This is a genomic window from Pantoea sp. JK (genome assembly GCF_026130245.1).
GTDB classification, from domain to species: domain Bacteria; phylum Pseudomonadota; class Gammaproteobacteria; order Enterobacterales; family Enterobacteriaceae; genus Pantoea; species Pantoea trifolii.
In genome coordinates this window covers 1-57,285 of record NZ_JAINFN010000013.1, presented here as the reverse complement: position 1 = coordinate 57,285, position 57,285 = coordinate 1, and the positions used below count along the sequence as shown (strand labels likewise).

Here is a 57,285-nt window from a genome sequence, read left to right as displayed (position 1 = left end):
CGGCACCAGCGCAGATTTGAAGGAGTTTGGCAGTACATAGGCGCGGTCATAGCCGCTGGCCTGCAGGGTTTTCCCCAAACGACGACGTTCGCCCAGCGCTAATGCGCCATGGCCGAGCGGCATCGCCAGCGCCTGATTCACTTCCGGCATACGCGACAGCAATGGGCGGCACCAGGCCGGTGCCATCACGTCGATTACCGCTTCAGGATGCTCAGCCTTGAGCGTGCGATAGAGACTTTGCGACATCATCATATCGCCGACCCATGATGGGCCAATAACCAGAATTTTCATCGCTGTTGCCGATTTCCTTATGCGTTACGGTTCAGCCAGGCCATATATTCGCCCACGCCTTGCGCGACGGTTTTAAACGGCTTGTCGTAACCGGCCGCACGCAGATTGGTGAGGTCGGCTTGGGTAAACGCCTGATAACGGCCTTTCAGCTTGTCCGGGAACGGAATGTATTCAATCTGGCCTTTCTGATGGAAGTTAAGCACCGCATCAGCCACTTCCTGGAAAGATTCAGCGCGACCGGTACCGCAGTTGTAGATACCGGAAACGCCGTTTTCCCAGCACCACAGATTTACCGCCACCACGTCATCAACGTGGATGAAGTCGCGGCGGAAATCGTCGCTGCCTTCGAACAGTTTTGGATTTTCACCGTTGCTGATTTGCGTGTTGAGGTGGAACGCGACGCTCGCCATGCCGCCTTTGTGGCCTTCACGCGGACCGTACACATTGAAGTAACGGAAGCCGCACACCGGCGATTCGGCTTCAGGCAGAATCTGGCGCACATAGTGATCGAACAGCATTTTCGAGTAACCGTATACGTTCAGCGGCTGCTCGTACTGGCGCTCTTCGATGAAGTTCTCATTGCGGCCGCCGTAAGTGGCCGCAGAAGAGGCGTACAGGAACGGAATTTCACGCTCGAGGCAGAAGTGCAGCAGATCTTTCGAGTACTGATAGTTGTTATCCATCATGTACTTGCCATCCCACTCGGTGGTCGCGGAACACGCACCTTCGTGGAAAACGGCTTCGATGGGGCCGAGATCTTCGCCAGACATGATGTAGCTGAGGAATTCCTCTTTATCCATGTAATCAGCGATGTCGAGATCCGCCAGATTCACGAACTTGGTGCCATCCTTCAGATTATCCACCACCAAAATGTCGGTCAGACCGCGATTGTTCAGCGCTTTAACAATGTTGCTGCCAATCATGCCAGCGCCACCGGTTACGATAATCATATGCTTTGCCTTTAAAGAGTTGGGGGGAAACAGGAGGTTTCACCCACGAATGCCTATCATCATAACATTTCAGCCAGACGCAGGCAGCCAGATGACTCCGTAAGCGCTGCACAAATCCTGTCCGCAGCGTGAACTATGCTGCAAAACCGAGATATTGATGGCTGAAATATCGTCTATTCGCTTTTCGATCAGTAATATGTGCCAAAATTTTGCTATCTGAGGAGCAGAATCATGTCCAGTCAGTTTTATTCGCAAATTCGTCAACAACTTGAGACAACACGTCAGGACGGATTGTTCAAACGAGAACGCACCATCACATCGGCACAGCAGGCAGAAATCAACGTTGCCAACAGCCCGCCCGTTATCAACTTTTGCGCCAACAACTATTTGGGTTTAGCCAATCATCCGGCATTGATCCAGGCGGCGAAAGACGGCATGGATTCGCACGGTTTTGGCATGGCCTCGGTGCGCTTTATCTGCGGCACGCAGGACATTCACCAGCAGCTGGAACACAAGCTGGCTGAGTTCCTCGGTATGGAAGACGCGATTCTGTTCTCGTCCTGCTTTGATGCCAACGGTGGCCTGTTTGAAACGCTGCTCAGCGCTGAAGACGCGATTATTTCCGACGCCCTCAATCACGCCTCGATCATTGATGGCGTGCGTCTGTGCAAAGCGCAGCGCTATCGTTACGCCAACAATGACATGAGCGAGCTGCGTGCGCGTTTACAGGAAGCACGCGATAAAGGCGCGCGTCACATCCTGATTGCCACCGACGGCGTGTTCTCGATGGATGGCGTGATCGCCAATCTGCAGGGCATTTGCGATCTAGCCGATGAGTTCGATGCGCTGGTGATGGTCGATGATTCTCATGCGGTGGGCTTTGTCGGTTCTGCCGGACGCGGCACGCACGAATATTGTGACGTGATGGATCGCGTCGACATTCTGACCGGCACGCTGGGCAAAGCGCTGGGTGGTGCATCGGGCGGCTACGTGGCAGCGAAGAAAGAAGTGGTTGAATGGCTGCGTCAGCGCTCGCGTCCGTATCTGTTCTCCAACTCGCTGGCGCCGGCAATTGTTGCCGCCTCGCTGCGCGTGCTGGAGCTGCTAAGCGAAGGCGACGGTTTACGTCAGCGCTTGTGGGAAAACGCCCGCTTCTTCCGCGAGAAAATGACTGCTGCAGGTTTCACGCTGGCCGGCGCCGATCACGCCATCATCCCGGTAATGCTGGGCGATGCCAAAGTGGCGCAGCAGTTTGCCAACCTGTTGCAGCAGGAAGGCATCTACGTCACCGGCTTCTTCTATCCGGTGGTACCGCAAGGCCAGGCGCGTATCCGTACGCAGATCTCTGCCGGACATACGCAGGCGCAGCTGGAGCACGCCGTGGCTGCCTTTACCCGCATTGGTCAACAGCTGGGCGTTATTTCAGGAGCAAGTAAATGAAAGCACTCGCCAAATTAAAAGCCGAAGAAGGCATTTGGATGGTTAAGGACGCGCCGATTCCCGAACCCGGCCATAACGACCTGCTGATTAAGATTCGTAAAACTGCTATCTGCGGCACCGACGTACACATCTATAACTGGGACGACTGGTCGCGCAAAACCATTCCAGTCCCGATGATCACCGGCCATGAATATGTGGGCGAAGTGGTAGGAATGGGTCAGGAAGTTAAGGGCTTTGCCGTGGGCGATCGCGTTTCCGGTGAAGGTCATATCACCTGCGGCCATTGCCGCAACTGCCGCGCCGGACGCACGCATCTGTGCCGCAATACGGTAGGCGTTGGCGTCAATCGTCAGGGCTGTTTCGCTGAATATCTGGTGATTCCGGCATTTAACGCCTTCAAAATTCCTGACAACATTTCCGATGAACTGGCGGCGATTTTCGATCCCTTCGGCAATGCGGTGCACACCGCGCTGTCGTTCGATTTGGTAGGCGAAGATGTGCTGATTTCCGGTGCTGGGCCAATTGGCATTATGGCGGCGGCGGTGTGTAAGCACGTCGGCGCGCGCCATGTGGTGATCACCGACATCAACGACTATCGCCTCGAACTGGCGCGCAAAATGGGTGTAACGCGCGCCGTGAACGTGGCGCAGGAAAATCTGCGTGACGTGATGGCTGAACTCGGCATGACCGAAGGCTTTGATGTGGGTCTGGAGATGTCCGGTGCGCCAGCGGCGTTCCGCACTTTGCTGGAAGTGATGAACCACGGCGGCCGCATCGCGCTGCTCGGCATTCCGCCGGGCGAGATGTCAATCGACTGGAATCAGGTTATCTTTAAAGGCTTGTTCATCAAAGGCATCTACGGCCGCGAGATGTTCGAAACCTGGTACAAGATGGCGGCGCTGATTCAGTCTGGCCTCGATCTCACGCCGATCATCACCCATCGCTATCACATTGATGAGTTCCAGCAGGGCTTTGATGAAATGCGTTCGGGACGATCCGGCAAAGTGGTGTTGAGCTGGGATTAAACCTTTCTCCGGCCTGATGGCCGGAGAATTTCAGGACTGCTGTTTTTCCGCATCCGTCAGATAACGTACTTTGCGCGTATAATCCTGGCCTCTAAAAGTGAGAGGCTGAGTGGGATCATGTAAATACTTTTGCCATTCACTCAATGGAAAACCACCGTGCGCGCCAATGACTTCTGCGGGGATTGTCGCCGGGGTGCCACCAATCTTTTTTGACACAGGCCAATTCGCCCATTCACCTAAATTAACTGTGCGTAGATCCAGCATATCCAATAAGGCGGCAAGAGGAAGCTGATCTGTCGGCGGTTGACTATCGTTCATTAATTCCCAGGTGTCCTGAAATAGCGTTAACCATAGTGGACAAATGCGTTTCCAGGTTTGTCGGGTTGCCGCCAAATAGGCGCCATTAACGTGGTCTTCAAAATAAGGTCTTATTGACGGCCGGTAATAGGCGGGAATGGCATGTTTTTCTGCACCCTCCAGCTTGGCGATCATTTTTCCGTTACGGAAACTAGAATAAAGGTGACCTGCATGCATGCGAATATCGGGGGATTTAAGCAAATTCAGATCCGAATCAATCATTAAAATACCGTTACCTTTTGCTTGTAAAGGCGCCTGAATTTTAATTAAACGGCTGCGGTAGATTTGCTTGTAACGATAGCTCTCTTCACGATGAGGAACATCTAACGTTACCACACGACTATTGTGTGGAAGTTTGCCAAAAACCTGCACAGGCTGATCGCTAACGATAACAATCTCTTTCATTTCGGGCGCAAACCGACTGGCAAACTCGGCGCTTAATAACGCTTCTTCAACATAGTCAGCACCGGTACAAGGTATGACAACAGAGGTAACCGGAACATCGCCCTGCGTACTGCTTTGCGAATAGGGGATATTATGACGCCCACGAATATGCCGACGATTTTTGTTTAAAAAATCAAACATCCGTTTTCCTTTCAATACTTTTATCCAATATCATTTCAACCCCCGCGACATAGTGTTCAATCGCGTAGCATTCACGCACGCGTAATTCCGCAGTACTAATCAGTCGCTGGCGCAAGCTTGCATCTTGGCATAAGGCGGTAAGATGAGCACTTAATTGCTTAACATCGCCATATTCAAAAATTAATCCAGTCTCATTGTGGTTAATTAACTCTGAGGTGCCCACGACATTCGAACCAATAACGGCCGTTTTCACCAGCATGGCTTCCAGCACTACGCGCGGTAAGCCTTCACTGCGCGAGGCGAGAATAAAGGCATCAAACGCTGCGAGGTAATCCAGCGGGTTGTTTTGAAAACCGGTAAAAACAACATTCGTTTCAATGTTTTCTTTAAGTGCCAGCTGAACCAGATTTTCATGTTCCGGCCCGGAACCCACCACCACCATTTTCCATTTAGCTTCAGGATGCATGCGTTTAAATTGGCCTAGCGCCTGGAAAATATGATGATTCGCTTTACGTGTAATAAGGGATCCGATCGAGCCAAAAATAAAAGTATCAGGCGAATAAGCAAAGCGCTCGCGCACTTTCTCGTGATCCGGTAATGCCTGATGGATATCGATGGCGTTTGAAACAGTAAAGCAACGCTGCGCATCAACCCCGCTCTGGCGCAGCGTCTGGTTTACGCCATGCGAAACCGCGATAACGGCATCAACACGTTCATTAACCATCTCGACCAGCGCAGAGTTCATTTGCGGCTCAATGCGGCAGTGTTGAATTAGCGCAACCGGCATACCCTGAACAGCGCGATAGCCTTCAACATTGGTGCTGGGCTGATTATTCATATACAGCGCGTCATATTGCCCTGCATGCAAAATTGATGAAATCTGTTTTGCGTTTGGCAACACACGCCATTTTTCATCAACCCGACCAATCATCTGCTTCTTAAGCGAACGGTTAAAAATGAATAGCGTGCGTAACAGCTCTTTAGCGATTTTCGCCCATTTCGGCTGACGACGCTGGGCGATAAAAACCACCGGAATGCCAATCGAATTGAGAATTGACTCAATGGTTTCACTGTTGCCGCGAGAATAGTTGTTATAGAAGCAGCAGGTAATATCAAATTTCTGTCGATCAATGCGCTTGAGCAACTCGAGCATACTGTTGGTACCGCCGCCCCATTCGCGGCCGGTATCCAATAGCAGAATTTTTCTTCTCATTGAATTTCCTTTTCCCGATCTCAGAAGAGCTGCTTTATTGACTGAACCAATGGGCTTTGCACAATGCTTTCACTGATCAACTCAACGGCGTGGCTCTGCGGCACTGGCGCTAACGGTTTGTTCGGTTTACATACGCCTGGCGCGCGGAAGCGTTGAGGCTGCGTTTTGGATGGCGGCGGAGTCGTGCCCTGATGCAGCGGCTCATTCAGTAACTGGCTTGGCCGCACTAACGTGATATCGGCGGGTAATGTCGGCAGCATCTGCTGCAGGACGCGCACCGTCGTGGGATGCGGATGGCCAATGGCGATGGCATAACCATCGCGCTGCGCCAGTTTCACCGCGCGGGTAAACTGTATGCGAATTGAAGCTTCATCCTGGCTATCATCAAGGAACACGCGACGTTTCAGTACTTTAACGTTGGTGCCTTGCGCGGCCGGGATCGACTGACTGTTGCCAATCGTCATGCTATCGAGAAAGTAGTAGTTGTAGTGATTGAGCACCTGCATCACTTTCTGCATGCCGGGCAGGCTGGATGTCATTTTGCTGCCCATATGGTTATTCAGGCCGACGGCGTAAGGCACTTTGCCACTGGCTTCACGAATAATCCGCTCGATTTCCGTGCTGCTCATCTCTGGCGTTAGCGTGTCTTTCTCCAGCGGCTGTTTGCTGAGCGGTGCCATCGGCAGGTGAATCAGCACTTCGCGACCGCCCTGATGCGCTTTCGTCGCCATCTCACGTGCATGTGGCGCATTCGGCAGGACCGCAATGGAAATCGCAGTAGGCATCTGCAGCACTTTATTCTCTTCTTTTGGCCGATAACCGAAGTCGTCGATCACGATGGAGAGTTTTCCCGCATGGGCGGAAAGTGATAGAAACAGGCCGCACAGGGCGGCCGAGAGCTTAGAGGGTTGAAACAAAACTTATCTTCCTAACCACGGTAGTGGATTGACGGCCTGTCCCTGGCGTCGGATTTCAAAGTAGAGCGAAGGCGTGCCGCGGCCGCCGCTGGTGCCCACAAGGGCGATAGGCTGTCCTGCCTTCACCTGAGCACCCACGCTCACCAGTGCGCTTTGGTTGTAGCCATAAAGGCTCATATCACCTTTACCGTGTTCCAGAACCACAACCAGACCATAGCCTTGTAGCCAGTCGGCCATCAGTACGCGTCCATCTGCGATGGCTTTCACTTCAGTGCCTTCTGGCGCATCAACCACCAGACCTTTCCAGCGCAATTCGCCCTGCATCGATTCACCGAAGCGATGTTCAATGCGTCCACGTACCGGCCAAACCGCTTGCCCGCCGGGCTTGCCTAATCCGCCGGTACGCGCCATCAGCTCACGCTCACTCTGCGTTGGCTGATAGCTTGATCCTTTGGCTTTCGCCTGTGCCTGACGTTGACGCACTTTTTCCGCCTCGCGCGCTTCCCGTTCGGCACGTTCACGCGCTTCACGCTCAGCCTTGGCGATTTTGCTCTGCAATCGGCTTTCGTTCTCACGCATCTCAACCAGGTCAGCCTGATCTTTCTCCAGCGAGCTTTCCAGTGCGGTGAGCGTTTTCTTACGCGCCGCGCTAGCTGCTTCCAGCTTGTTTTGCTGCGTCTGCTGCTGAGCTAACAACGATTTTTGCTGATCCTGTTTACCCTGCAATGATTGGCGCTGTTCCGCTAATTGCTGTTGGGTTTGCTTGAGATCGTCGATGTTTTTCTGGCGTGCGGCGTTGAGATAGCCGAAATAGGCAAGAATACGCTCACTGCGCTGGGCTTCTTCGCCACCAAGCAGCAACTGTAGACCATTATGCTGTCCCTGACGAAAGGCGGCATCAAGCTGTTGTGCCAGCAGTTTTTCCTGCTGCGCTTGCTGCTTTTCCAGCCGCGAAATAGAGGAGGTGACCTGCGCGATTTCACCTTCGAGCGTGCTGAGGCTGTTACGCGTTTCGCGCAGCTGACGGCTGGCCTGCGCAATCACTTTTTCCTGACTCTGCAGTTGATCCAACAGCTTACTGCGCTGCACTTTCTGTGCTTTAACGCTTTTCTCTTTCTCGGCGATATCCTGCTGAATGGACTTCAACTGCGTTTTACTGTCATCCGCACTGCGAGCGGCAGCAGGAAGTAATAATGTGCCTGCCAGAAGCAGACTCAGGGAGATTTCGGACCAGCGGAATGACAACGGAAGCGCAGTGCCGTTGTGACGGGTCCTTGTGTGTGTAACGGTCGCTTTTCCCTTCATAGTCGATAATTATTCCACGATGAACAGCCGCTTACCAGTTAGCCCGGCCGGGTTTTACTTTGCTAAAAATGTCTGTACCGAGCTTACCGGCATAAACTTTGTCTTAATTTTGGGATTAGAACACTTTTTTTGGAAAATGACGCACAAATCGTAACTCTGTCCCCTTAGCGACTGTACATGCGAAGTGGCGCAGGTATACTCAGAACCCTTGTTTTAGCTTATCAGCCCGGTTTGGAGTCGTTACCCCTCATGCAAGAAATTATGCAGTTTGCAAGCAATCACCCCATCCTCAGTCTGGCATGGGTTGCTTTACTCGTTCTCGTGATTGTGACCACCGTTAAAGGTATGTTCTCTAAAGTAAAAACCATCAGCCGTGGTGAAGCAACCCACCTGATTAACAAAGAGGACGCGGTGGTGGTAGACGTTCGTTCACGTGACGATTACCGCAAAGGACACATTTCTGGGGCTATCAACGTAGCGGCAGCAGACATCAAAAAAGAGAGCTTTGGCGAGCTGGAAAAGCACAAGTCACAGCACATAATTGTAGTTTGCGCGACCGGTCAAAGTGCGGGCGAATCTGCGGCGAAATTGAGCGCAGCGGGCTTCGAGAAAGTCTCCGTACTGAAAGATGGCGTGAGCGGCTGGAGTGGTGAAAACCTGCCACTGGTGCGCGGTAAATAACTTCTTCGAGGTAACCGTATGGCAAATGTAGAGATCTACACCAAAGTCACTTGTCCTTATTGCCACCGTGCAAAGGCGTTGTTGGATCAGAAAGGCGTGTCGTACCAGGAGATTCCCATTGACGGGAACGCGGCGAAACGTGAAGAGATGATTCAACGCAGCGGTCGCACGACGGTGCCACAAATTTTTATTGATGCGCAGCACATTGGCGGCTGTGACGATCTTTACGCGCTGGATGGGCGTCAGGGACTTGATCCTTTACTCCAGGCATAACTTTTCGGTCAGACAATTTTAACTCACAGGATTTAGACACATGTCAGAGCAAAGCAACAGCGAAATGCAGTTCCAGATTCAACGTGTTTACACCAAAGATGTTTCTTACGAAGCGCCAAACGCACCGCAGGTTTTCCAGAAAGAGTGGGAACCGGAAGTGAAGCTGGACCTGGACACCGCCTCTTCTCAGCTGGCTGATGGCGTTTTTGAAGTCGTTCTGCGTGTTACCGTAACCGCAACCGTTGGCGAAGAGACCGCATTCCTGTGCGAAGTTCAGCAGGCGGGTATTTTCACCATTAGCGGTATCGAAGGCACGCAGATGGCACATTGCCTCGGTGCTTACTGCCCGAACATTCTTTTCCCGTATGCACGCGAATGCGTAACCAGCCTTGTGTCTCGTGGTACTTTCCCGCAGCTCAACCTGGCGCCAGTTAACTTTGATGCGCTGTTTATGAACTATCTGCAGCAGCAAGGTGAAGGCGAAGCGCCACATCAGGATGCCTGATGACTACACTCAATGCTTCAATTAGCGTCATCGGTGCCGGCTCGTACGGCACCGCATTGGCCATCACGCTGGCCCGTAATGGCCATCCGGTTCTGCTCTGGGGCCACAATCCTCAAAGCGTGGCGCAGCTGCAAGCTGACCGCTGCAATACCGCTTTCCTGCCCGATGTTCCTTTCCCTGATAATCTCGTTCCTGAAGCCGATCTGGCTACCGTGGTTAACGCCAGTCGCGATCTGCTGGTCGTGGTGCCGAGCCATGTATTTGGCGACGTGCTGACGCAGCTTAAGCCGCATTTGCGTGCCGATTCACGGATTGTCTGGGCGACCAAAGGACTGGAAAAGGAGACCGGCCGTTTGCTGCAGGATGTGGCGCGTGAAATCCTCGGCGATGCCATTCCGCTAGCGGTGATTTCCGGACCAACCTTTGCCAAAGAGCTGGCTGCTGGCATGCCTACGGCCATCGCACTGGCATCGACTGATGCGGAGTTCGCTAACGACCTGCAGCAGAAGCTGCACTGTGGTAAAAGTTTCCGCGTCTATAACAATCAGGATTTCATCGGCGTGCAGTTAGGCGGCGCGGTGAAGAACGTGATAGCGATTGGTGCGGGGATTTCTGACGGCATCGGCTTTGGTGCCAACGCGCGTACTGCCTTAATCACCCGTGGTCTGACGGAAATGAGCCGTCTCGGCGCAGCGCTGGGTGCCGATGCCACCACCTTTATGGGCATGGCCGGTTTAGGCGATTTGGTGCTGACCTGTACCGATAATCAGTCGCGCAACCGTCGTTTCGGCATGATGCTGGGGCAAGGTGAGAGCGTAGACGATGCGCAACGCATTATCGGACAAGTTGTAGAAGGCTACAGAAACACTAAAGAAGTCAAAGCATTGGCCGCGCGTGTCGGCGTAGAAATGCCGATTACTGAGCAGATTTATCAGGTGCTCTATTGCGGAAAATCAGCGCGAGAGGCAGCATTGACCTTACTTGGCCGTGCAAGGAAGGACGAAAACAGCCAAAGCTGAAGCAGGATGCGCCAGCGTCACCACCTGTAGCGCCCCATCAGGCGCTTTTTTTATCGGGAGCAAACAGCAATGTCGTCTGAAGAGTTAGAACTGGTCTGGAACCATATCAAAGCCGAAGCCAGAGCACTGGCCGACTGTGAACCGATGCTGGCCAGCTTTTACCATGCGACATTGCTTAAACACGAAAACCTCGGCAGTGCGCTCAGCTATATGCTCGCCAACAAGCTGGCGAACCCGATCATGCCCGCTATCGCTATTCGCGAAATCGTGGAAGAAGCCTATCGTGAAGACCCAGAGATGATTGTCTCCGCGGCCTACGATATTCAGGCTGTGCGTCAGCGCGATCCCGCTGTTGATAAATACTCCACGCCGCTGCTCTATCTCAAAGGTTTCCACGCCTTACAGGCCTATCGCATTGGCAACTGGTTATGGAGAGAAGGTCGCCGCGCACTGGCGGTTTATCTGCAGAACGAAATTTCCGTCTCGTTTGCCGTGGATATTCACCCGGCGGCGCGCATTGGTCGCGGCATCATGCTTGACCACGCCACCGGCATTGTTATCGGCGAAACAGCCATCATCGAAAATGACGTTTCAATCCTGCAATCGGTGACGCTCGGCGGTACCGGTAAAACCAGCGGCGATCGCCATCCGAAAATCCGTGAAGGTGTAATGATTGGCGCGGGTGCCAAGATTCTGGGCAACATTGAAGTAGGACGCGGTGCGAAAATCGGTGCCGGTTCCGTTGTCCTGCAGCCCGTACCGCCGCATACCACGGCGGCCGGCGTGCCTGCGCGCATTGTCGGTAAACCGACCAGCGATAAACCGTCGATGGATATGGATCAGCACTTCAACGGCGCGGGCTTTGAGTACGGCGACGGCATTTAGCCTTTGATCAGTGCGCCAGCATAATCGAGCTGGCGCCACGCTTCATACACCACCACAGATACCGCATTAGACAGATTCATGCTGCGGCTTTCCGCCATCATCGGAATACGGATTTTCTGCTCAGCGGGTAGTGCGTTGAGGATTTCTGCGGGTAAACCGCGACTCTCCGGACCAAACACCAAATAATCACCCTTTTGATAGCTCACCGCGCTGTGCGCAGGCGTTCCTTTGGTGGTGAGGGCGAACATGCGCTGAGGCGCTTCCGTCGCCAGAAATGCCGCGTAATTGGCGTGTTTTTTTAAGGCGGTATATTCGTGGTAATCCAGCCCGGCGCGGCGCAGGCGCTTATCATCCCAGGCAAAGCCCAGCGGTTCAATCAGGTGTAACTGGAAACCGGTATTTGCGCACAAGCGAATGATGTTGCCGGTATTTGGCGGAATTTCAGGTTCAAATAAGACAATGTTTAGCATAAGGCCCCCAGAAACGAGGGCCGAAGCATAACAAATTATTGACGGGCGGAGTACAGCGGCAGCCACAGCGTGAGGCGTAAACCGCCGAGCGGACTGTCATCGGCTTTGACCCAACCGCGATGCTGCTGGATGGCCGTTTCGACGATCGCCAGGCCCAATCCGGTGCCGCCTGATTCACGATCGCGCGCCTCATCGGTGCGGTAGAACGGACGGAAAATCTGCTCGCGATCTTCTGGGCTGACGCCCGGACCATCATCATCGACGTGGATGGTGATGCCTTCGATATCCACCGAGAAGCTGACGCTGATATGCGAATTCGAATAGCGCAGCGCATTACGCACGATATTCTCCAGCGCACTCTCCAGCGCATGTGGATTACCGTACAGCGGCCACGGGCCAGGCGGATAGGGCACTTCCATTAGTTTGCCCATCTGCTCGGCTTCAAATTTGGCATCTTCCAGCACGCCGTTCCACAGCTGGTTGGCCTTCATTGCCTCGCTAACCAGTGCATTATTGTGTTGCGTACGCGACAGCACCAGCAAATCGTTAATCATGCCATCAAGACGCTGCGCTTCCGTTTCGATGCGCTGCAGCTCTTTGCCTTCCCCGTTACGGCGACGCAGTAACGCGGTTGCCAGCTGCAAGCGAGTCAACGGCGTACGCAGTTCATGGCTGATATCCGATAGCAAACGCTGTTGCGCCGTCATCATGCGTTCGAGTGCGCTAACCATTTGGTTGAAACTCGAACCCGCTGCCAGAAACTCTTGTGGCCCCGATTCCAGTTCCGGATGCTGACGCAAATTGCCGCTTGCCACTTCATCCGCCGCATATTTAAGTTTGCGGGCGGGACGCGCCAGGCTCCACGCCAGCCACAGCAGCAGCGGTGAACTGATCAGCATGGTGACAATCAGCAGCAGTAGCGGGCGGTCAAACAGCAGATTGACGAAATCCAGCTGTGAGCTGGTGGCAGGACGAATCAGGTAGAGCTGATAGTTGTCTTCGCCATCGCGCACCGCGAAAGGCCCAACCATTTCAACGCGACCATACTTTTTCTTTTGTGGGTGGTCGGCGTTATCCGACTGCCCAATAAAGTTGCGGATGATCTGCATTTCATTGTGCTGCGCGCCAATCACCCGGCCTTCGCTGGTCACCAATAACAAGCGCTGTCCAGGCGGCGCCCATTTGTCGATGGAGCGGAACAAGCGACGCCACCACATTAAGTCGTTTGGCGGATCCTGAGACAGCTCCGCTTCAACATGCTGTTCAATCATGGTGCCCTGACGCTGCTCGCTTTCCAGTAATGCGGTCATCTGGCGCGAATCGAGTTTGGGCACCATCAAAACCAGCATCAACACCAACGCTAGCGTGAGCCAGAAGATGGCGAAGATGCGGGTGGTTAAACTTCCAATCATGATGCCGAAACCATCAGATAGCCGCGTCCGCGCAGGGTTTTAAACCACGGATGACCATCACGACGTTCCGGCAATTTACGGCGCAGATTAGAAATGTGCATATCGATAGCGCGGTCAAACGGTGTCAGACGTTTGCCCAACACTTCCTGACTCAGGTGCTCACGCGATACCACCTGACCCAGATGCTGTGCCAGCAAATAGAGCAGAGTGAACTCGGTGCCGGTGAGATCCAAGGTTTCGCTATCAAAGCTGGCTTCCTGGCGACCTGGATTCAGGCGCAGGCAGTCGACTTCCAGCGTCGGTGAGCTGTTATCATGCTGCTGTTGCTGCTCGCTCCAGTTTGAACGACGCAAAATGGCACGGATACGCGCCACCAGTTCACGATCGTTAAACGGTTTAGGCAGATAGTCATCTGCGCCCAGTTCAAGGCCCAGAACACGGTCCAGTTCGCTGCCACGTGCAGTCAGCATAATGACCGGAGTTTGGTGCTGTTGGCGTAGTTCTTTCAATGTGTCGATACCGTTCTTCTTCGGCATCATGACATCAAGCAATAACAAGTCCACGGTGTTGTCTAGCAGGTTAAGCGCCTGCTCACCATCGCTTGCCACAATGACTTCAAAACCTTCCATCTCAAGCAGTTCTTTAAGCAGCGAAGTTAATTCGCGGTCGTCATCAACCAACAGGATTTTATTCATTTTTTATTGCCCTCCGCAGGCAAAATACCGTGTTCCTTGACTTGCAATCCAACGCTTTACGTAGTTTTACACCCCCTGACGGATGTTTGCAGCCACCGCCGTACACTGGCTCTCGTTGAATCGCAAAACGGAACGAACTGGGAGTTAACGATGCGCTACTTAACCGCCGTCGTCATTGCCTCAGCGATGGTTCTCAGTCACGCCAGCGCCGAAGCAGCAGACACGACGACGATTGACGAGATGCATCCGAACAGCGGATTGACGACAGGCAGTATGACGCAAAATCCGCAAAGCTACATGTTCGATGGCATTGAGCTGACTGAACAACAGCGGCAACAGATGCGAGACCTGATGCAGCAAGCGCGACACGAACGCCCAACAATCAGCGTTCAAGATATAGAAACTATGCATGACCTTGTCATTGCAGACAAATTTAACGAATCGGCTATTCGACAGCAGGCAGAGAAACAAGCCCGCGCAGCGATAGAACAGCAAGTCGAAATGGCTCGGGTTCGTAATCAGATGTACCACCTGTTAACGCCTGCACAGCAAGCGACATTGCAGAAAAATTATGAGCGACGATTGGCTGAAGTTCGTCGGCTCTCAGGATTGCAGCCATCATCACCGCTGCAAGCAGTGAGTAGTACCAGCAGTAACCAGTAACATAGTATCCCTGTTTTCCTTGCCATAGACACCATCCCTGTCTTCCCCCGCATGATGCGGGGGTTTTTTTTGCTTGTCATTTCTCTCTAACATCATTGTCTTAAAATTCAATCACGCAGCACACTTCTGCCGATGATAAACTTTAGCCATCTTGAGACCTAAAGGCCGCACCGATGAAGCGTGCGACCCGGCGAGGCATAGCATGGATTCTTCCTATGCAAAGTTAGTCAATCGGGCGGCGTTAGCGGCGACTACGCTGGCGACGCTGCTGTTAATCGTTAAAATTTTCGCCTGGTGGCATACCGGTTCAGTCAGCATGTTGGCGGCCTTAGTGGATTCATTGGTGGATATCGCCGCTTCTCTCACCAACTTGCTGGTGGTGCGCTATTCATTACAGCCGGCCGATGACGATCACACCTTCGGCCATGGTAAAGCCGAATCATTGGCCGCGCTGGCGCAGAGCATGTTTATCTCCGGCTCGGCGCTGTTTCTGTTTCTCACCGGTATTCAGCATCTGGCATCGCCAGAAACCTTACATGCGCCGCTGGTGGGCATTGTGGTGACGGTGATTGCGCTGTTTTCAACCCTGACATTGGTTGCCTTCCAGCGCTGGGTGGTGCGTCGCACGCGCAGCCAGGCGATTCGCGCAGACATGCTGCACTATCAATCTGATGTGGTGATGAACGGCGCAATATTGGTCGCCCTTGGTTTGAGCAGCTATGGTTTTGTACGGGCGGATGCATTGTTCGCGCTCGGCATCGGTGTTTACATTCTCTATAACGCCTTGCGGATGGGCTATGACGCGGTACAGGCGCTGCTAGACCGCGTACTGCCCGAGCATGAAACGCAGGAGATCATTAACGTGGTGACCAACTGGCCAGGCGTACGTGGCGCACATGCACTGCGCACGCGGCAATCGGGCCCGACGCGTTTTATCCAACTGCATCTTGAGATGGAAGATCAGTTGCCGCTGGTGCAGGCGCATCAGGTGGCCGATCAAATTGAGCAGGCATTACTGAAGAAGTTTCCCGGCTCAGACGTGATCATCCATCAAGATCCTTGCTCTGTTGTGCCGAGCAATCAGCACGGTTTTTTTCAAGGTTAGCGATTTAAAATCATGCAATTACACAAAAAAAATGACGTAACGCTAACAACTCTGTAAAAAATTAGCGAAAACTTGTCTGACCTGAATCAATTCAGCATCAAGCGTTTGATATACTATTTTGCAACTATTAAGCCATGCGATCGCGAGCTGGTCCACGCCGGACACATGGCAGGAATAATCCTTAGTTTTTGAACAATCCAGAGGTTGTCATGATCAAAAAAATCGGAGTACTGACCAGCGGCGGCGACGCCCCAGGCATGAACGCAGCCATTCGCGGAGTTGTACGTTCCGCGCTGAGTGAAGGACTGGAAGTTTTTGGTATTTACGACGGCTATCTGGGATTGTACGAAGATCGCATGATCAACCTCGACCGCTACAGCGTGTCAGACATGATCAACCGTGGCGGCACCTTCCTCGGTTCCGCACGCTTCCCAGAATTCCGCAACGATGAAGTGCGCCAGACCGCGATTGATAACATGAAAAAGCGCGGCATTGATGCGTTGGTCGTTATCGGCGGTGATGGTTCCTACATGGGTGCGAAGCGCCTGACCGAAATGGGCTTCCCGTGCATCGGCTTGCCGGGCACCATCGATAACGACGTAGCAGGCACCGATTACACCATCGGATACTTCACTGCATTGGAAACCGTGGTTGAAGCGATTGACCGCCTGCGCGACACCTCCTCTTCCCACCAGCGCATCTCCATCGTTGAAGTGATGGGCCGTTACTGCGGCGATTTAACCCTGGCGGCAGCGATTGCCGGCGGTTGTGAGTTCATCGTGCTGCCTGAAATCCCCTATACCCGCGAAGAGCTGGTTTCAGAGATCAAAGCGGGCATCGCCAAAGGCAAAAAACACGCCATCGTGGCGATTACCGAGCACATCTGCGATATCGACGATCTGGCGCACTTCATCGAAGCTGAAACCAAACGCGAAACCCGCGCCACCGTTCTCGGTCACATTCAGCGTGGCGGTGCACCTTGTGCCTATGACCGCATCCTGGCATCGCGCATGGGTTCTTACTCCATCGAGCTGCTACTGCAAGGTTATGGCGGCCGCTGCGTCGGCATTCAGAACGAGAAGATGGTGCATCACGACATCATCGACGCGATTGAAAATATGAAGCGTCCGTTCAAACGCGACTGGCTGGATACCGCCAAAAAACTTTACTAATTCCCTGTCAAGGCGCGACGCAACTCGCGCCTTTTTTATACCTGCTCATATTCCCTCCAGTTATAACAGCTTATTTTTAATTCTTTAATCCATGGATAAGTTTGTGTCAGTCTTGTTCTATAACGACCTCGGGAGAGCAAGCAATGAATAAGTGGAGTATTGGTGTCACCCTGTTACTGGCTTCAACCAGTGTTCTGGCAAAGGATATTCAGCTGTTAAACGTCTCTTACGATCCAACCCGTGAGCTGTACGAGCAGTACAACAAAGCGTTTAGCGCGCATTACAAGCAGGAGACCGGCGACAACGTGGTGATTCGCCAGTCGCACGGCGGTTCCGGTAAACAAGCGACCTCAGTGATCAATGGCATCCGTGCTGATGTGGTTACGCTGGCGCTGCAATCTGATGTCGATGCTATTGCTGACCGTGGTCGTATTAATAAAGACTGGATTAAACGCCTGCCGGACAACTCCGCGCCTTACACCTCGACCATCGTGTTCCTGGTGCGTAAAGGCAACCCGAAAGGCATTCATGATTGGCCGGATCTGATTAAACCGGGCGTTTCCGTCATCACACCAAACCCGAAAACGTCGGGCGGTGCGCGCTGGAACTATCTGGCTGCATGGGGTTGGGCGCTGGATCAGAACCATGGCGATCAGGCCAAAGCGCTGGCTTACGTCAAATCGCTGTTTAAGAACGTCGAAGTACAGGATTCGGGTGCACGTGGTGCGACTAACACCTTCGTTGAACGTGGCATTGGCGATGTGCTGATTGCGTGGGAAAACGAAGCCTATCTGGCGGTGGATAAGCTGGGTAAAGACAAGTTTGAAATCGTCACCCCAAGCGAATCGATTTTGGCCGAGCCAACGGTTTCAGTGGTGGATAAAGTGGTCGACGAGCAGGGCACCCGTAAAGTGGCCGAAGATTACCTCAAGTATCTCTACTCGCCGGAAGGCCAGACCATCGCGGCGGAGAATTTCTACCGTCCACGTGATGAAGCCGTTGCGAAGAAATTTGCCAATAAATTCGCCCCGGTAAAACTGTTCACTATCGACAGCAAATTTGGTGGCTGGACGCAAGCCCAGAAAACCCACTTCGCCGATGGCGGCAGCTACGACCAGGTGATGAAGCCATAACGCATAAAAAACGGCCAGCGAGAATGCTGGCCGTTTTGTTTTAGTCCGTGACTTTCATCACCTGCCAGGCGAGGATGCTGGCAGGTGATGAACAGAGGAATCGGGCTATGCAGGGCAGTCGTCGTACCCTGAAGTTACTTACCGCATTATTGGTGCTGTTGATTGTCGGACTGATCGCCGGCGCCATCCATTTCCATAAAAACTCCAACGTCTTGTGGCAGATTATCAGCGAAAAGTGCGTGCCTAACATGGCGGCGACGGGCAAACCCGCGCCATGTCAGCAGGTGAACAGCGCGCAGGGTTACGTCACGCTGAAAGATCTCAACGGTCCGTTACAGTATCTGCTGATACCGATCGAAAAAATTACCGGCATGGAAAGTCCGATCCTTCTTGAACCCGCAACGCCGAACCTGTTTGCCGAAGCCTGGCAGCAACGCACATTGCTGGCGCAGAAGCACGGCGCGCCGATTCCCGATAGCGCGCTGTCGCTGGCCATCAATGCGCAATATGGGCGTACGCAGAATCAGCTGCATATTCATATTTCCTGTCTGCGGCCAGATGTGCGTCAGCAGCTGGACGCGCTGGCTCCGAGGCTAAACGCGCAGTGGCACAGTGAAATGCTGCGTAAGCATCGTTATCTGGTGCGGTCGATTTCTGCGGCAGAACTGGCGCAGCAGAGTGCGTTTATCCACCTGGCGGATGAAGTGCCGCATGCGCGCACCGAGATGGGGAAATACGGGTTGGCGCTGGCACAATTGCCGGATGGCCGTTTAGCGCTGTTGGCGCTGGAGCGTAACTGGCTGAAATTAAACAGCGGCTCGGCGGAAGAGCTGCAGGATCATAACTGCAGCATATTGCCGCAATAACCCATCTTTCGTAGGGTTGCCATTTATGGCGACCAATAAAAAAGGCGGCTAATCAGCCGCCTTTTTCTGCATCGAAAACGCTGACTTACGCGTTTTTCGCTGCTGCTGCCGCTTTCACGATCACCGCAAATGCATCGGCTTTCAGTGAAGCGCCGCCAACCAGCGCGCCATCGATGTCTGGCTGGGTGAACAGCTCAGCGGCGTTTTTGTCGTTGACCGAGCCGCCGTACTGAATGATCACTTGCTGAGCGATAGCTGCATCTTTCTTCGCGATATGGTCACGAATGAATTTGTGCACCGCCTGAGCCTGCGCTGGAGTGGCTGATTTGCCGGTACCGATCGCCCAAACTGGCTCGTAAGCGATCACTGCGCCTTCGAACGCTGCAGCGCCCTGAGTTTCCAGCACGGCGTCGATCTGACGTGCGCACACCTCTTCCGTTTTGCCCGCTTCGTTTTCTGCGTCAGTTTCACCGATGCACAGAACCGGCACCAGGCCCGCTTCTTTCACAACGGCAAATTTCTTCGCGATGAACTCGTCGCTCTCTTTGTGATAGGTGCGGCGCTCAGAGTGGCCGATGATGATGTATTTCGCGCCAACGTCTTTCAACATGTCTGCGGAAGTTTCGCCAGTGAATGCGCCAGACAGATTAACGTCAACGTTCTGAGCACCCAGAGCAATGTGGCTACCGGAAATGGCGTGTTTCGCCAGGTCCAGATAGATGGCTGGCGGTGCAATCGCGACGCCACAACCATCAACGCCAGACAGCTCTTTGCGCAGGCCTTCAATCAGCTCTTTGGTGATCTGCTTGCTACCGTTCAGTTTCCAGTTACCCATAACCAGTGGATGTCGCATTCTTTCCTCCGCATAACGCGATTCATGAAATAGCGCTGCCATCGGGCAGCGATGTCTGCGAGACAGTATAGAGATCAAATTTGTTGCTGGCTTTGCTTTTCGTCATTTTTGCCGGTGCGATCAGGGCGTCGCGAGCGCCAGTTTTATCGGCTCAACGGCGAAGGTCAAACCCTTGTCACCGTTATCTGCCACCACGAAACGCAAGGCACCTTCGGTGCGGGCAAAATAGCGTGCACCTTTACCGGCGCTCAGCAAGGAATCGAGTTTTTTACGCCCATCTTCGGGCGATAAGCCGGGGATGAAGAAGCGCAGCAGGGCGGTCATATAATCCATGGCGCGTGCCTGCGCGGCTTTCATATCGGGGCCGGGAACCGGCAGCCAGGTGATTTGCAGGGTTTTGATTTTGCCGGTGCCTTGCTCTAGCGCCGTTGAGGCATACAGCGTTTCGCTGATTTTGCTGGCGGCACGCGTCAGATTGCTTTTATCGCCGCGACTATCAATAGCGCGATATTCCTGCAGCAATTCATTGGGATTGGCCGCGTTGTACTTCTCACGGAATTGAGCAACGGTCATATCGAACGTTGGCGCACCCGCGAGCAGATAGGGCGCAGCAGGCAGATGATCGCTACGATCTAACGCGGGGGCATCCTCCGCCCAGACGGGAAATGTCAGTGCGAGGCCAAGCAGCAGCGCGACTGGCAGGTTGTTCATTGCTTCGGCCCTAAATCATTCACTTAGCCCACGATTAGAACGGTTTTTACCGGGCAAAGTCAAAACCCACACTGGGAAAAATCTTACATTCTTTGTGCCGCGCCGATTACCAGTAATGTTCGCTGGTCATATGGCCGGGTTTACGTTTGAAATGTTTACGCATCTCACGCGTCTCTTTCAGTAACTGCTGGGTATCGCGCACCATCTGTGGATTGCCGCACAGCATCACATGGCTGGTTTCGGCCGTCAGCGGCAAGCCGACGGCTCGCTCCAGTTCTCCACCTTCAATCAGCTGCGGCACGCGACCGTGTAGCGAACCGGCGATCTCTTCCCGGCTAACTACTGTTTGAATGTGCAATTTGCCCTGATAGCGCTGCTGCAGTGCTTGCATTAAAGGCAGGAAGCTCAGGTCATCGGCGAAACGCGCGGCATGTACCAGCACAATGTTATCAAAACGATCCAGATCTTCGCCCTGTTGCAGAATCGATAAATAGGGGCCGATCGCCGTGCCGGTCGCCAGCATCCACAGCGTTTGGCAGTCTGGAATTTCGTCGAGCACAAAGAAACCCGCCGCCTCTTTGGTGATCATTACTTGCTCGCCGGGCTGCAACGCCTGCAAACGCGGACTTAGTTTACCTTCCGGCACCGTGACCAGATAAAACTCCAGCAGCGGATCCTGCGGCGCGTTGACGTATGAATAGGCGCGCTGCACGCGCTCACCGTCAATTTCCAGTGCCAGCTTGGCAAACTGTCCCGCCGCAAAGGTATCAATCGGTGCTTCGACGCGCAGGCTGAACAGTGCATCGGTCCAGTTTTTTACTTCTTTAACTTCAGCATTGATCCACTCAGCCATGCTAACTCCTTAATGTTGAATATTCAGGCACATGATTATCATCGTTATCCATCCGGCAAATTTCCAGCCTTGCCCCCAGCAAAGGGCTCTCAGCGACAAACGCAGCGCACAGATCAGCAACTGTAGCGGGCGGTTTACAATCTGGACTACCAACTTGACGGCTTAAGACATACAGCTTTGCCCGCGCCTCTCGATTTGTCACTGAATCCTGATATTTTTGCCGCCATAAATCCGAGGCGGCCTGTTTTGTGCTGCCTATCCTTTGTTTCTCAGGCAGACATTTTGTTCCATGTTGATAAGTAAAACGCAAAATCGCTTTCTGTTATTCATGCTGATCGTGCTGGTGGCGGTCGGGCAGATGGCGCAAACCATCTATGTGCCAGCGATGGCCAACATGGCCGAAACGCTCAATGTGCGCAGCGGCGCGATCCAGCAGGTGATGGCCGCCTATCTGATGACCTACGGCGGATCGCAGTTGATCTACGGCCCGCTCTCGGACAGTTTTGGCCGCCGTCCGGTGATCCTGATTGGCATGACGATCTTTGCCGTCGGCGCGTTGATCGCCATGTTCGCGCCCTCGCTCGATATTCTGGTGTTGGGCAGCGCGGTGCAAGGTTTAGGGACCGGCGTAGCGGGCGTGATGGCGCGCACCATGCCGCGCGATCTCTATTCCGGCATCGCTCTGCGCCAGGCGAACAGCCTGCTGAATATGGGCATTCTGGTGAGTCCGCTGCTGGCGCCGGTGATTGGTGCGCTGCTGACGCATCTGTTTGGCTGGCACGCCTGTTTCGCCTTCCTGCTGCTGCTGTGCGTCGGCGTCACCGTGTCGATGGCGCGCTGGCTGCCGGAAACGCGTCCTGTTGATACGCCCGCCACGCCGTTCCTGCGCCGTTATGCCACTTTGCTGAGCGACGGCAACTTCGTGCGTTATCTGCTGCTGCTGATTGGCGCGCTGGCCGGCATCGCGGTGTTTGAAGCCAGCTGCGGCGTGCTGATGGGCGGCGTATTGGGGCTGGATGGATTAACCGTCAGCATCCTGTTTATCCTGCCGATTCCGGCGGCGTTTTTTGGCGCCTGGTTTGCCGGACGCGAGCAAAAATCCTGGCACACGCTGATGTGGTACGGCGTGAACAGTTGCCTGTTAGCGGGCTTGTTAATGTGGGTGCCGGCTTGGTTTGGCGTAATGAACATCTGGACGTTGCTGGTGCCAGCTGCGCTGTTCTTCTTTGGCGCGGGCATGCTGTTTCCGCTGGCAACCTCGGGTGCGATGGAGCCGTATGCGTGGCTGGCGGGCAGCGCTGGTGCGTTGATCGGTGGTTTGCAGAACCTCGGTTCCGGCGTGGTGGCGTGGCTTTCTGCGCTGTTACCGCAGCACGATCAATCCAGCCTTGGCATGTTAATGTTCGTGACGTCGCTGGTGATGCTGCTGTGCTGGTGGCCGCTCTCTCGTCATCCAGAGAGCGGCAAGCAGGCGATTACAGGATAAATTGATGCAGCGCCGCGTCTTTGCGATCCAGATAGTGGATTGACTGGATGCGGCGAATAGTGCGCGATTTGCCGCGCACCAGCAGCGTTTCGCTGGTGGCGATGTTGCCGTTACGCGTGATGCCTTTCAGCAAATCGCCGGTGGTGATGCCGGTGGCAGCGAAGATAACGTTATCGTTGCGCGCCATCTGATCCAGCTTCAGCACCTGACCCGCTTCAATGCCCATCTCGGCGCAGCGTTGCAGTTCATTCTCGCCGAGGCGACGATTCTCTTCGCTATCGCCTTTCACTTCGTGACGCGCCAATAAACGCGCCTGCATGTCGCCGTCCATCGCGCGAATGACTGCCGCCGACACCACACCTTCCGGTGCGCCACCGATGCCGTACATCACATCCACTTCGCTATCCGGCATACAGGTCAGAATCGAGGCCGCGACATCGCCGTCCGGGAAGGAGAACACGCGCACGCCGAGCTGCTGCAGCTGGGCAATCACCGCATCGTGGCGTGGCTTGGCCAGAATCGACACCGTTAACTGGCTGAGCGGTTTGCCTAATGCCAGCGCGATGTTTTTCAGGTTAATGTCGAGCGGCAGATTGAGGTCAATGGCGCCACGTGCGCCCGGTCCAACAATCAGCTTTTCCATGTACATATCAGGTGCGTGCAGGAAGCTGCCTTTGTCTCCCACCGCCAGCACCGCTAGCGCATTGGCCTGGCCCATTGCCGTCATGCGCGTGCCTTCGATCGGATCAACCGCGATATCCACGGCGTCGCCACGGCCGGTACCGACTTTCTCACCGATATAAAGCATCGGAGCTTCGTCGATTTCGCCTTCGCCAATCACGATCTGGCCGTCGATATCGATGGTGTTGAGCATAATGCGCATGGCGTGAACGGCTGCGCCGTCGGCCGCATTTTTATCGCCGCGTCCTAACCAGTGATAGCCCGCTAATGCAGCGGCTTCGGTCACACGGGAAAATTCAATCGCGAGTTCTCGTTTCATGGTGGCACCTGATAAAAAACAGGCAGGTAGTTTAACACAGCGGGGAAACGTGGCAGGGGAAAAACCCGCGACAGGGCGCCGCGGGTTAGCAGGATTTTACTCTTCGTCTTCCCACGCTTTAGCGCGAGCGACCGCTTTCTTCCAGCCGGCGTAACGGACGTTACGTTCGGTGGTTTCGATGCTTGGGCGGAACTCACGCTCAATTACCGCTTTAGCGCGAACTTCTTCCAGATCGTTCCAGAAGCCGACCGCTAAGCCAGCCAGATACGCCGCACCCAGCGCCGTGACTTCACGCACTTCCGGACGCTCAACGCGCGTGCCGAGAATGTCAGACTGGAACTGCATCAGGAAGTTATTGGCAACCGCACCACCATCCACGCGCAGTGATTGCAGGCGGGTGCCCGCATCGTTCTGCATCGCTTCCAGTACGTCGCGCGTCTGGTAAGCAATCGACTCCAGCGTGGCACGGATGATGTGGTTCGCGTTCGCACCGCGCGTCAGACCGAAAATCGCGCCGCGTGCATACGGATCCCAATATGGCGCACCCAAACCGGTGAAGGCTGGCACCATATACACGCCGTTGGTGTCTTTCACTTTCAACGCGAAGTATTCAGAGTCGGTTGAATCGCTGATCAACTTCATCTCATCACGCAGCCATTGAATCGACGCACCACCGATAAACACCGCACCTTCCAGCGCATAGTTCACTTCGCCGCGTGGGCCGCACGCGATGGTGGTCAGCAGGCCATGCGTTGAGGTCACCGCTTCGGTGCCGGTGTTCATTAGCATGAAGCAGCCGGTGCCGTATGTGTTTTTCGCCATACCCGGTTGTACGCACAGCTGGCCATACAGCGCCGCTTGCTGGTCACCCGCGATACCGGCGATTGGAATACGCGTACCGCCTTTACCACCAATGTTGGTCTGGCCGTACACTTCAGAAGAGCCTTTCACTTCTGGCAGCATTTCACGCGGGATATCGAGGATCTCCAGCATGCGCTCATCCCACTCCAGCTTGTGGATGTTGTACATCATGGTACGTGAGGCGTTGGTGTGATCGGTGACGTGCACACGTCCCTGGGTCATTTTCCAAATCAACCAGCTATCAACGGTACCGAACAGCAGTTCGCCGCGTTTGGCACGGTCACGCGCGCCTTCCACATTATCCAGAATCCACTTCACCTTGGTGCCAGAGAAGTACGGGTTAATCACCAAACCGGTGGTGTGCTGGATGTACTCTTCCAGACCCTCTTTCTTCAGCTTATTACAGTAATCTGCGGTGCGTGGATCCTGCCAGACGATGGCGTTGTAAACCGGTTTGCCGGTCTCTTTATCCCACACGATGGCGGTTTCACGCTGGTTGGTGATACCAATCGCCGCGATTTGATCGGAGTTAATGTCGGCGTGAGCCAGCACTTCAACCAGCGTTGAGCTTTGTGACGCCCAGATATCCATTGGGTCATGTTCAACCCAACCCGCTTTCGGGTAGATCTGGGTAAATTCGCGCTGAGAAACCGCGACGATGTTGGCATCATGATCAAGCACCACGGCGCGTGAGCTGGTTGTGCCCTGATCGAGTGCAACTATATATTTTTTATCAGTAGTCATTGTGCTTTCCTGATGTGGTATCGACGAAACTTACGCTTTACGCTGCTGAGCGCGCGCAACCGGTTTTTCTGCTGTGCTGGCTTCCGCGACGTTAACTGGCAGATGGCGGCCAATCAGCGAACGGTAACCAAAGGCTCCGAGGCAAGCACCGACCAGCGGGCCAAAAATCGGAACCAGGAAGTAAGGAATATCTTTGCCACCGGTGAAGGCTACGTTGCCCCAGCCAGCGAAGAAGGCGAACAGTTTTGGACCGAAGTCACGCGCAGGGTTGAGTGCGAAGCCGGTCAGTGGACCCATTGAGCCACCGATTACCGCGACCAGTAAACCAATCAACAGGGGAGCCAGCGGACCACGCGGTACACCGTTGCCGTCATCGGTCAGCGCCATGATCACCGCCATTAATACCGCTGTAATCACCATCTCAACCAGGAACGCCTGAGCGACGCTGATGTGCGGGTTCGGGTAGGTAGAGAAGATACCGGCCAGATCGAGGCTTTCAACGCTGCCGCGCACCATTTGATGGCCTGCTTCGTAATCAAAGAACAGATTGTAGTAGAGACCGTAAACCAACGCGGCAGCGCAGAACGCGCCGGCAACCTGCGCCAGAATATAGGGAATAACTTTACGACCTTCGAAATTAGCGAACAGGCACAGCGCGACGGTAACGGCTGGGTTAAGATGCGCGCCAGAAACGCCTGCGCTGAGATAGACTGCCATGGAGACGGCTAAACCCCAGATAATACAAATTTCCCACTGACCGAATGACGCACCGGCCAGTTTCAGTGCAGCAACACAGCCTGCACCAAAGAAGATAATCAAACCTGTGCCGAGAAATTCAGCGATGCACTGACACTTTTAGTGTGTTAGTTGTCTGACTCATAATGGCATTCCTGAAGCGAGGTTAAATTTTATCAGTTTTTGTTCTCATCCATGAGTCGCCCAGCTATCAATGTAGGGTTGATGTGAATTTATCGTTAACGAGCATAAACGAGAAATAGCGAAATTGAAAACTGTGTACTCCATCATAAAAATGCGCGTTTTCGCGTCTTTTACGTTGCTTTAAGACCCATTTTTCCCGCTTTGCTGGTCGATGCTGATGTGATCGCGCACACAGATGCGCGAAGATGCGCATTTTTTTAGGCATAGACTGAAAAGTGTTACAGACTGCCCTCGCAAGCCTTGTGCCACTGGACTTGCTGGGTTTGGCTACATACAATCGAGTCATCGTGGCTGAGCGCACCATAATAAGGCATGCATTAGCCCTATCAACGCCTTGCAAGATTTAGGAGAGGTCAGAAAGATGTCATTTGAAGTGTTCGAGAAACTGGAAGCGAAAGTACAGCAGGCGATTGATACCATCACTCTGCTGCAGATGGAAATTGAAGAGCTGAAAGAGCAAAACAATACGCTGAAAAACGAAGTCAGCCAGGCTTCAGGCAACCAGGATGCGCTGGTGCGTGAAAATCAGCATCTGAAAGAAGAGCAGCATGTCTGGCAGGATCGTCTGCGGGCACTGCTGGGAAAAATGGAAGAAGTTTAAGCGTCGATGCTTAAACCAACGGGTGCCGCGGCACCCGTTTTTGTTGCGGCTTACTCGATGTCGAGTGCGTCTTCAGACAGGATGATGCCGGTATTGTCGGCATACAGATGGTCGCCAGAGAAGAAGGTCACGCCGCCGAAGTTAACGCGCACGTCACTTTCGCCAATGCCTTCACCCGCTGCGCCCACCGGAATCGCCGCAATCGCCTGAATGCCGATTTCCAGCTCTTCAAGATCGTCAACCTGACGCACCGAGCCGTAAACCACAATGCCTTCCCACTCATTTTGCGCCGCCAGACTTGCCAGCTGAGCATCGACCAGTGCGCGACGGACCGAACCGCCGCCATCCACCAGCAATACGCGACCCCGACCGTTCTCTTCCAGCAAATCGTAGAGTAAGCCGTTATCTTCGAAACATTTCACTGTGGTGATTTGACCACCGAATGAGCTGCGCCCACCAAAGTTCGAAAAAAGCGGTTCAACAACATTCACAGCTTCGTGGTAGATGTCACAGAGTTCAGATGTATCGTATTTCATGAGGGTTTTCGTCTGTTTGCCACAGGAGCGCTAAGTATATCGCTATCTGGCGATTGTTGGCAAAATCATCAACCGCCAAACAAAGCGTTGCATCAATATCCTGCGTAAAAAAAAGCCCGGCACAGTGGCCGGGCAGCGATTTCGCGGGTGAAGCTTACAGAATGAAGCGGCTGAGATCTTCGTCGGCCACCAGCTCATCCAGATGCTTACCAACGTACTCGGCATCGATAGTGATCGATTCACCGTTACGATCGCTGGCGTCATAGGAGATATCTTCCATCAGACGCTCCAGCACGGTATGCAGACGACGCGCACCGATGTTCTCGGTGGTTTCGTTCACCTGCCATGCGGCTTCGGCGATACGACGTACGGCGTCATCGGTGAAGTCGATATTGACTCCTTCGGTGCCCATCAATGCTTTGTACTGCACGGTAACCGAGGCGTTTGGCTCGGTCAGGATGCGCTCGAAGTCATTGACGGTCAGCGCCTGCAGCTCAACGCGAATCGGCAGACGACCTTGCAGTTCTGGGATCAGATCTGATGGGCTCGCGACCTGGAACGCGCCGGAAGCGATAAACAGAATGTGGTCGGTTTTCACCATGCCGTGCTTGGTGGAAACGGTGCAGCCTTCAACCAGCGGCAGCAGGTCGCGCTGTACGCCTTCGCGTGACACGTCTGGGCCGCCCGCATTCTGGCCGCCGCGCTTACAGATTTTGTCGATTTCATCAATGAACACGATACCGTGCTGCTCAACGGCATCGATGGCATCCTGCTTCAGCTCTTCCGGGTTCACCAGCTTGGCCGCTTCTTCTTCAATCAGCAGCTTCATGGCTTCTTTGATTTTCAGCTTACGCGGTTTCTGCTTCTGGCCACCGAGGTTCTGGAACATCGATTGCAGCTGGCTGGTCATCTCTTCCATGCCTGGAGGCGCCATGATTTCGACGCCAGCCGATGAAGCGGCCAAATCGATCTCAATCTCTTTGTCATCCAGCTGGCCTTCGCGCAGTTTCTTGCGGAAGGACTGACGCGCGGTTGATGGCTCAGCCGCTTGTTCAGCCTGGCCCCAGTTGTTTTTCGCGGGGGGGATCAGCACATCAAGGATGCGCTCTTCCGCCATCTCTTCCGCGCGGTATTTGTTCTTCTCGATCGCCTGGCTGCGCACCATCTTGATGGCAGAATCGGTCAGATCGCGAATGATGGAATCCACCTCTTTGCCGACATAACCCACTTCGGTGAATTTGGTGGCTTCCACTTTGATGAACGGTGCGTTCGCCAGTTTGGCTAAGCGACGGGCGATTTCGGTTTTACCGACGCCGGTAGGACCAATCATCAGAATGTTTTTCGGCGTCACTTCGTGGCGCAGCTCTTCGTCGAGCTGCATGCGGCGCCAGCGGTTACGCAGGGCGATCGCGACCGCCTTCTTTGCGCCGTCCTGGCCTATAATAAAGCGGTTAAGCTCGCTGACAATCTCGCGTGGAGTCATCTCAGACATGATGTTTAGTCCTTAGCCTTAGACGGTAATGCTTCGAAGTTAATATTGTGGTTGGTGTAGATACAGATATCGCCAGCGATGTTCAGCGCTTTCTCCACGATATCGTGCGCACCAATGTCGGTGTTTTCCAACAACGCGCGTGCCGCTGCCTGGGCGTAAGGCCCACCAGAACCAATTGCAATCAGATCATTTTCCGGCTGGATAACGTCGCCGTTGCCGCTGATGATTAATGAGGAGTTTTCGTCGGCCACCGCCAGCAGCGCTTCGAGGCGGCGCAGCATGCGATCGGTACGCCAATCTTTGGCCAGTTCGACCGCCGCTTTCACCAGATGGCCCTGGTGCATTTCCAGCTTGCGCTCAAACAGTTCAAACAGGGTGAAGGCATCTGCGGTACCGCCAGCAAAACCGGCGATCACTTTATCGTTGTAAAGACGACGGACTTTTTTAACGTTGCCTTTCATTACGGTATTGCCGAGCGTAGCCTGGCCATCACCGCCAATCACTACCTGGCCGTTGCGTCGTACACTTACTATTGTTGTCACGGGCAGACCCCTTGTTGCAGTAGAAAAGGAACTCCGCGCACTCGGCGCGGAGTATCATGCAACCAGATATGGGGTAGGAAAAAGGGGTTTCAACCCCCAGCATACCCTTCATCCTTCAAATTGCAGGCGCGTTGGCTACGTGCGCTCACCCCAATCACTTACTAAAGTAAGCTCAAGGGGATTCTCGCACTTGCCGCCTTCCTGCAATTTGAATTATTTAGGGTAAAGCGAGGGGAATACAACTTCCGTGGCCGGAACTGTGTAAGCGTTTGACTGTGCTGTCGGCGCTGCTGCGATCTTTGAACGGCCCGATCACCACGCGATTCCAGCCACCGCCGGTCGTAATGCGGCTCTCGAATCCTTCAAATGCCAGACCGGCGCGTACAGATTCCGCCTGATCGGTACCTTTGAACGATCCACACTGCACCATCCAGCGCTGTGAAGAGGCTTTCTCTTCGGTTTTCGCCTTGGCCGTTTCCTGCGGTTTGGTCTGTTGCGTTGGCTCACGCGTGATCGGCGCAGCTTGCTGTTGCTGCTGCTGACGCGCGGCCTGTTGTTGCTGCAACTGTTGCTGACGCTGCTGCTGTTGTAACTGTTGCTGCTGACGTTGCAACTGCTGCTGCTGTTGTTGCTGAACCTGCTGCTGTTGTTGAACCTGCTGACGCTGCAGCGTTTGCTGGCGCTGCGCCGGGGTTTGTTCGTTCCACGGCACTTCGTTCAACTGCGTCGGCTGCTGGCGCATATCGGCCTGCATCTGCTCCAGCAACTGGCGCTGTTCGTCGGTCAGCTGAGTTTGAGATTGCACGCCACCGGCCGAAGGCTCAGTCGGCGACGGAACGGTAATTTGGCGATTTTCCAGCTCTTTGATGTACTTCCAGCGCTCTTCCGGCTTCGGCGGCAGGCCGTTACCGTTGGCTTTGTGGTTTGGAATGACCTCAATCTCTTCTTTCTTATGATGCGAGATGAACCATAAACCACCGGCAAAGGTGACCAGCACGGCCACGGCCAGTACCATCATGAGCTTTGAAATGCCTGATCCGCCTTTGCTTTTCTTGCTGCGACTGGCGGGTTTTTTGCGACGCGTCCCTGTTGAACGCCCGCGGCCTACATAATCTTTCTGTGCCACTTTCGTTCTGCTACCCTTCAAAAAAATGCCAATGGGCATGTAAATGTGCTGTTAATTGCCCGGCAATGAATGCGCCATGTTACGCAAGGGCTGGAACTTTGACCAGCACAGTCTGCCTTCAGAATCCGCTGAAAATGCAGGCTTCTATGCGCTATTTTTCCCGTTTTGCTGCCGGTGCCGTGCTGCCGCGCACGCGTAGCTCCGCATCCAGCAGGCGCGAACCGTTATTCACGCGTTTACCCTGCAGCTCATCAAGTAATAGCAGCATGGCTTCACGACCGATGGCAAAGCGCGGTTGTGCCACCGTGGTCAGCGGCGGATCGTAGTATTGCGCCAGTTCGATATCATCAAAGCCCACTACTGACAGATCCTGTGGAATGCGCATGCCCAATTTGCGCGCCTGATTCATCGCGCCCAGCGCCATCAAGTCGCTATGACAGAAAATCGCCTTCGGCGGCTGCGTCAAACTCATTAGCTGCTTAAGCGCATTCGCGCCGGCTTCAAAGGTGAAGTCGCCGTGCACAATCATTGTCGGGTCGATGGCGATGCTGCTGCGACGCAGCGCCTGAATGTAGCCCTGCAAACGATATTGGCTCAGCGGAATATGTTCTGGCCCGGTGATGCAGGCGATTTGGCGATGACCGAGCTGCAGCAGGTGATTTACCGCTTCAAAAGCGGCGGTCAGGTTATCGATATGTACCGTTGGCAACGCCATTTCCGGCGCAAATTCGTTGCCCATTACCATCGGCGGCAGGTTGCGCTGATCTTCAATGCCCGCCTCAAATGGCAGCTGTGAACCCAACAGCACCATGCCGTCGATCTGGCGCGTCAGCATTAAATTCAGGAAGGTTTTTTCCTGTTTGTTCTGATGCGCGCAATCGCCAATCAGTACCAGATAACCTTCATGCGCGGCGGTGACTTCCACGCCGCGAATGATCTCACTGAAGAAGGGATCACAGATATCCGGCACAATCACCAGAATGGTTTGCGTTTCACCGCGTTTGGCATTGCGCGCTAACCCGTGCGGCGCATAACCCACGGCAATCACAGCTTTTTCGACTTTGAGTCGGGTCGCAGCAGAGACTTTTTCTGGATTCATCAACGCACGTGAAACCGTGGCGGTTGAAACGCCTGCTTTCTCGGCCACATCTTTCATGGTGGCGGCGGTGGAGGGTTGCTTCTGGTCCAACGTATAACTCCTGACGCGGTACAGCGCATTGATTTTCTGACATTACCGGGCTTCAACCGGGTCGGCACTATTGTTAACCCAAGGTCGCGCCGGGTTGTTACTTAATTTGCATAAAAATTGTGACTTGTGCGACTTTTTTCGATCTGGCTCGCAGATGTGGCGCGGCCTAGCTCTCGGTGGGATCGATATCCAGCGTCCATTTCACTTTGCGTGACGCGGGCAAGGTGGCGATCAGCGGCAGCGATCCGCTCAACAGCTGTTGCAGACGTTTGCGTGACGGATGCTGCAACAGCAGCTGCCAGCGCCAGCGTCCGCTGCGTTTCGGTGCCAATGCCGGAACCGGCCCCATCAGCCACATCGCTTCATCTTTTAGCGGGCTGGCTTCCAGTAAATTGCGCAGCTGAGTGAGGAATTCCGCCGCTTGTTGGTTATCCATATCTTCTGCGCGGAACAGCGCATGGCTGGTCCACGGTGGCAGCTGCACCGACTGACGCTCCAGCAGCGTTTGATCGGCAAAAGCGAAATAGCCGCGATGCAGCAACGTTTGCAGCAGCGGATGTTCCGGATGATGGGTTTGCAGCAATACTTCGCCCTGTTTACCGGCACGACCGGCGCGGCCCGCGACCTGCGTGTAAAGCTGAGCGAAGCGCTCGGCGGCACGGAAATCGGCGGAGAACAGCGCGCCATCGACATCCAGCAGCGACACCAGCGTGACATCTGGGAAGTGATGACCTTTCGCCAGCATTTGCGTGCCCACCAGAATGCGTGCGCCGCCGCGATGCACATCGGCCAGATGCTGCTCCAGCGCACCTTTACGGCTGGTGGTATCGCGATCGATGCGCGATACCGGCACGCCGGGGAACAGCGTGCCCAGCTGCTGTTCCAGCTGTTCGGTGCCGACGCCAACCGGCATCAAATGCGTCGAACCACAGCTCGGGCACTGATTCGGCAGCGGGCGCTGGCTATCACAATGGTGGCAGCGCAGCTGGCGATGATTCTGGTGCAGCGTGTAGTAGCTATCGCAGCGCTGGCACTCCGCCAGCCAACCGCAATCGTGGCACATCAGCGCCGGAGAGAAGCCACGGCGATTGAGGAACAGCAGAACCTGATTGTCAGCCTGTAGATGCTGACGCATTTTGCCGAGCAGCGCCGGTGCCAGCCCGCCTTTCAGCTGCTGGCCTTTAAGATCAATCAGCTGTTGCAATGCCGGTTTAGCATTGCCCGCGCGTTTGGTGAGATTGAGCTGGCGATATTTGCCGACGCGCACGTTGTGCAGCGTTTCCAGCGCGGGCGTGGCCGAACCCATCACAATCGGAATGTCTTCTTCATGGGCGCGGAACACCGCCAGATCGCGTGCCTGATAGCGCCAGCCTTCCTGCTGTTTGTACGAGCTGTCGTGCTCTTCATCAATAATGATGACGCCGGGACGCGCCAGCGGCGTGAATAGCGCCGAGCGTGTGCCGATAACAATCGCGGTTTCGCCGCTGCGCGCGCGCAGCCAGACGGCCAGGCGTTCGCTGTCATTCAGCGCTGAGTGCAGCACATCAATCGGCGCATCAAAGCGCTCGCGGAAGCGGGCGATGGTTTGCGGCGTCAGGCCGATTTCCGGCACCAGCACCAGCGCCTGTTTGCCGCGTGCCAGCACGTTCTCCAGTACGCTGAGATACACTTCGGTTTTACCCGAACCGGTAATGCCGGCCAGCAGCCACGGCGCATAGTGATCGTCTTCACTGCGCATCGCGCCCACCGCCATCGCCTGATCGGTATTCAGGCGCAGGCGATCACCTTTAACGGCAAAGCTGGTGCGCCAGTCGTGCATCTGCGGCGTATGTTCACGCAAATCGCACAAGCCTTTAGCGCGCAACGCTTGCAGCGCGGCATCGGTAAAATCGTGTTCGCTGACCTGATGACGATAGAGCGGTCGCTGACGCAGCATCGCCAGCGCTTGCTGCTGTTTCGGCGCGCGCTTCAGACTTTCCATCGCCACTTCACGGCCAGCATCATTTATCACCCATTGCCACAGCGGCGCTTCCTGCGCCGGTTTGCCTTGACGCAGCAGCACCGGCAGCGCATGGCTCAGCACTTCGCCGAGCGGCGAATGATAATAGTTGGCGGCCCAATGCAAAATGCGCCACAGGGCGGGCGAGAACAGACTTTGATCGTCGAGCACGCTTTCTATCTGCTTGAGCTGCGTCAGCGGCAGATCGCTGGTCTCGCGCGTGCCGACCACAATGCCGATCATTTTGCGATTGCCGAACGGCACATTCACGCGTGCGCCCGCCACCGGCTGCGGCGTATCGGCAGGCAGCAAGTAGTCAAACAGGCGAGGTAGCGGAACGGGCAGGGCAACCTGAACAACGGGCATCTGAATCTCTATCCAGTTCTGAATTAAGGAGAAGTAGTGTACACGCCTAATTAGGAAGCGGCTATTTGCTAAAACCGGTTAATTTCTGTATACTATGCCGCCTTCGATGAGATCGCTTGTCGGAGCATACACTTAATGTTCAACCGCGTGTGGTGCTGTGCAGGCTGAGCCTGGCACGGAGAGCGACACGGCCTTTTATGAGGTTCTCCCATGAAACAAGGTATTCACCCTAAGTACGAAGCAGTAACCATGACTTGCTCTTGCGGTAACGTGATCAACACCCGTTCAACCATGGCTTCTGGTCTGAACCTGGACGTGTGCGGCAAATGCCACCCGTTCTACACTGGTAAGCAGCGTATTGCTGACACCGGTGGCCGTGTAGATCGCTTCAACAAGCGTTTCAGCGTGCCAGCAAGCAAGAAATAAGATTTTTGGCCGTCGAATCTTCGCGATTCGGCAGCAAGAAAAAACCCAGCCTCGGCTGGGTTTTTTTATTTCTGGCTTCAGTATTCCCAGCTATCGGGATCGATGCCCATTTCACGCATAATCTGTTTTGCTTCTTCCGGAATCTCATCGCTGCGTTCTTTACGCAAATCGACATCGTTCGGCAGAGGCTGCCCGGTGAAAGCATGCAAAAAGGCTTCACACAGCAGTTCGCTGTTGGTGGCGTGACGCAGGTTGTTCACCTGACGGCGGGTGCGCTCATCCGTTAAAATCTTCAGCACTTTCAGCGGGATAGAAACTGTGATTTTCTTAACCTGCTCGCTCTTCTTGCCATGTTCAGCGTAAGGGCTGATATATTCGCCGTTCCATTCAGCCATGGGTTACCTTAATCAATAAAAGTTGAATATGGGGAAATCCGTTGATTATGCCCGATTTTTCGATGCCTGACCCCTTAAACCGCAGGTTTTATGCTTGAGCACCGCTTCTGTAAAGGAAAGCGCGCTGAACACCAGGCGATGACGGACAATTTTAGCGGTTATTGATGATTTGCTCAATCTATACGCAAAGACATTTAGATGTCCAGATGTATTGACGTCTATGTGCGGAATGTTATTCTGTTGCTCTTCTTTTTCTTCAGGAACAGTAAGCACCATGACGCGTAAACAGGCAACCATCGCAGTACGTAGCGGTTTGAATGATGACGAGCAATATGGCTGCGTTGTCCCACCGATTCATCTCTCCAGCACCTATAACTTCCTCGACTTCAATGAGCCGCGTGCGCATGACTATTCACGTCGTGGTAACCCAACGCGCGATGTGGTTCAGCGCGCGCTGGCAGAGCTGGAAGGTGGCGCAGGCGCGGTATTAACCAATACCGGCATGTCGGCGATTCATTTGGTGACAACTGTGTTCCTGAAGCCGGGCGATCTGCTGGTGGCGCCACACGACTGTTACGGCGGCAGCTATCGTCTGTTCGATAGCCTGAGCAAGCGCGGTGCGTATCGCGTTAAGTTCGTCGATCAAGGCGATAAAGCGGCACTGGACGCGGCATTAGCCGAAAAACCGAAACTGGTGCTGGTTGAAAGCCCAAGCAATCCACTGCTGCGTGTGGTCGATATCGCCAGCATTTGCGCCGCCGCGCGTGAAGCGGGCGCCATTAGCGTGGTGGACAACACCTTCCTCAGCCCGGCGTTGCAAAACCCGCTGGCGCTGGGCGCCGATCTGGTTGTTCACTCCTGCACCAAATACCTGAATGGTCACTCGGATGTGGTGGCGGGCGCGGTAATTTCGAAAGATCCGGCGATGGCCACCGATCTGGCGTGGTGGGCGAATAATATTGGTGTAACCGGCGCAGCGTTTGATAGCTACCTGCTGCTGCGCGGTCTCCGCACGCTGTCACCGCGTATCGCCGCAGCACAACGCAATGCATTGGCGATTGTTGATTACCTGAAGCAACAACCGCTGGTGAAAAAACTGTATCATCCGTCTCTGCCGGAAAATGCCGGTCATGAGTTCGCGGTACGTCAGCAGCGTGGCTTTGGTGCGATGTTGAGTTTTGAAATCGATGGCGATGAGGCTCGCCTGCGCCGCTTCCTGAAAGCGCTGCAGCTATTCACGCTGGCCGAATCGCTCGGCGGCGTAGAGAGTTTGATTTCGCATACCGCCACCATGACGCATGCCGGCATGTCTGCAGAAGCGCGCGCGGCAGCGGGAATTTCGGAAACACTGCTGCGTATTTCTGTTGGGATTGAAGATCACGAAGATTTAATCGCCGATCTGGATAATGCATTCCGGATCGCAGCCGAGGAGTAATCATGACGAGTTCAGTGGGCGCGGGAACGCCGATCAAGCAGTTGCATAAATTTGGTGGCAGTAGCCTGGCCGACGCACGTTGCTATCAGCGCGTGGCCAGCATCATGGCGGATTACAGCCAGCCAGGCGACTTAATGGTGGTCTCTGCCGCTGGCAGCACCACTAACCAGTTGATCAGCTGGCTGAAATTGAGCCAGAGCGATCGCTTATCTGCCCATCAGGTGCAACAGGCTTTACGGCGTTTTCACAGCGAGTTAATTGCTGCGCTGCTGCCTGCTGAATATGCCGAAACCCTGACGTCTTCCTTTATACGCGATCTGGAACGGTTGGCGGCGCTGCTCGACGGCAGCATCACCGATGCGGTGTATGCGGAAGTAGTGGGGCACGGTGAAATCTGGTCGGCGCGCTTGATGGCAGCGGTGCTGAGTCAGCGCGAGATCGAAGCCGCCTGGCTGGATGCGCGAGATTTCCTGCGCGCTGAACGTGCCGCGCAACCGCAGGTGGATGAAGGCAAATCCTGGCCGCTGCTGCAGGAGTTGTTAACACAGCATCCGCATAAGCGTTTGGTAGTGACCGGATTTATCAGCCGCAGTGAAGCGGGTGAAACCGTGCTGCTCGGTCGTAACGGCTCGGACTACTCGGCAACGCAGATTGGTGCGCTGGCGGGCGTGGGTCGCGTGACCATCTGGAGCGATGTGGCGGGCGTTTACAGCGCCGATCCGCGTAAAGTTTCTGATGCGTGTCTGCTGCCGCTGCTGCGTCTCGATGAAGCCAGCGAGCTGGCGCGTCTGGCTGCGCCGGTGCTGCACACCCGCACCTTGCAGCCGGTTTCCAACAGCGACATCGATTTGCAGCTGCGTTGCAGCTATCAACCGGAACAAGGCTCGACGCGTATTGAACGCGTGCTGGCATCTGGCACCGGCGCGCGAATCGTTACCAGCCACGATGATGTGTGTCTGGTGGAGATTCAAATCCCCGACAATCACGATTTCAAAACGCAGCAGAAAGAGATCGATCTGCTGCTGAAGCGCGCGCAGCTGCGTCCGCTGGCGATCGGCGTGCATCCCGATCGTCGCCTGCTGCAGCTGTGTTACACCTCGGAAGTGGTGAATAGCGCCTTCAACCTATTGCAGGATGCCGCACTGCCGGGCCATCTGCAGCTGCGCGACGGCTTAGCGCTGGTGGCGCTGGTGGGCGCAGGCGTGACGCGTAATCCGCTGCACAGCCACCGCTTCTGGCAGCAGATCAAAGATCAGCCGGTGGAGTTTGTCTGGCAATCCGAAGATCACATCAGCATCGTGGCGGTACTGCGCGTCGGCCCGACGCAGCACCTGATTCAGGGACTGCATCAGTCGCTGTTCCGCGCAGAAAAACGCATCGGTTTGATGTTGTTCGGCAAAGGCAACATCGGTTCACGCTGGCTGGAGCTGTTTGCCCGCGAGCAGGAAACATTGTCGGCGCGTACGGGATTTGAGTTTGTGCTGGCGGGCGTCGCAGACAGCAGCCGCAGTTTGCTAAGTTACGACGGTCTGGAAGCCAGCCGCGCATTGGCGTTTTTTGATGATGAAGCGGTAGAGCGTGATGAAGAGTCGCTTTTCCTGTGGATGCGTGCGCACCCGTTCGATGATTTAGTGGTGCTGGACGTCACCGCCAGCGAGCAGCTGGCGCAGCAGTATCACGATTTCGCCAGCCACGGCTTCCACGTCATCAGTGCCAACAAGGTTGCCGGTGCGTCGAGCGGCAAGAGCTGGCGTCAGGTGCGTGATGCTTTCGCCAAAACCGGTCGTCACTGGCTGTATAACGCCACCGTCGGTGCCGGTTTGCCGGTCAATCACACGGTGCGCGATTTGCGCGAAAGCGGCGATAGCATTCTGGCGATCAGCGGTATTTTCTCCGGCACGCTCTCCTGGCTGTTCCTGCAATTTGATGGCACGGTGCCGTTTAGTGAGCTGGTCGATCAGGCGTGGCAGCAAGGCCTGACCGAACCGGACCCGCGCGTTGATTTGTCCGGGCAGGACGTGATGCGCAAGCTGGTGATTCTGGCGCGTGAAGCGGGCTACGACATCGAGCCGGATCAGGTGCGAGTCGAATCGCTGGTGCCGGCGATTTGCGACGGTGAGTCGATTGATCACTTCTTTGAAAACGCTGACGAACTGAATGACCAGATGCTGCAGCGTCTGGAAGCAGCGCAGGAGATGGGCTTAGTGCTGCGTTACGTAGCGCGTTTCGATGCCAATGGCAAAGCGCGCGTCGGCGTGGAAGCGGTACGTCCCGAGCATCCGCTGGCCGCGTTGCTGCCGTGCGATAACGTGTTTGCCATTGAAAGCCGCTGGTACCGCGATAATCCGCTGGTGATTCGCGGACCGGGCGCAGGCCGTGATGTTACGGCGGGCGCGCTGCAATCGGATATCAACCGCCTCGCACAGCTGCTGTAATCTGCCTCACTCTGCAGACGGCATCAGCCGTCTGCACTCTTCACCTTCTCCCGCGTATCATGAAACGCTTTCACCTTGATTGAAGATTTGTCACGCCCGTACATTAATTTTCTGTTGACGCTGGCGCGCGAATCGTTCATTTTGTGCATCTGGACGTCTAAACGTATGGATGTTCGAAGGCCGCAAAATAATCGATATGTGATGACGAGGTAATTAGGATGAGTTTCTTTCACGCCAATCAACGCGAAGCGTTGAACCAGAGCCTGGCTGAGCTGAACGGGCAAATTAATGTCTCTTTCGAATTTTTCCCGCCACGCACCAGTGAAATGGAAGAAACCCTGTGGAGCTCAATCGATCGACTGAGCAGCCTTAAGCCGAAATTCGTCTCCGTCACCTACGGTGCCAACTCGGGCGAGCGCGACCGTACGCACAGCATCATTAAAGGCATTAAAGATCGCACCGGTCTGGAAGCGGCACCGCATCTGACCTGTATCGATGCCACGCGTGATGAGCTGCGCGCTATCGCACGTGATTACTGGAATAGCGGCATTCGCCATATCGTGGCACTGCGCGGTGATTTACCGCCGGGCAGCGGCAAGCCGGAAATGTACGGTTCGGATTTAGTTGAACTGCTGAAAGATGTCGGCGATTTCGATATCTCGGTGGCGGCCTACCCGGAAGTGCATCCCGAAGCGAAAAGCGCACAGGCCGATTTGATCAACCTGAAGCGTAAAATAGATGCCGGTGCTAACCGCGCCATCACCCAATTCTTCTTCGATGTGGAAAGCTACCTGCGCTTCCGCGACCGCTGTGTCGCAACCGGTATCGACGTGGAAATCGTGCCAGGTATTTTGCCGGTCTCTAACTTTAAACAGCTACAACGCTTCGCCACCATGACCAATGTGCGTGTGCCGGGCTGGATGAGTGCAATGTTTGAAGGTCTGGATAACGATCCGGAAACGCGCAAAATGGTGGGTGCCAGCGTCGCTATGGACATGGTGAAAATCCTGTCGCGGGAAGGGGTGAAGGATTTCCATTTCTATACGCTGAATCGCGCCGAATTGAGTTACGCGATTTGCCACACGCTGGGCGTGCGTCCGGCGATTGGGGGTTAATGCCCTCACCCTAACCCTCTCCCGCAAGCGGGCGAGGTAATGTTTAGGTGGGGAAATGTTGTAACATCTGTGCTTGATCGGTCCCCTCTCCCGCCAGCGGGAGAGGGTTAGGGTGAGGGAAAAAATTACCCCGTATTACGCATACCCGCTGCAACACCCGCGATCGTCACCATCAGCGCTTGTTCTACACGCGCATCAGGCTCATCACCGCGCTCTTCCTGCGCACGCGAACGATGCAGCAGTTCAGCCTGCAACACGTTCAGCGGATCGGTATAGACGTTACGCAGCGCGATAGATTCAGCAATCCATGGTTGGTCAGCCATCAAATGCGCATCGTTGGCGATGGTCAGCACCGCTTTGATATCCGCATCCAGCTGATCGCGCAGCTGCTTGCCGAGCGGCCACAGTGATTTATCCACCAGACGCTGATCGTAATATTCCGCCAGCCACAGATCGGCTTTTGAGAACACCATCTCCAGCATGCCAAGACGTGTGGCGAAGAACGGCCATTCGCGGCACATGTTTTCCAGCTCATCCTGATGACCTTCATCCATCGCTTTCTGCAACGCGGCACCCGCGCCCAGCCAGGCGGGCAACATCAGGCGGTTCTGCGTCCAGGCGAAGATCCAGGGAATCGCACGCAGCGATTCCACACCGCCGGTTGGGCGACGTTTAGCCGGACGTGAACCCAGCGGCAATTTACCCAGCTCCTGCTCTGGCGTGGCCGAGCGGAAATAGGGCACGAAGTCCGGGTTTTCACGCACATAACCGCGATACATCGCACAGGAGTGCGCCGACAAACCGTTCATGATCTCCTGCCATTCGCGCTTTGGTTCCGGCGGTGGCAGCAGGTTGGCTTCCAGAATCGCACCGGTATACAGCGACAGGCTGGCGATGGTGACTTCTGGCAAACCGTATTTGAAGCGAATCATCTCGCCCTGTTCGGTCACGCGCAGGCCACCTTTCAGGCTGCCCGGCGGCTGTGACAACAGCGCCGCATGAGCTGGCGCGCCGCCACGACCGATTGAGCCGCCGCGTCCGTGGAACAGCGTCAGCGTAATGCCCGCGCTCTCGCAGGTTTTGATTAGCGCGTCCTGCGCCTGATATTGCGCCCAGCTGGCGGCCATTACACCGGCATCTTTCGCCGAGTCGGAATAGCCAATCATCACCATCTGTTTGCCGTTGATAAAGCCGCGATACCAGTCGATGTTCAACAACTGCGTCATCACGTCGTTGGCGTTGTTCAGGTCATCGAGGGTTTCGAACAGCGGCGCAACCGGCATGGCGTAAGGAATGCCGGCTTCTTTCAGCAGCAGATGCACGGCCAGCACGTCCGACGGGGTTTTCGCCATGGAGATCACGTAGGAAGCAATTGAACCCTGCGGCGCTTCGGCCACCACTTTGCAGGTATCCAGCACTTCACGCGTCTCATCGCCCGGTTCCCACTGATGCGGCAACAGCGGGCGCTTAGAATTCAGTTCGCGGATCAGGAAGGCTTGTTTATCCGCTTCTGACCAGCTTTCGTAATCACCAAGGCCGAGATAACGCGTTACTTCGGCAATCGCCTGGGTATGGCGGGTGCTCTCCTGACGGATATCGATACGCACCAGCGGCACGCCGAAACACTTCACGCGGCGCAGCGTGTCCAGCAGCTGGCCGTTGGCGATGATGCCCATGCCGCACTGTTGCAGAGATTGGTAGATAGCGAACAGCGGTTCCCACAGCTGATCGTTGGAGACCAGCAGATCGGCCGGACGCGGCAGGCGCTCGCCTTTCAGACGACGGCCAAGATAGGCTTGCGTGGTCATGAGCTGGCTGCGAATGCGCTTCAGCACCATACGGTACGGCTCGAGCGCTTCCGGATCGCCGCACAGCTCGCGTACTTCGTCGCTACATTCGGACATCGACAGCTCAGAAACCAGCACGCCGATATCGCGCAGGAACAGGTCCGCGGCTTTCCAGCGGCTCAGCTGCATCGCGTGGCGGGTAATCGGTGCGGTGACGTTCGGGTTGCCGTCACGGTCGCCGCCCATCCACGAGGTAAATTTAATCGGCACGAAATCGACCGGCAGCTTAATGTCAAAGGTCTCTTCAACTTGCTCGTTCAGCTCACGTAGGAAGGCGGGCACGCCTTGCCACAGGCTGTTCTCCACCACGGCAAAGCCCCATTTGGCTTCATCGATTGGCGTTGGACGGTATTTGCGGATTTCGTCGGTGTGCCACGCTTGTGCCACCAACTGGCGCAGACGGCGCATCACCTGCGTGCGCTCGTAATCGGAAATGTCGCTGTGATCGAGTTGCTGCAAGCAGCTGTTCACTTCGCCCAGCATATGGATCAGCGTGCGGCGGGTAATTTCGGTGGGGTGCGCAGTCAGCACAAGCTCCAGTGAAAGCTCTTCAATTGACTGACGGATTGCCGCTTCGCTGATATCGCCTTGCTGTTTCAGGCGCTCGAAAGTCTTTTTCAGCAGTTCAGGATGGTTCGCGCCATCACCGCTCCGCGAAATGGTTTGGTACTGTTCAGCGACGTTGGTGAGATTAAGGAACTGGCTAAAGGCACGCGCCACCGGCAGCAGCTCGTCATTCGACAGATTTTGCAGCGTGGTCAGCAGTTCCTGACGATGGGTGTCATTTCCCGCACGGGATGACTTAGAGAGTTTACGGATGGTCTCCACCTGGTCGAGGATGTTCTCTCCTAGTGCATCCTTAATCGTATCCCCGAGCAGTTTGCCGAGCATACTGACATTACTTCGCATTGCGGAATATTGTTCGTTCATTGGACCCTGACACCCTCATCATCTTTTTAAATATCCCCACGGGAATGATTTACCCACGGGCATAACATCGTCTTTTATCTAGCCACGTATCTTCCTGCACGTCAATTGCCTTAAATCTACGTAAATGTGCTGCTAAATGGCGGAAATTCAAAGAATTTGCTTGCAGCGAAGCGAGATAAGTTATTCTTATTATCAAATCCCGAACAATGACGGGGCAATTTGCTGATTTAACAGTGAAATGCCCCATCTGTTGTTCATCAATGACAAAAATGCTGCACGACTTGAGTGATAAGCGCATGAGTCGGCTTGATAAATGCGGTATCAATAAACTCATCAGGTTGGTGGGCTTGATTGATAGATCCCGGGCCTAAAACCAGCGTTGGGCACAATTGCTGGATAAAAGGCGCTTCAGTGCAATAGTTTACCACTTCGGTTGGCACGCCCAGCAGCTTCTCCACCACTTGCACCAGCTCATGATCGGCCGGGCATTCGTAGCCTGGAATCGGCGGATGCAGTTCGCCCACGGTTAATCGTCCTGGCCAGCGTGCACTCACCGGTGCCAGCGCGTCATTCAGTAAACCATCCAAATCGCTCAGGGTTAAGCCCGGCAGCGGACGAATATCCATATGCAATTCACAGCAGGCGCAAATGCGGTTGGCGGCATCGCCACCATGAATATGGCCGAAGTTCATGGTTGGATAAGGAATGGCAAACCCATCGTGGTTGTAGCGCTCTTTCAGCGTGTTACGCAGCTGCATCAGTTGGGTGATGGATTCATGCATCAGCTCAATGGCGTTGACGCCGCGTGACGGATCGCTGGAGTGGCCCGATTGTCCCTGAATACGAATCACATTCGACAGATGACCTTTGTGCGCGCGTACTGGCTTGAGCGAGGTTGGCTCGCCGATGATGGCGCAATCCGGACGCAGTTGCGTTGATTCAGAGAAATACTTCGCGCCCGCCATGGTGGTCTCTTCATCGGCGGTGGCGAGGATGTAGAGCGGCTTGCTGAGTTTGGTCACGTCAACGTCACGCAGCGCATCCAGAATAAAGGCAAAGAAGCCTTTCATATCGGCGGTGCCCAGGCCGTACAGCTTGTTGTCGTGTTCCGTCAGCGTGAAGGGATCGCGCGTCCAGCGGCCATCATCATAGGGAACGGTGTCAGTATGACCGGCCAGTAACAGGCCGCCTGCGCCCAATCCGCTGCGCGCCAGCATGTTGAATTTATGCCGCGTGCCAGGTACCGGCTGCACTTCTACACTGAAGCCAATATCGCGGAACCAGCCGGCCAGCAAATTGATTAAAGTTTCATTACTCTGATCCAGTGCGCTATCGGTTGCGCTGATTGATGGCGTGGCAATCAACTGGCGGTAGAGTTCGATAAAAGGTGGTAATTTTGTCTTCACTGTTGACGGTCCTTGGGTTAGGATGTATCAATATTCATGCATTAATAGTGAATAAAAATACAATAACGTCGCTTGCATGTGAAGCATCAAATCTTCTGCAAACGGCATTCTGGGCAACGGGGCAAGGCCGCGACCCGATACGTGACTGTAATAAGGTATACAGCCTGATGTTGAATACGCTGATCGTTGGTGCCAGTGGTTACGCTGGCGTAGAGCTTGCCACCTACCTGAATCGCCATCCGCATATGAACATAACCGCTTTGGCGGTTTCAGCGCAAAGCCCGGATGCTGGAAAGTTATTGTCGGATTTGCATCCGCAGCTCAAAGGCATTGTCGATTTGCCGCTGCAGCCGCTGAGCGATGCCGCTGAATGGGCCGACAAAGTGGATGTGGTGTTCCTCGCCACCGCCCATGAAGTCAGCCACGATCTGGCACCTGAATTCCTCAAAGCCGGTTGCGTGGTGTTCGATCTCTCCGGCGCATTCCGCGTAAACGACGACGCTTTCTATACCCAATATTACGGTTTCAGCCATCAGCATCAGGATTGGCTGGATAAGGCGGTTTACGGCCTGGCCGAATGGCAGCACGACAAAATTAAAGATGCGGAGCTGGTTGCGGTGCCGGGTTGCTACCCAACCGCCGCCCAGCTTTCGCTGAAGCCGCTGATCGCAGCGGGCCTGCTTAGCGACGCACAGTGGCCAGTGATCAATGCCACCAGTGGCGTGAGCGGTGCAGGGCGCAAAGCCAACGTTGGCACCAGCTTCTGTGAAGTGAGCTTGCAGCCGTACGGCCTGTTTAATCACCGTCATCATCCGGAAATCGTGGCACATCTCGGTACGCCGGTGATCTTTACGCCACATCTGGGCAGCTTCCCGCGCGGTATTTTGTCGACCACGACCTGCCGCCTGAAAGCGGGCGTGACGCAACAGGATGTGGCGGATGCCTTCCATAATGCATACCACGACAAACCGCTGGTGCGCGTGTATGACAAAGGCGTACCGGCGCTGAAAGCGGTGGTCGGTTTGCCGTTCTGCGACATCGGCTTCGCCATGCAAGGCGAGCACCTGATTGTGGTGGCTGCCGAAGATAACCTGCTGAAAGGCGCCTCATCGCAGGCGGTTCAGTGTTTGAACATTCGTTTCGGCTTCCCCGAAACGCTGTCTTTGATTTAACGAACGGATAACGCAATGAATCCATTGATCATTAAACTGGGTGGCGTGCTGCTGGATAGCGAAGAAGCGCTGGCCCGTCTGTTTGATGCCCTGCTGGCGTACCGCAATGAACATCAGCGTCCGCTGATCATTGTGCACGGCGGTGGTTGCGTGGTGGACGAGCTGATGAAGAAGCTCGCGCTGCCGGTGAAAAAGAAGAACGGTTTGCGCGTGACGCCAGCCGATCAGATTGACATTATTACCGGTGCATTAGCCGGTACCGCCAACAAAACACTGCTGGCGTGGGCGAAGAAATACGGCATCGGCGCAGTCGGTTTGTGCCTCGGCGATGCCGGTTTGGTTAATGTGGCGCAGTTCGATGAAGAGCTGGGACACGTTGGCAACGCGACGCCTGGCAATCCTGCGCTGGTGAACACGCTGCTGGCGGCGGGCTACATGCCGGTGATCAGCTCGATTGGCATCACCGACGGCGGCGAGTTGATGAACGTCAACGCTGACCAGGCGGCGACTGCGCTGGCGGCGACCGTCGGTGCCGATTTAGTGTTGTTGTCTGACGTTAGCGGCATTCTCGACGGCAAAGGTCAGCGCATCGAAGAGATGACCGCCGCGAAAGCGGAACAGCTGATTGCGCAGGGCATCATCACCGATGGCATGATCGTGAAAGTGAACGCGGCGCTTGATGCCGCCCGCACGCTCGGTCGCCCGGTCGATATCGCCAGCTGGCGTCATGCTGAACAACTGCCAACCCTTTTCAACGGCGTGTCGATTGGCACCCGGATTCTCGCATAATCAAGGATTAAGACATGAGCACGCAAAACATCAAAAAAATCGTTCTGGCCTACTCAGGCGGTCTGGATACTTCAGCCATCATTCCATGGTTGAAAGAGAACTACGGCGGCTGTGAAGTGGTGGCGTTCGTGGCGAACATTGGCCAGGATCCGGCAGATTTAGAAGGCGTTGAGAAGAAAGCGCTGCAGTCAGGTGCGTCTGAGTGCCACGTGGCCGATCTGCGTGAAGAGTTCATCAGCGAATACGTTTATCCGGTACTGCAGACTGGCGCTCTGTACGAAGGCACTTATCTGCTGGGTACCTCAATGGCGCGTCCGATTATCGCCAAAGCGCAGGTTGAGCTGGCACTGAAAGTGGGCGCAGATGCGCTGTGCCACGGCGCAACCGGTAAAGGTAACGATCAGGTGCGTTTCGAAACTACCTACACCGCGCTGGCACCACAGCTGAAAGTGGTTGCACCATGGCGTGAATGGGACCTGCGTTCACGTGAGGCGCTGCTGGATTACCTGAAAGAGCGCAATATCCCGACCACTGCGTCGCTGGAAAAAATCTACAGCCGTGACGAGAACGCATGGCACATCTCTACCGAAGGCGGCGTGCTGGAAAGCCCAGCTAACGCACCAAACAAAGATTGCTGGGTGTGGACCGTTGATCCGCTGGAAGCGCCAGATCAGCCAGAAAACGTCACCGTTACCGTTGAGAAAGGTCGCGTTGTCGCAGTGAACGGCGAGAAGCTGAGCCCGTTCCAGTGCCTGGAAAAACTCAACGTGCTGGGTGCGAAACACGGCGTGGGTCGTATCGACATCGTGGAAAACCGTCTGGTAGGCATCAAGTCTCGCGGCTGCTACGAAACCCCGGGCGGCACCATCATGGTGAATGCACTGCGTGCGGTTGAACAGCTGGTGCTGGATCGCGATAGCTTCAAATGGCGCGAGCAGCTGGGCCATGAAATGTCTTACGTGGTTTACGATGGCCGCTGGTTCGCGCCGCTGCGCAAATCCATCCAGGCCGCTGCTGAATCACTGGCAGAAGAGGTGAACGGCGAAGTGGTACTGCAGCTGTACAAAGGCCAGGCTACGGCGATTCAGAAAACCTCTGCTAACAGCCTGTACTCAGAAGAGTTCGCCACCTTTGGCGAAGACGAAGTGTACGATCACCGTCACGCGGGCGGCTTTATCCGCTTGTTCTCGCTCTCTTCACGCATTCGCGCGCTGAACGAGCAGAAGAAGTAATACCGCGGCAATCGACATATTTTGCAAGGGCGGCTTCGGGCCGCCTTTTCTATAACGGATTCAGGAGTAATTCAGATGGCACTTTGGGGCGGACGTTTTTCGCAGGCAGCAGACCAACGGTTCAAACAGTTCAACGACTCGCTGCGTTTTGACTATCGCCTGGCCGAGCAGGACATTACCGGCTCGATTGCCTGGTCAAAAGCGCTGGTGACGGTCAACGTGCTGACCAATGAAGAGCAGCAACAGCTGGAAAGCGCGTTGAATGAACTGCTGGCCGAGGTACGCGCCAATCCTGAGCAGATTCTGCAAAGCGATGCGGAAGATATTCACAGCTGGGTGGAAGGCAAGCTGATCGATAAAGTCGGCGCGCTGGGCAAGAAATTGCACACCGGACGTAGCCGTAACGATCAGGTCGCGACCGATCTGAAACTGTGGTGCAAAGAGCAGGTTGCCGTGCTGCTGGAGGCGACGCGCGAACTGCAATCGGCGCTGGTCGCTACGGCAGAAGCCAATCAGGACGCGGTGATGCCGGGTTATACGCACCTGCAGCGTGCGCAGCCGGTGACTTTCGCACATTGGTGCCTGGCGTACGTTGAGATGCTGGCGCGTGACGAGAGCCGTTTGCAGGATGCACTGAAGCGTATGGATGTCAGTCCGCTGGGCTGCGGCGCGCTGGCCGGTACCGCTTACGAGATCGATCGTCAGCAGCTGGCCGGCTGGTTAGGTTTTGCTTCTGCCACGCGTAACAGCCTCGATACCGTTTCCGATCGCGATCACGTGCTGGAGCTGCTGTCAGACGCCTCGATTGGTATGGTGCATCTGTCACGCTTTGCCGAAGACCTGATCTTCTTCAACACTGGTGAAGCGGGCTTCCTTGAGCTGTCTGATAAAGTCACTTCCGGCTCTTCGCTGATGCCGCAGAAGAAAAACCCGGATGCGCTGGAGCTGATCCGTGGCAAATGTGGCCGTGTGCAGGGCGCATTGACCGGCATGATGATGACGCTGAAAGGTCTGCCGCTGGCGTATAACAAAGATATGCAGGAAGACAAAGAAGGGCTGTTCGATGCGCTTGATACCTGGCTCGATTGCCTGCATATGTCGGTGCTGGTGCTGGACGGCATTCAGGTAAAACGTCCGCGTTGCCAGGAAGCCGCTGAGCAGGGCTACGCTAATTCGACCGAGCTGGCCGATTATCTGGTGGCAAAAGGCGTTCCGTTCCGCGAAGCGCACCACATTGTCGGTGAAACCGTGGTGGAAGCGATCAAGCAAGGCGTGGCGCTGGAAGCGCTCACTCTGGCGCAGTTGCAGCAGTTCAGTGCGGTGATTGAGGATGACGTGTATCCGATCCTGTCGCTGCAATCCTGTCTCGATAAGCGTAATGCGCAGGGCGGCGTATCGCCTCAGCAGGTCGCCTTCGCCATCGGCGAAGCGCAGAAGCGTTTAGGTTAATGTCTTGGTAGGGTCGCCATTCATGGCGACCAATAAATCCAACGCAAAAAAAGCGGGCACCTCTTCGGTAGCCCGCCAACCTCTAGCTTCGGAATTACATTTTGTTATAGGCACATCATCAAGGGCAGGCCACTCCCGGCCAGCACAGTGATTTGTTTTAAGCAGTTTGCAGGTTCTGCTCCAGATCATGTTGATGCGCGCATTATTCCCGCTCACGCCTTGATAGGGCCAATCGTTCATTGCTATTCTATCTATCGCCACGGGCTATCGTGGTTTGGAGGATTTTAATGAATATTCGTGATCTCGAATACCTGGTTTCACTTGCGGAGCATCGCCATTTCCGGCGCGCAGCTGACGCATGTCATGTCAGCCAACCCACCTTAAGTGGACAGATTCGTAAGCTGGAAGATGAACTTGGTGTGATGCTGCTGGAGCGTACCAGTCGTAAGGTGTTGTTTACTCAGGCTGGACTGTTGCTGGTGGACCAAGCGCGAACCGTGCTGCGCGAAGTGAAAGTGTTGAAGGAGATGGCGAGCCAACAGGGCGAAGCGATGTCTGGACCGCTGCACATTGGTTTGATTCCAACCACCGGGCCGTATCTGCTGCCGCACATCATCCCGATGCTGCACAAAACCTTCCCCAAACTCGAAATGTACCTGCACGAAGCGCAGACGCAGCAACTGTTGGCACAGCTCGACAGCGGCAAACTGGACTGCGCCATCGTGGCGTTGGTGAAAGAGAGTGAAGCCTTTATTGAGGTGCCACTGTTTGATGAGCCAATGACGCTGGCGGTGTATGCCGATCATCCGTGGCGCGATCGCGATCGCGTGCCAATGTCGGATCTGGCCGGTGAGAAATTGCTGATGCTGGAAGATGGGCACTGCCTGCGCGATCAGGCGATGGGCTTCTGCTTCGAAGCCGGTGCCGATGAAGATACGCACTTCCGCGCCACCAGTTTAGAAACGCTGCGCAACATGGTTGCCGCCGGAAGCGGCATTACCTTGCTGCCTGCGCTGTCCGTGCCGAATGAACGCGAACGTGATGGCGTCTGCTATTTGCCGTGCTACAAGCCTGTTCCACAGCGCACCATCGCGTTGGTCTATCGTCCAGGATCGCCTCTGCGCAGCCGCTATGAGCAGTTGGCAGAAGCAATCAAAACCCACATGAAGGGTTATCTGGATACCTCGTTAAAACAGGCGGTTTAAGCCGTTTAACGCTGCCACACGATAGGCTTCGGCCATGGTGGGATAGTTGAAGGTGGTATTCACGAAGTACTCAATCGTGTTGCCGCCGTTCTTCTGTTCCATGATGGCCTGGCCGATGTGAATGATCTCCGCAGCACGCTCGCCAAAGCAGTGAATCCCTAAAATCTCTTTGGTTTCGCGGTGGAACAGAATCTTCAGGCTGCCGACGTGCATACCAACAATCTGCGCACGCGCCAGATGTTTGAACTGCGCACGGCCCACTTCATACGGCACTTTCATCGCCGTCAGCTGCTGTTCGGTTTTACCCACGGAGCTGATCTCCGGAATGGTGTAAATCCCGGTTGGAATATCCTCGATCAGATGCGCGGTGGCTTCACCTTTGATGATCGCCTGCGCGGCGATGCGGCCCTGATCGTAAGCAGCAGAGGCCAGGCTTGGATAACCAATCACGTCACCGACCGCGTAAATATGCGGCAGCGCGGTTTGATACATGCTGTTCACTTTCAACAGGCCACGACCATCCGCTTCCAGTCCTACGTTTTCCAGCGCCAGTGAATCGGTGTTACCGGTTCGACCGTTTGCGTACAGCAGGCAATCGGCTTTCACTTTTTTGCCTGATTTAAGGTGAATAATCACCCCGTCATCGACGCCTTCAATCTTCTCGAACTCTTCGTTGTGACGAATCACCACGCCGCTGTTCCAGAAGTGATAGGAGAGGGAATCTGACATCTCCTGATCGAGGAACGCCAGCAGACGGTCGCGGGTGTTGATCAGGTCAACCTTGACGTTCAGGCCGCGGAAAATCGAGGCATATTCACAGCCAATCACGCCGGCGCCGTAAATGATGACGTGGCCAGGTTCATGGTGCAGGTTGAGGATGGAGTCGGAATCGTAAACGCGTGGATGGGTAAAATCGACATCCGCTGGATGATACGGACGAGAACCGCAGGCAATAACGAATTTCTCAGCGGTTAAGCGCTCGCGGGTGCCGTCGGGTTGTTCCACTTCGATAGTGTTGGCATCAACAAATCGGGCATCGCCCTGATAAAGTTCACAGCGGTTGCGCTCGTAGAAACCCTGACGCATCGCGGTTTGCTGACTGATCACGTTCTCGGTGTGGTTGAGAATGTCGGCGAATGAGGAGCGCAGGAGTCGAGTGTGATCGCTGTAAAGTGGGTTTTGATTGAACTCGATGATACGGCTGACAGCGTGACGCAAGGCTTTGGAAGGGATGGTTCCCCAGTGAGTACAACCGCCGCCGATGTTGTGGTAGCGTTCGATCACTGCAATACGCGCTCCCTGCTTCACCAGCCCCATCGCCGCACCTTCGCCGCCCGGACCGGAGCCAATCACAATGGCATCGTAATCGTAAGACTTTTGCATACCAGTACGTCCTATTTTTTTATCACATTTTTACAACGAGATTCTAACATCTCGCCGCGCACATCTGAATTCTAACAGCGTAAATTGCTGAAGTTTGACAAAGCGTGAGGTTCACAGGCGTTCACAAAGTTTGCACCGCTGTACGCTGAAAAGTTTGTTATAGTGCCTGCCAAATCACCTAAAAGGCCGGGAAAATGGGCGTCAGAGCGCTACAAAAAGAACGTACACGACGTTCACTGATTGAAGCTGCCTTCAGTCAGTTAAGTGCAGAAAGGAGTTTTGCCAGCCTGAGTTTGCGCGAAGTTGCACGCGAAGCGGGGATTGCACCGACCTCATTTTATCGTCACTTCCGCGATGTCGACGAGCTGGGCTTGACCATGGTAGACGAAAGCGGCTTGATGCTGCGCCAGTTAATGCGTCAGGCGCGCCAGCGTATTGCCAAGGGCGGCAGCATCATCAAAACCTCGGTGGCAACTTTTATGGAGTTCATCGGGAACAATCCCAACGCTTTTCGGCTCTTACTACGCGAGCGTTCCGGAACCTCGGCGGCATTTCGTGCCGCCGTTGCCCGTGAGATTCAGCACTTCATCGCCGAACTGGCCGATTACCTTGAGCTGGAAAATCGCATGCCGCGCAGCTTCACCGAAGCGCAGGCCGAAGCGATGGTGACGATTGTGTTTAGCGCGGGTGCCGAAGCGCTGGACGTTGATATTGAGCAGCGCCGCAAGCTGGAGGATCGATTAGTGCTGCAGTTGCGCATGATCGCCAAAGGCGCTTATTACTGGTATCGCCGGGAGCAAGAGCGCCTGGCAGTTACCCTGGAAAAACCCGAAGAGTAATGTGATAAGGATAATGAAATGATTCAGCAAAACCCACGCGATAAAGGAACGCTTTTATTGGCTTTTATCACCGGTTTAGCGATCAACGGCTCCTTTTCGGTGCTGTTCAGCACGTTTGTTCCCTTTTCGATATTCCCACTGATCGCGCTTGGCCTCGCGGCCTGGTGTCTGCATCAGCGTTATCTCAACCGCAATATGCCAGACGGCATGCCTTCACTGGCGGCGGCGTTCTTTCTGCTGGGTATTTTGGTTTATAGCGCGCTGGTGCGGGCTGAATATCCGGATATCGGCTCCAACTTCATCCCGACCATTCTGATGGTAGCGCTGGTGTTCTGGATTGGTATGCGTTTCCGCCGCGCGAAGAGCAAGCAGTAAAAAAACGGGAACCTTGAGGGTTCCCGTTTTTGTTTAGGCTTTCAGCGTCAGCAGCACGCCACATTCCATATGATAGGTATACGGGAACTGATCGAACAGCGCCAGACGCGTGACATCATGCGTTTCTCCCAGCACCGCGAGGTTGTCGCACAGGGTTTGCGGGTTGCAGGAGATATAAAGGATGCGCGGATACGCCTGCACCATCTTCACGGTTTCCTCATCCAGCCCGCTGCGCGGCGGATCGACAAAAATGGTTTCGCACTGATAGCTCTTCAGGTCGATGCCTTCTAAACGATTGAAGCTGCGTACGCCCGTCATCGCCTGAGTAAACTCTTCGGCGGCCATACGAATAATCTGCACGTTATCAATCTGGTTGGCGGCAATGTTGTATTGCGCGGACGCGACTGACGGCTTGGCAATCTCGGTGGCCAGCACGCGGCGGAAGTTACGCGCCAGCGCCAGCGAGAAGTTGCCGTTACCGCAATAGAGTTCCAGCAGATCGCCACGCGAATCCTGCGTCACGTCCAGCGCCCACTCCAGCATCTGAATATTCATCGCCGCGTTTGGCTGGGTGAAGCTGTTCTCCACCTGACGATAAATCATCTCTTTACCGGCAACCGGCAGACGTTCATCAACGTAATCGCGATCGAGGCAGATTTTGGTTTTGGTGGCGCGGCCAATCAGCTGCACGTCAAAGCCTTCGGCACGCAGGCTATCACGCAGGGCGCTGGCGGCGGCGGTCCACTCCTCTTCCAGCTTGCGGTGATAGAGCAGCGAGATGACGATCTGGTTGCTCATCGTCGACAGGTAATCGATCTGGAATAGCTTAAAACGCAGCGCGCGGTTGTCGCGGATCGCCGCGATCAGTTTTGGCATCAGCTGGTTGATCAATTCACTGGCCGCCGGGAATTGATCGACGCGGATACGTTGCTTGGTCTGTTGATCAAAGATGATGTGGTAGAGATCGTCACCGTCGTGCCAGATGCGGAATTCGGCACGCATCCGATAGTGGCTGACCGGCGAACGGAACACCTCCACGTCGGGCGCAGCAAAGGGCACCATCATCGCCTGTAAGCGGCTGACTTTTTCCGCCAGTTGCGCGTCGTATTGTTCAATCGGGAGCTGTTCGGGTGTCATCTTTAATCCTGGTAATAAGCTGGCTTGCCGGGCGATTGTAGGCATTCAACTGCTGATGTCCAGCCCTGCGGAAAACAAGATGGCTGGAAGTCTGGATTTCCGGCCTTCCTGGCCGTAGACTGCGCCTGCCGGCCTCCTTGAGTTAAAAGGGAATCCAGTGTGAATCTGGAGCTGACGCGCAGCGGTAAAGAATGTCGTGGTGATGGCACTGATAAACACTGTCCTGCCGGATGGGAAGTTTTTCACCATTTATGATTCTCAGCCCGAAGACCTGCCGGTGTAACGTCGCAATACATACGACCATCGCGAGCTATTGGTTGTAGTCGTGCGGCATCCTGCTTCGTCTTTTGGATGCTATAACAATGAAAAAAACACATGCTTCGCTGTTTGCCTTCAGTGCAACGGCGTTGTCTCTCTGGGCGCAATTTGGCTACGCGCAGCAGAATGATGATACGCAAATCGTTACCGCTAACCGCTTCGCACAGCCGGTCTCGTCGGTGCTGGCGCCAACTTCCGTGGTGACACGTGGAGATATTGATCGCTGGCAGTCAAAAACCCTGAGCGATGTGATGCGCCGTTTGCCGGGCGTGGATATCGCGCAGAATGGTGGTATGGGTCAGAGCAGTTCGCTGTTTATTCGAGGCACCAATTCCAGTCATGTTCTGGTGCTGATTGACGGTATTCGTCTCAATCAGGCCGGCGTTTCCGGTTCATCCGATCTCAGCCAGATTCCGCTTTCGCTGGTGCAACGCATCGAATATGTGCGTGGCGCGCGTTCGGCGGTGTATGGTTCGGATGCGATTGGTGGAGTCATCAACATTATTACCGGCCGCGATAAACCAGGCACAACGTTGACCGCTGGTGTGGGTTCGAACGGTTATCAGAGTTATGAAGGTTCAACGCAGCAACAGTTGGGTGATGCCACCAGGCTGACCATGGCCGGTAATTACACCTACACCCGAGGCTACGATGTGGTGGCCAACTTACCTGATGTGTATGGCGATCCGGCACAAAAAGACCGCGATGGTTTCATGAGCAAGTCGCTGTATGGATCGCTGGAACATCAATTTAGCGACGAGCTGAGTGGCTTCTTCCGCGGTTACGGTTTTGATAACCGTACGGCCTATGACGGCACTTACAGTTATGACAGCAGTTTCAATATCACCGGATTAAATGACACTCGTCAGCTATATAGCCAGACTTGGGATACCGGCCTGCGCTACAACCATGACATCTATTCCACTCAGCTGATTGCCAGCTACAGCCGCAGCAAAGATTACAACTATGATCCACGCACTGGCCGTTATGGTCCGGCGACCATACTGGATGACAGTAAGCAATATAACCTGCAATGGGGCAATACCTTCCAGGTTGGGCAAGGCACCGTCAGCGGCGGCGTAGACTGGCAGAAACAGACTACCGAGCCGGGCACCGCGTATGTCACCCATAGCACTGAACTGCGCGATACCGGCATTTACGCCACTGCGCAGCAAAAGTTTGGCGATGTAACACTTGAAGGTGCGCTGCGTGGTGATGACAACAGTCAGTTTGGCTGGCACAGCACCTGGCAGGGTGGCGCATCCTGGGAGTTTGTTGACGGCTACAGCGTCTTCGCTAACTATGCGACCGCCTATAAAGCGCCGCGTCTTGGTCAGCTGTATGGTTCTTACGGCAACAGCGATTTGAAACCGGAAGAGAGTAAACAGTGGGAAGGTGGCTTTGAAGGTTTAACCGGGCCGGTCAGTTGGCGCGTGTCGGGTTATCGCAATGACATCGAAAATCTGATTGATAGCGATCCAAGCACTTTCATCTACTACAACATCGACAAAGTACGTATTAAAGGTGTTGAGGCTACGGCATCGTTCGATACCGGCCCGCTTAGCCATCAGATTTCTTACGATTATGTCGATGCGCGTGATGCTGAGACCAATCAGCAATTGGTGCGCCGTGCGAAGCAGCAGGTGAAGTATCAACTCGACTGGACGGTGTATGACTTCGACTGGTCTGTGACTTATCACTATCTCGGCGATCGTTTCGATACCGATTACAACCACTCTTATACCGCTGAACGCGTAAAATTAGGCGGCGTGAGTTTGTGGGATCTGGCAGTTTCGTATCCGGTCACATCACAGCTCACCGTTCGTGGTAGAATTGCCAACCTGTTCGATAAAGATTACGAGACAGTGTATGGCTATCCAACTCCAGGAACGGAGTATTACCTCAGCGCCAGCTACAGCTTCTGATCTACAACCCACCGTGCTGGTGTTTGACTCCGGCGTCGGTGGGCTGTCTGTCTATGATGAGGTCCGGCATTTACTGCCGGATCTTCACTATCTTTACGCCTTCGATAATGAAGGTTTCCCGTACGGCGAAAAATCCGAAGACTTTATTGTCGAGCGTGTAGTGGCGGTGGTGACGGCTATCACTCAGCGTTTTCCGCTTGCGCTGGTGATCATCGCCTGTAACTCAGCCAGTACCATCTCTTTGCCGGCTCTGCGTGAGCGCTTCGAATTCCCGGTTGTGGGTGTGGTGCCTGCGATTAAACCTGCTGCGCGTCTGACGCGTAACGGCGTGGTGGGATTACTGGCCACGCGTGGCACGGTGAAGCGTCCTTATACGCATGAGTTGGTGGCGCAATTTGCCCGGGACTGCAAAATCGAAATGCTCGGTTCTGCTGAGCTGGTGGAACTGGCGGAAGCCAAGCTGCATGGCGAAGATGTTGAACTGGCCGATGTGCGTCGCGCTGTGCAACCCTGGCTACGTATGAAAGAGCCGCCCGATACCGTGGTTCTCGGCTGTACGCATTTCCCTTTATTACGTGATGAGCTGCAATTGGTACTGCCGGAAGGGACAAGGTTGGTGGATTCGGGCGCGGCTATCGCGCGACGTACCGTTTGGTTATTAGAGCATGAAGCACCGCAGGCGGTTTCGTCCGGGCAGAATTTAGCGTTCTGTACACGTTTGGATGATGAAGTGACGAAATTGTCATCGATTTTGCAGCGTTATGGCTTCCCGTTGCTGGAAAAATTAGCAGTTTAGGGACGTTTCGACGAAAAAATCAGCACTCGGAAATTAATTTGAAATTAGCACTTGTCAGCCCCGAAGAAATCCCTATACTGCGCCTCCACTGACACGGAACAACGGCTTACGAAGCGATGTGTTCAGGAGGTAGCCTTCAAGGCAACCTTCAGAAAAGCAAAAATAAATGCTTGACTGAGAATGCGGAAAGCGTAATATACGCATCCCGCGCCGCTAGAGAAATCGCGGCATGCTCTTTAACAATTTATCAGACAATCTGTGTGGGCACTCGCAGGATTGATATCAGCGTCTTAGGACGCAACAAAATATCAAAGCCTCACGAGTGAACACATAATGAAATTCATTATGACGTTTTACAGATGAGCACCGCTGAACCTGTTTCAGCAAATCAAACTTAAATTGAAGAGTTTGATCAT

Annotated in this window: 53 protein-coding genes, 1 pseudogene and 1 riboswitch (1 of these 55 only partly in view); of the genes and pseudogenes, 27 read left to right on the top strand and 27 right to left on the bottom strand. The window is 54.7% G+C overall.

Annotated elements, in window-relative coordinates; translation table 11 throughout:
* Both rfaF and rfaD read right to left on the bottom strand, forming a co-directional pair.
* Positions 1–291: the beginning of an ADP-heptose--LPS heptosyltransferase RfaF gene (gene rfaF / locus PanJK_RS22225; protein ID WP_265303042.1), read on the bottom strand. Its footprint begins 753 nt before the window's first position; only the first 291 of its 1,044 coding nucleotides appear in the window; the start codon lies at positions 289–291; its stop codon lies off the left edge, out of view.
* A 17-nt stretch (positions 292–308) separates the two neighbouring features.
* The gene (gene rfaD, locus PanJK_RS22220; RefSeq protein WP_265303040.1) at positions 309–1,241 is read right to left on the bottom strand and encodes an ADP-glyceromanno-heptose 6-epimerase; all 933 of its coding nucleotides are present in this window, start codon (positions 1,239–1,241) and stop codon (positions 309–311) included.
* Positions 1,242–1,472: 231 nt separating this feature from the next.
* Between rfaD and PanJK_RS22215 the strand changes: the two genes are divergently transcribed.
* Positions 1,473–2,681, top strand: a complete 1,209-nt coding sequence (locus PanJK_RS22215; protein ID WP_256697829.1) for a glycine C-acetyltransferase — start codon at positions 1,473–1,475, stop codon at positions 2,679–2,681.
* A complete protein-coding gene (tdh, locus tag PanJK_RS22210; protein ID WP_265303038.1) occupies positions 2,678–3,706 on the top strand; it encodes an L-threonine 3-dehydrogenase in 1,029 nt (342 codons plus the stop codon). The genes PanJK_RS22215 and tdh overlap by 4 nt, the downstream gene beginning before the upstream one ends.
* A gap of 30 nt (positions 3,707–3,736) precedes the next feature.
* Here tdh and PanJK_RS22205 read toward each other — a convergent pair whose 3' ends face one another.
* From PanJK_RS22205 to envC, 4 genes are read right to left on the bottom strand one after another with little or no spacing between them, the layout of a single operon-like run.
* A complete protein-coding gene (locus PanJK_RS22205) occupies positions 3,737–4,648 on the bottom strand; it encodes a hypothetical protein (protein ID WP_256697826.1) in 912 nt (303 codons plus the stop codon).
* Positions 4,641–5,861 (bottom strand): glycosyltransferase, encoded by a 1,221-nt coding sequence (locus PanJK_RS22200; protein WP_265303035.1) that lies wholly within the window; start codon positions 5,859–5,861, stop codon positions 4,641–4,643. The genes PanJK_RS22205 and PanJK_RS22200 overlap by 8 nt, the downstream gene beginning before the upstream one ends.
* A 20-nt stretch (positions 5,862–5,881) precedes the next feature.
* Positions 5,882–6,778 carry a divergent polysaccharide deacetylase family protein gene (locus PanJK_RS22195; RefSeq protein WP_265303033.1) on the bottom strand — a complete coding sequence of 299 codons (897 nt, stop codon included), beginning with the start codon at positions 6,776–6,778 and terminating at the stop codon, positions 5,882–5,884.
* Positions 6,779–6,781: 3 nt separating this feature from the next.
* Complete coding sequence (gene envC / locus PanJK_RS22190; RefSeq protein WP_222186086.1) at positions 6,782–8,083, bottom strand: murein hydrolase activator EnvC; 1,302 nt, start codon at positions 8,081–8,083, stop codon at positions 6,782–6,784.
* A gap of 249 nt (positions 8,084–8,332) precedes the next feature.
* Here envC and PanJK_RS22185 point away from each other — a divergent pair, with 249 nt between their 5' ends.
* The 5 genes from PanJK_RS22185 to cysE all read left to right on the top strand — a co-directional run bounded on the left by PanJK_RS22185 (position 8,333) and on the right by cysE (position 11,446).
* Positions 8,333–8,764 carry a rhodanese-like domain-containing protein gene (locus PanJK_RS22185; RefSeq protein WP_008109709.1) on the top strand — a complete coding sequence of 144 codons (432 nt, stop codon included), beginning with the start codon at positions 8,333–8,335 and terminating at the stop codon, positions 8,762–8,764.
* A gap of 18 nt (positions 8,765–8,782) precedes the next feature.
* Positions 8,783–9,037, top strand: a complete 255-nt coding sequence (grxC, locus tag PanJK_RS22180; RefSeq protein WP_097095602.1) for a glutaredoxin 3 — start codon at positions 8,783–8,785, stop codon at positions 9,035–9,037.
* A gap of 40 nt (positions 9,038–9,077) precedes the next feature.
* Positions 9,078–9,542: a protein-export chaperone SecB gene (gene secB / locus PanJK_RS22175; protein ID WP_007885330.1), complete on the top strand. Its 465-nt coding sequence runs from the start codon at positions 9,078–9,080 to the stop codon at positions 9,540–9,542.
* On the top strand, positions 9,542–10,561 hold the full coding sequence (gene gpsA, locus PanJK_RS22170; RefSeq protein WP_265303028.1) for an NAD(P)H-dependent glycerol-3-phosphate dehydrogenase: 1,020 nt from the start codon (positions 9,542–9,544) through the stop codon (positions 10,559–10,561). Before secB ends, gpsA begins: the two co-directional genes overlap by 1 nt.
* Before the next feature lie 69 nt (positions 10,562–10,630).
* Positions 10,631–11,446 carry a serine O-acetyltransferase gene (gene cysE, locus PanJK_RS22165; protein ID WP_008109705.1) on the top strand — a complete coding sequence of 272 codons (816 nt, stop codon included), beginning with the start codon at positions 10,631–10,633 and terminating at the stop codon, positions 11,444–11,446.
* Here cysE and trmL read toward each other — a convergent pair.
* Genes trmL through cpxR form a run of 3 tightly spaced genes read right to left on the bottom strand, consistent with a single transcriptional unit; the run spans position 11,443 to position 14,023 of the window.
* Positions 11,443–11,916, bottom strand: coding sequence for a tRNA (uridine(34)/cytosine(34)/5-carboxymethylaminomethyluridine(34)-2'-O)-methyltransferase TrmL (trmL, locus tag PanJK_RS22160; RefSeq protein WP_256697818.1), 474 nt, complete (start codon positions 11,914–11,916; stop codon positions 11,443–11,445). The two genes, cysE and trmL, sit on opposite strands and share 4 nt — an antisense overlap.
* A gap of 35 nt (positions 11,917–11,951) precedes the next feature.
* Positions 11,952–13,328 carry an envelope stress sensor histidine kinase CpxA gene (cpxA, locus tag PanJK_RS22155; protein ID WP_008109701.1) on the bottom strand — a complete coding sequence of 459 codons (1,377 nt, stop codon included), beginning with the start codon at positions 13,326–13,328 and terminating at the stop codon, positions 11,952–11,954.
* A complete protein-coding gene (gene cpxR / locus PanJK_RS22150) occupies positions 13,325–14,023 on the bottom strand; it encodes an envelope stress response regulator transcription factor CpxR (RefSeq protein ID WP_007885339.1) in 699 nt (232 codons plus the stop codon). The genes cpxA and cpxR overlap by 4 nt, the downstream gene beginning before the upstream one ends.
* A 150-nt stretch (positions 14,024–14,173) precedes the next feature.
* Between cpxR and cpxP the strand changes: the two genes are divergently transcribed.
* From cpxP to PanJK_RS22125, 5 genes are all read left to right on the top strand, one after another.
* The gene (gene cpxP, locus PanJK_RS22145) at positions 14,174–14,686 is read left to right on the top strand and encodes a cell-envelope stress modulator CpxP (protein WP_008109700.1); all 513 of its coding nucleotides are present in this window, start codon (positions 14,174–14,176) and stop codon (positions 14,684–14,686) included.
* A gap of 202 nt (positions 14,687–14,888) precedes the next feature.
* Complete coding sequence (fieF, locus tag PanJK_RS22140) at positions 14,889–15,791, top strand: CDF family cation-efflux transporter FieF (RefSeq protein ID WP_008109699.1); 903 nt, start codon at positions 14,889–14,891, stop codon at positions 15,789–15,791.
* 209 nt (positions 15,792–16,000) lie between these two features.
* A complete protein-coding gene (gene pfkA / locus PanJK_RS22135) occupies positions 16,001–16,963 on the top strand; it encodes a 6-phosphofructokinase (protein ID WP_007885343.1) in 963 nt (320 codons plus the stop codon).
* A gap of 143 nt (positions 16,964–17,106) precedes the next feature.
* On the top strand, positions 17,107–18,096 hold the full coding sequence (locus PanJK_RS22130; RefSeq protein ID WP_061720313.1) for a sulfate ABC transporter substrate-binding protein: 990 nt from the start codon (positions 17,107–17,109) through the stop codon (positions 18,094–18,096).
* Positions 18,097–18,203: 107 nt separating this feature from the next.
* Positions 18,204–18,962, top strand: a complete 759-nt coding sequence (locus PanJK_RS22125) for a CDP-diacylglycerol diphosphatase (protein ID WP_265303020.1) — start codon at positions 18,204–18,206, stop codon at positions 18,960–18,962.
* Between the two features lie 85 nt (positions 18,963–19,047).
* On the opposite strand, the gene tpiA is transcribed toward PanJK_RS22125, so the two are convergent.
* The 3 genes from tpiA to fpr form a co-directional block, all read right to left on the bottom strand.
* Positions 19,048–19,815 carry a triose-phosphate isomerase gene (gene tpiA / locus PanJK_RS22120; RefSeq protein ID WP_008109693.1) on the bottom strand — a complete coding sequence of 256 codons (768 nt, stop codon included), beginning with the start codon at positions 19,813–19,815 and terminating at the stop codon, positions 19,048–19,050.
* 120 nt (positions 19,816–19,935) lie between these two features.
* Positions 19,936–20,526: a YiiQ family protein gene (locus PanJK_RS22115; protein WP_265303017.1), complete on the bottom strand. Its 591-nt coding sequence runs from the start codon at positions 20,524–20,526 to the stop codon at positions 19,936–19,938.
* Between the two features lie 106 nt (positions 20,527–20,632).
* On the bottom strand, positions 20,633–21,379 hold the full coding sequence (gene fpr / locus PanJK_RS22110; protein ID WP_265303016.1) for a ferredoxin--NADP(+) reductase: 747 nt from the start codon (positions 21,377–21,379) through the stop codon (positions 20,633–20,635).
* 289 nt (positions 21,380–21,668) lie between these two features.
* Between fpr and emrD the strand changes: the two genes are divergently transcribed.
* Positions 21,669–22,865, top strand: a complete 1,197-nt coding sequence (emrD, locus tag PanJK_RS22105; RefSeq protein WP_321161867.1) for a multidrug efflux MFS transporter EmrD — start codon at positions 21,669–21,671, stop codon at positions 22,863–22,865.
* Here emrD and glpX read toward each other — a convergent pair.
* The 3 genes and pseudogenes from glpX to PanJK_RS22090 all read right to left on the bottom strand — a co-directional run bounded on the left by glpX (position 22,855) and on the right by PanJK_RS22090 (position 26,350).
* Positions 22,855–23,865 (bottom strand): class II fructose-bisphosphatase, encoded by a 1,011-nt coding sequence (glpX, locus tag PanJK_RS22100; protein WP_008109685.1) that lies wholly within the window; start codon positions 23,863–23,865, stop codon positions 22,855–22,857. The genes emrD and glpX overlap by 11 nt on opposite strands.
* Positions 23,866–23,961: 96 nt before the next feature.
* On the bottom strand, positions 23,962–25,470 hold the full coding sequence (glpK, locus tag PanJK_RS22095) for a glycerol kinase GlpK (protein ID WP_265303005.1): 1,509 nt from the start codon (positions 25,468–25,470) through the stop codon (positions 23,962–23,964).
* Between the two features lie 30 nt (positions 25,471–25,500).
* Positions 25,501–26,350, bottom strand: a pseudogene (locus PanJK_RS22090) (MIP/aquaporin family protein).
* A 420-nt stretch (positions 26,351–26,770) separates the two neighbouring features.
* Here PanJK_RS22090 and zapB point away from each other — a divergent pair.
* Positions 26,771–27,010, top strand: a complete 240-nt coding sequence (zapB, locus tag PanJK_RS22085; RefSeq protein WP_007885384.1) for a cell division protein ZapB — start codon at positions 26,771–26,773, stop codon at positions 27,008–27,010.
* Positions 27,011–27,060: 50 nt separating this feature from the next.
* Here zapB and rraA read toward each other — a convergent pair whose 3' ends face one another.
* From rraA to priA, 6 genes are all read right to left on the bottom strand, one after another.
* The gene (gene rraA / locus PanJK_RS22080; protein WP_061720294.1) at positions 27,061–27,546 is read right to left on the bottom strand and encodes a ribonuclease E activity regulator RraA; all 486 of its coding nucleotides are present in this window, start codon (positions 27,544–27,546) and stop codon (positions 27,061–27,063) included.
* A 154-nt stretch (positions 27,547–27,700) separates the two neighbouring features.
* Positions 27,701–29,038, bottom strand: coding sequence for an HslU--HslV peptidase ATPase subunit (hslU, locus tag PanJK_RS22075; RefSeq protein ID WP_008109676.1), 1,338 nt, complete (start codon positions 29,036–29,038; stop codon positions 27,701–27,703).
* A 5-nt stretch (positions 29,039–29,043) separates the two neighbouring features.
* Positions 29,044–29,580: an ATP-dependent protease subunit HslV gene (gene hslV, locus PanJK_RS22070; protein ID WP_008109674.1), complete on the bottom strand. Its 537-nt coding sequence runs from the start codon at positions 29,578–29,580 to the stop codon at positions 29,044–29,046.
* Positions 29,581–29,797: 217 nt separating this feature from the next.
* Positions 29,798–30,706, bottom strand: a complete 909-nt coding sequence (ftsN, locus tag PanJK_RS22065) for a cell division protein FtsN (RefSeq protein ID WP_265302998.1) — start codon at positions 30,704–30,706, stop codon at positions 29,798–29,800.
* Positions 30,707–30,857: 151 nt separating this feature from the next.
* Positions 30,858–31,895 carry a DNA-binding transcriptional regulator CytR gene (gene cytR, locus PanJK_RS22060; RefSeq protein ID WP_265302996.1) on the bottom strand — a complete coding sequence of 346 codons (1,038 nt, stop codon included), beginning with the start codon at positions 31,893–31,895 and terminating at the stop codon, positions 30,858–30,860.
* Positions 31,896–32,061: 166 nt separating this feature from the next.
* The gene (gene priA / locus PanJK_RS22055) at positions 32,062–34,260 is read right to left on the bottom strand and encodes a primosomal protein N' (protein WP_265302994.1); all 2,199 of its coding nucleotides are present in this window, start codon (positions 34,258–34,260) and stop codon (positions 32,062–32,064) included.
* Between the two features lie 210 nt (positions 34,261–34,470).
* Between priA and rpmE the strand changes: the two genes are divergently transcribed.
* Positions 34,471–34,686 carry a 50S ribosomal protein L31 gene (rpmE, locus tag PanJK_RS22050; protein ID WP_007885402.1) on the top strand — a complete coding sequence of 72 codons (216 nt, stop codon included), beginning with the start codon at positions 34,471–34,473 and terminating at the stop codon, positions 34,684–34,686.
* Between the two features lie 77 nt (positions 34,687–34,763).
* Here the strand turns inward: rpmE and metJ are convergent, their stop codons facing one another.
* Positions 34,764–35,081, bottom strand: a complete 318-nt coding sequence (metJ, locus tag PanJK_RS22045; RefSeq protein WP_007885403.1) for a met regulon transcriptional regulator MetJ — start codon at positions 35,079–35,081, stop codon at positions 34,764–34,766.
* Between the two features lie 274 nt (positions 35,082–35,355).
* Between metJ and metB the strand changes: the two genes are divergently transcribed.
* The 3 genes from metB (at position 35,356) to metF (ending at position 40,066) form a co-directional block, all read left to right on the top strand.
* Positions 35,356–36,516: a cystathionine gamma-synthase gene (gene metB, locus PanJK_RS22040; protein WP_265302986.1), complete on the top strand. Its 1,161-nt coding sequence runs from the start codon at positions 35,356–35,358 to the stop codon at positions 36,514–36,516.
* A gap of 2 nt (positions 36,517–36,518) precedes the next feature.
* The gene (locus PanJK_RS22035; RefSeq protein ID WP_265302984.1) at positions 36,519–38,951 is read left to right on the top strand and encodes a bifunctional aspartate kinase/homoserine dehydrogenase II; all 2,433 of its coding nucleotides are present in this window, start codon (positions 36,519–36,521) and stop codon (positions 38,949–38,951) included.
* Positions 38,952–39,169: 218 nt separating this feature from the next.
* Positions 39,170–40,066: a methylenetetrahydrofolate reductase gene (gene metF, locus PanJK_RS22030; protein WP_256697811.1), complete on the top strand. Its 897-nt coding sequence runs from the start codon at positions 39,170–39,172 to the stop codon at positions 40,064–40,066.
* 125 nt (positions 40,067–40,191) lie between these two features.
* Here the strand turns inward: metF and ppc are convergent, their stop codons facing one another.
* Together ppc and argE are read right to left on the bottom strand one after the other, a co-directional pair.
* Positions 40,192–42,843: a phosphoenolpyruvate carboxylase gene (gene ppc / locus PanJK_RS22025; protein ID WP_265302981.1), complete on the bottom strand. Its 2,652-nt coding sequence runs from the start codon at positions 42,841–42,843 to the stop codon at positions 40,192–40,194.
* A 257-nt stretch (positions 42,844–43,100) separates the two neighbouring features.
* Entirely contained in the window at positions 43,101–44,249 is a 1,149-nt protein-coding gene (gene argE / locus PanJK_RS22020) for an acetylornithine deacetylase (protein WP_007885409.1), read from the bottom strand.
* 167 nt (positions 44,250–44,416) lie between these two features.
* Between argE and argC the strand changes: the two genes are divergently transcribed.
* From argC to argH, 4 genes are all read left to right on the top strand, one after another.
* Entirely contained in the window at positions 44,417–45,421 is a 1,005-nt protein-coding gene (argC, locus tag PanJK_RS22015; protein WP_222186068.1) for an N-acetyl-gamma-glutamyl-phosphate reductase, read from the top strand.
* 15 nt (positions 45,422–45,436) lie between these two features.
* On the top strand, positions 45,437–46,210 hold the full coding sequence (gene argB, locus PanJK_RS22010; RefSeq protein WP_265302975.1) for an acetylglutamate kinase: 774 nt from the start codon (positions 45,437–45,439) through the stop codon (positions 46,208–46,210).
* 14 nt (positions 46,211–46,224) lie between these two features.
* Positions 46,225–47,442 (top strand): argininosuccinate synthase, encoded by a 1,218-nt coding sequence (locus PanJK_RS22005; protein WP_179453191.1) that lies wholly within the window; start codon positions 46,225–46,227, stop codon positions 47,440–47,442.
* Between the two features lie 75 nt (positions 47,443–47,517).
* The gene (gene argH / locus PanJK_RS22000) at positions 47,518–48,891 is read left to right on the top strand and encodes an argininosuccinate lyase (protein WP_179453192.1); all 1,374 of its coding nucleotides are present in this window, start codon (positions 47,518–47,520) and stop codon (positions 48,889–48,891) included.
* Here the strand turns inward: argH and PanJK_RS21995 are convergent.
* Positions 48,883–49,131 carry a hypothetical protein gene (locus PanJK_RS21995; RefSeq protein ID WP_265302971.1) on the bottom strand — a complete coding sequence of 83 codons (249 nt, stop codon included), beginning with the start codon at positions 49,129–49,131 and terminating at the stop codon, positions 48,883–48,885. The two genes, argH and PanJK_RS21995, sit on opposite strands and share 9 nt — an antisense overlap.
* 47 nt (positions 49,132–49,178) lie before the next feature.
* Here PanJK_RS21995 and oxyR point away from each other — a divergent pair, with 47 nt between their 5' ends.
* Positions 49,179–50,096, top strand: coding sequence for a DNA-binding transcriptional regulator OxyR (gene oxyR / locus PanJK_RS21990; RefSeq protein WP_008109652.1), 918 nt, complete (start codon positions 49,179–49,181; stop codon positions 50,094–50,096).
* On the opposite strand, the gene sthA is transcribed toward oxyR, so the two are convergent.
* On the bottom strand, positions 50,079–51,479 hold the full coding sequence (gene sthA, locus PanJK_RS21985) for a Si-specific NAD(P)(+) transhydrogenase (protein ID WP_008109650.1): 1,401 nt from the start codon (positions 51,477–51,479) through the stop codon (positions 50,079–50,081). The two genes, oxyR and sthA, sit on opposite strands and share 18 nt — an antisense overlap.
* 194 nt (positions 51,480–51,673) lie before the next feature.
* Between sthA and fabR the strand changes: the two genes are divergently transcribed.
* Positions 51,674–52,318, top strand: coding sequence for an HTH-type transcriptional repressor FabR (gene fabR / locus PanJK_RS21980; RefSeq protein ID WP_008109648.1), 645 nt, complete (start codon positions 51,674–51,676; stop codon positions 52,316–52,318).
* 18 nt (positions 52,319–52,336) lie between these two features.
* Positions 52,337–52,693, top strand: coding sequence for a YijD family membrane protein (locus PanJK_RS21975; protein ID WP_265302966.1), 357 nt, complete (start codon positions 52,337–52,339; stop codon positions 52,691–52,693).
* 33 nt (positions 52,694–52,726) lie between these two features.
* On the opposite strand, the gene trmA is transcribed toward PanJK_RS21975, so the two are convergent.
* Entirely contained in the window at positions 52,727–53,830 is a 1,104-nt protein-coding gene (gene trmA / locus PanJK_RS21970; RefSeq protein WP_265302964.1) for a tRNA (uridine(54)-C5)-methyltransferase TrmA, read from the bottom strand.
* A 112-nt stretch (positions 53,831–53,942) separates the two neighbouring features.
* Positions 53,943–54,124: riboswitch (cobalamin riboswitch) on the top strand.
* A gap of 68 nt (positions 54,125–54,192) precedes the next feature.
* On the opposite strand from trmA, the gene btuB reads away from it, so the two are divergent.
* The gene (gene btuB, locus PanJK_RS21965; RefSeq protein ID WP_265302961.1) at positions 54,193–56,073 is read left to right on the top strand and encodes a TonB-dependent vitamin B12 receptor BtuB; all 1,881 of its coding nucleotides are present in this window, start codon (positions 54,193–54,195) and stop codon (positions 56,071–56,073) included.
* The gene (gene murI, locus PanJK_RS21960; RefSeq protein ID WP_265302959.1) at positions 56,018–56,869 is read left to right on the top strand and encodes a glutamate racemase; all 852 of its coding nucleotides are present in this window, start codon (positions 56,018–56,020) and stop codon (positions 56,867–56,869) included. The genes btuB and murI overlap by 56 nt, the downstream gene beginning before the upstream one ends.
* Positions 56,870–57,285 lie beyond the last annotated feature (416 nt).

What these genes read in the sequence shown, in the direction of transcription:
- PanJK_RS22200 (WP_265303035.1), bottom strand. Translation starts at nt 5,861, where the DNA reads ATGAGAAGAAAAATTCTGCTATTGGATACCGGCCGCGAATGGGGCGGC.
- fieF (WP_008109699.1), top strand. Translation starts at nt 14,889, where the DNA reads ATGGATTCTTCCTATGCAAAGTTAGTCAATCGGGCGGCGTTAGCGGCG.
- PanJK_RS21975 (WP_265302966.1), top strand. Translation starts at nt 52,337, where the DNA reads ATGATTCAGCAAAACCCACGCGATAAAGGAACGCTTTTATTGGCTTTT.
- trmL (WP_256697818.1), bottom strand. Translation starts at nt 11,916, where the DNA reads ATGCTAAACATTGTCTTATTTGAACCTGAAATTCCGCCAAATACCGGC.
- metF (WP_256697811.1), top strand. Translation starts at nt 39,170, where the DNA reads ATGAGTTTCTTTCACGCCAATCAACGCGAAGCGTTGAACCAGAGCCTG.
- grxC (WP_097095602.1), top strand. Translation starts at nt 8,783, where the DNA reads ATGGCAAATGTAGAGATCTACACCAAAGTCACTTGTCCTTATTGCCAC.
- argB (WP_265302975.1), top strand. Translation starts at nt 45,437, where the DNA reads ATGAATCCATTGATCATTAAACTGGGTGGCGTGCTGCTGGATAGCGAA.
- cpxR (WP_007885339.1), bottom strand. Translation starts at nt 14,023, where the DNA reads ATGAATAAAATCCTGTTGGTTGATGACGACCGCGAATTAACTTCGCTG.
- emrD (WP_321161867.1), top strand. Translation starts at nt 21,669, where the DNA reads ATGTTGATAAGTAAAACGCAAAATCGCTTTCTGTTATTCATGCTGATC.
- pfkA (WP_007885343.1), top strand. Translation starts at nt 16,001, where the DNA reads ATGATCAAAAAAATCGGAGTACTGACCAGCGGCGGCGACGCCCCAGGC.
- murI (WP_265302959.1), top strand. Translation starts at nt 56,018, where the DNA reads ATGGCTATCCAACTCCAGGAACGGAGTATTACCTCAGCGCCAGCTACA.
- sthA (WP_008109650.1), bottom strand. Translation starts at nt 51,479, where the DNA reads ATGCAAAAGTCTTACGATTACGATGCCATTGTGATTGGCTCCGGTCCG.
- cpxA (WP_008109701.1), bottom strand. Translation starts at nt 13,328, where the DNA reads ATGATTGGAAGTTTAACCACCCGCATCTTCGCCATCTTCTGGCTCACG.
- gpsA (WP_265303028.1), top strand. Translation starts at nt 9,542, where the DNA reads ATGACTACACTCAATGCTTCAATTAGCGTCATCGGTGCCGGCTCGTAC.
- argC (WP_222186068.1), top strand. Translation starts at nt 44,417, where the DNA reads ATGTTGAATACGCTGATCGTTGGTGCCAGTGGTTACGCTGGCGTAGAG.
- metJ (WP_007885403.1), bottom strand. Translation starts at nt 35,081, where the DNA reads ATGGCTGAATGGAACGGCGAATATATCAGCCCTTACGCTGAACATGGC.
- cpxP (WP_008109700.1), top strand. Translation starts at nt 14,174, where the DNA reads ATGCGCTACTTAACCGCCGTCGTCATTGCCTCAGCGATGGTTCTCAGT.
- fpr (WP_265303016.1), bottom strand. Translation starts at nt 21,379, where the DNA reads ATGGCTGAGTGGATCAATGCTGAAGTTAAAGAAGTAAAAAACTGGACC.
- glpK (WP_265303005.1), bottom strand. Translation starts at nt 25,470, where the DNA reads ATGACTACTGATAAAAAATATATAGTTGCACTCGATCAGGGCACAACC.
- hslU (WP_008109676.1), bottom strand. Translation starts at nt 29,038, where the DNA reads ATGTCTGAGATGACTCCACGCGAGATTGTCAGCGAGCTTAACCGCTTT.
- btuB (WP_265302961.1), top strand. Translation starts at nt 54,193, where the DNA reads ATGAAAAAAACACATGCTTCGCTGTTTGCCTTCAGTGCAACGGCGTTG.
- ppc (WP_265302981.1), bottom strand. Translation starts at nt 42,843, where the DNA reads ATGAACGAACAATATTCCGCAATGCGAAGTAATGTCAGTATGCTCGGC.
- argH (WP_179453192.1), top strand. Translation starts at nt 47,518, where the DNA reads ATGGCACTTTGGGGCGGACGTTTTTCGCAGGCAGCAGACCAACGGTTC.
- PanJK_RS22035 (WP_265302984.1), top strand. Translation starts at nt 36,519, where the DNA reads ATGACGAGTTCAGTGGGCGCGGGAACGCCGATCAAGCAGTTGCATAAA.
- PanJK_RS21995 (WP_265302971.1), bottom strand. Translation starts at nt 49,131, where the DNA reads ATGAACGATTGGCCCTATCAAGGCGTGAGCGGGAATAATGCGCGCATC.
- PanJK_RS22130 (WP_061720313.1), top strand. Translation starts at nt 17,107, where the DNA reads ATGAATAAGTGGAGTATTGGTGTCACCCTGTTACTGGCTTCAACCAGT.
- zapB (WP_007885384.1), top strand. Translation starts at nt 26,771, where the DNA reads ATGTCATTTGAAGTGTTCGAGAAACTGGAAGCGAAAGTACAGCAGGCG.
- PanJK_RS22115 (WP_265303017.1), bottom strand. Translation starts at nt 20,526, where the DNA reads ATGAACAACCTGCCAGTCGCGCTGCTGCTTGGCCTCGCACTGACATTT.
- tpiA (WP_008109693.1), bottom strand. Translation starts at nt 19,815, where the DNA reads ATGCGACATCCACTGGTTATGGGTAACTGGAAACTGAACGGTAGCAAG.
- tdh (WP_265303038.1), top strand. Translation starts at nt 2,678, where the DNA reads ATGAAAGCACTCGCCAAATTAAAAGCCGAAGAAGGCATTTGGATGGTT.
- rfaD (WP_265303040.1), bottom strand. Translation starts at nt 1,241, where the DNA reads ATGATTATCGTAACCGGTGGCGCTGGCATGATTGGCAGCAACATTGTT.
- secB (WP_007885330.1), top strand. Translation starts at nt 9,078, where the DNA reads ATGTCAGAGCAAAGCAACAGCGAAATGCAGTTCCAGATTCAACGTGTT.
- envC (WP_222186086.1), bottom strand. Translation starts at nt 8,083, where the DNA reads ATGAAGGGAAAAGCGACCGTTACACACACAAGGACCCGTCACAACGGC.
- PanJK_RS22005 (WP_179453191.1), top strand. Translation starts at nt 46,225, where the DNA reads ATGAGCACGCAAAACATCAAAAAAATCGTTCTGGCCTACTCAGGCGGT.
- trmA (WP_265302964.1), bottom strand. Translation starts at nt 53,830, where the DNA reads ATGACACCCGAACAGCTCCCGATTGAACAATACGACGCGCAACTGGCG.
- rraA (WP_061720294.1), bottom strand. Translation starts at nt 27,546, where the DNA reads ATGAAATACGATACATCTGAACTCTGTGACATCTACCACGAAGCTGTG.
- fabR (WP_008109648.1), top strand. Translation starts at nt 51,674, where the DNA reads ATGGGCGTCAGAGCGCTACAAAAAGAACGTACACGACGTTCACTGATT.
- metB (WP_265302986.1), top strand. Translation starts at nt 35,356, where the DNA reads ATGACGCGTAAACAGGCAACCATCGCAGTACGTAGCGGTTTGAATGAT.
- rpmE (WP_007885402.1), top strand. Translation starts at nt 34,471, where the DNA reads ATGAAACAAGGTATTCACCCTAAGTACGAAGCAGTAACCATGACTTGC.
- glpX (WP_008109685.1), bottom strand. Translation starts at nt 23,865, where the DNA reads ATGAAACGAGAACTCGCGATTGAATTTTCCCGTGTGACCGAAGCCGCT.
- PanJK_RS22185 (WP_008109709.1), top strand. Translation starts at nt 8,333, where the DNA reads ATGCAAGAAATTATGCAGTTTGCAAGCAATCACCCCATCCTCAGTCTG.
- PanJK_RS22205 (WP_256697826.1), bottom strand. Translation starts at nt 4,648, where the DNA reads ATGTTTGATTTTTTAAACAAAAATCGTCGGCATATTCGTGGGCGTCAT.
- cysE (WP_008109705.1), top strand. Translation starts at nt 10,631, where the DNA reads ATGTCGTCTGAAGAGTTAGAACTGGTCTGGAACCATATCAAAGCCGAA.
- oxyR (WP_008109652.1), top strand. Translation starts at nt 49,179, where the DNA reads ATGAATATTCGTGATCTCGAATACCTGGTTTCACTTGCGGAGCATCGC.
- PanJK_RS22215 (WP_256697829.1), top strand. Translation starts at nt 1,473, where the DNA reads ATGTCCAGTCAGTTTTATTCGCAAATTCGTCAACAACTTGAGACAACA.
- priA (WP_265302994.1), bottom strand. Translation starts at nt 34,260, where the DNA reads ATGCCCGTTGTTCAGGTTGCCCTGCCCGTTCCGCTACCTCGCCTGTTT.
- PanJK_RS22125 (WP_265303020.1), top strand. Translation starts at nt 18,204, where the DNA reads ATGCAGGGCAGTCGTCGTACCCTGAAGTTACTTACCGCATTATTGGTG.